Genomic DNA, 57,671 nt, shown 5'->3' with positions numbered 1-57,671 from the left:
ATTTCTTCATTAAATTTATTAACTATACGTTTTGTGATTTCATCTGTTAAATTGTTAAGGTCTTCTTTACTATTTGCCAAATTGTTAAGAGTATTATTTGGAACATCAATAATAGAAGGACTGTCATCATCTTGAGAATTTTTAATATTTTGAATTAATTCATCATTATTTTGAACATTTGATTCAAAACTTGTTAAATTATTTTCTTCATCTTTAATAAAATCACTATTAAAATTTTCATTTATTAAAATGTCATTGTTTAATTCTTTTTTTTCAGATACATCAAAATATTTGTTACCACATTGTGATGAAACCCTAATGGCATTAATCTTGTCTTTTAAAAGCTTAAGATAATAATCTTTTTGTTCTTCCAAATGCAAATTTTTATTATTTAATTCTTCTAATTTGGTATCAATTTGCTTTTCAATTTCATCATTAATACTCACAAAATGATCTTTTAAAACATTGTTTTTGTTTTTAAAATTTTCTTTCATGATCAATTTATGATCATTTGTAATTTTCTTGTAAATATCTTCCAAGTCATTATCTGATGCTTCACTATCAATAATTTTTTGGGAGTGATCCTCAATTGCATTATTAATTTTCAAAAGCATATTTTGTCGTTCTTTAACTAAAGAATCGTGATAATCATCTCTAATATCATTTAATAATTTTTCATGTTTAGAACATTCATTTTCTAAAAAAATTTGCCATCTACTTTCACGTTCCAAATTATCTTTACGAATATCACTTATTTCTTTTTCAACTACTTTTTTTACATTTTCAATTTCACTAGATAATTTATTATTTAAACTCTCAGTGTCTTTGTCAGAAGAAAGAAGTATTGGAGATACATCTTCATTTCAAAATTCTTTTTCTTTTTTTATTCTTTTTTCATTTTCAATTGCATTAGATTTAATGTTAGATAAATAATTATAAAGACCAGAAACTCTATCATAATAATCACAAATTTTATTAATGCAATTTTGGATATATCTTTTAACAATTATATCTGTTGATAAGATATCAATTGGATCACTACTTGGTATATTGTCAATAACAAATTGAAAAATTTTCTTTAAAATACGTGAATTTGCTTGTGAAATAACTAAAAACAACTTTTTTGAAAGATTTTCTAAATTACTAAATCACGATATTTTAAATTCTTTTTTAAATTCATTAATTTTGCTTAATAAAATATCAAGGTCTTCAATAGAAGAAAAATTAGATTCTTTTAAAAAATCATATTTTATTTGAATTGAATCAAAAGCAATATTAATTTGCATTAAAATTTCATCAAAATTTGTTTTATAGTTTTCTATTAAATTAGAAATTTTTTTTGCAGCATTACTTTCCTTATCATTCAATTTAGATTTTAAAAGTTCCAATTCATTTTTCAGTTTATTAATCTTAAGGTTATAATGATGAATTGTAATGGTTTTGTAATCTCGATTATTGAGATTTTTTTGCAACAAATCAAGAGAAAGATCACGTTCTTTTTTAATAGCACTTATTTCCTTAGCTATTTCTTTTAAGATTTTTTCTTTATCGTGTTGTTGAATATTACATTTGTTTTTACAATTTAATTGCATAGGTCTCTTTTTTTATAGTTTCTAATAAACTTAATTATTATCTAATAAATCTTTAATATTTTTTATTTCATCTGTTAATTTTTGAATTTGCATTTGTTTTTCATTTTGAATATTTTTGGCTTCATTTTTCTTTAACATATCATTTAAATAGCCATCACGAATAATCTGCTCACGTTCTTTTGAATAACGTTCTCTTTCTTTTGCCAAAATATTTTTAGTTTCATCTAAAATAATTTTTGCTTCATGCAAAGCATCATTTTTATCACTATTTGAGTTAGATAAATTATTATTAAGCATTTCTTTGTAATGTAAAACTTGATCTGCCAACATTTTCTTATCATTCTTTAGCAAGTTTAATTGTTCATTAAAGGCCTTGCGCATATCTAGCATCATTTCTTTCATTTGATGCTCTTTTGCTTGCATTTCTTTTACTCTTTCTTGATCTTTTTTTAAATAGTTTCCAATCAATGAATTTTGTTCATTTTTTAATTGACTAACTTCACTAGAAATAGCATCTTTAATATCATTTATTAACAATGTATTTTTTAAATTTTCAATGTTTTCATTTTGAGTATTTCTAAATGCTTCTTGGTTTTGTTGTACGAATTTGTTTTCATTTACCTTTTTTATTTCAGATAAAGCGTCTTCAATTTTTTTAAATTTAACTTGAGTATTATATGCCAAAGAATGAATTAATCGATTTATGCTTTCATCTTCATTCCCGCCATTAGCAAAATTTTTGTCATAACCATGTTGAGTACTAGATTTTTCTTTTAATTGATTATGTTGCAATTCAATTAAATCATGCAATTTTTTTTCTAATTCAACACGTTGTCTATTAGCTTCTTGCATTTCATATTTATGCTCTTGCTTAAGCATTTGAATTTGTTGTCTTTGCACTAAACGTTGCATTTGAATTAAAGGATCTACAAAATTTGCATTCGGAACTACTCCATAATTATTAGAGCAGATTGGTTTTTGGTAATGTTGTTGGTTATGAACTTGACAATTAGGGCAATTATTAAAATCAAAATTAGACATATCATTATCTCCTGTTGTTAAATGTTTATTGCATCTATAAATTTGCTTCTTTTTTTCTTCTTTGTTAGTTGATAATTCAATAATTTTTTCTTTTTCAATTTCAAATTTCTTAAGTTTATCATTTAACTCCTTTTCGCTCGTAATTAAATCTTGATGAATTTTTTTCAAATTAAGTTCACGTTTTAATAAAGATTTATAAAAATTGTTTAAGTATTGAATTTTATCTTTTTGTTCTTTTTCTAAATTTTTCTGTTTATCATTAAATTCATCCCTCATTTTATTAAATTTTTCAATTTCATCATTATGCTTTTTAATGGAAAAATCAATTTCTTGTTGTTTTAATTTTTGTTCATGATTTAATTTACATACTTTGTTATAAAATGATCTTAACTTAGCTTTTTTACCATGCAATTCTTCATTAAATTTCTTCAAGTTTTCAATTGTAGCATTTTTGTGTTTTTCTAATTTTTTTTGTTCATTTAAAATTGCATCCTTAAGTGCCAAACATTCATCATATTGATTTTTTAATCTCAATTTATCATTGAATATAGAATTCTTTTTGTTATTTAATTTTGATGATTCTTCTTTAAATTGTTTAATTCTGCGATTTAATTCTAATTCTTTTTGCTCATTTTTTTCTTGTTTTTGATTTATCTTTTCTAGTTCTTCATTACGTTTGATATCAAATTCTTTACGTTGAACATTTAAATCATTTAAAGCTTTTTCTAACTCTTTTGAGCGATTATCTTGTTGTAAACTAACTTGTTGTAAACGCAACCTTTCGTTTTCAATCATTTGTTCTTTTTCACTCACTTTATGTTCCAAAGATTTTAAATAATTTAATATGCGACTGCGATTTTCTTCTAATTCATTGGAACGACGATCTAAATTTGCTGAACTAGCTTTCAATGCATTAAGTTCACTTTCGTATCTTTCTTTAGTTATTAATGTTTGGTGCTTTAAATGTTTTAATTTTTGAAAATCATCATCAATTTTTTTTGATTGAGAATCTAACTCTTTTTGCCTATTATCAAGATTAACTTGTTCATGGCGTAGACGATTAATCTCATTACTTACATCAGCATCAAATTGAGATTTTTTTAACTCTAATTTATGTAAAATTTTATTAATTTCATTATTTTGTTTGTTTTGCTCTTCCTCTTTTAGTTTATTAAAAGCTTTAAAATCATTTATTTTTTCATTTTGTTCAAACAAATAATTTTTCATTTTGTTTATTTCATCAAATATATGATGTCGCTCATTCATTAACTGATCTTCCTTTTTAATTAATTCTTTTTCTTTTTCTGCTAATTTGTTACTCATTTTTCTTAGGTTGGAATGTTCAGTTTCCAATTCTTTTGATCGATTATCATGTTGTAAACGTACTTTTTCATTTTGAATCATTTGCTCTTTTTCACTTGCCTTTTGTTCTAAAAATCTTAAATAATACAACAATTGATTATGATTTTCCTCTAACTTATTAAAACGATATTCAAGATCTTTTGAGTTAGTTTTTAATGCATTAAATTCACTCTCATATTTTTCTTTAGTTATTAAATCTTGATATTTCATTTGATTTAATCTTTCAAAATCATGATTGATTCTTTTTAATAAGTAATTCAATTCTGTTTGTTGATTATCTAAATCATATTTTTCATGTCGTAAACGATTAAATTCACTATTTATATTAGCATCTAAATAATTTCTTTTTGATTCCAGTCTATGAAAAATTTCATTAATTTCATCATTTTTCCTATTTCAGTTACTAATTTGTTGAAATTTATCAAAATTTTTAAAATTATCTATCCTTTCGCTATGTTTAAATAAATAATTTTTCATTTCTTTTATCTCATTAATCAAATGATTACGATCTTCATTCAATTGTTCTTCTTTATTTATTAATTCATCTTGTTTTCTAAGCAATTGATCATTTATTTTTTTTAAATTAGATCGTTCTATACTTAATTGTTTTTTAGCATCATAATCTATGCCTTTTTCTAGTTGTTCATTTTCATCAATAAAAAAATCTGCATTATTGTTATTATAGTTTATTAAATTAATTTGAAAATTTCTTAAATCTGACAAGATTTTGGCTTGCTTTCTACTAATATCCAACTTAAAATCATTAATTTTTTTACACTTGTTTTCTAATGAAGCAAAACTTTGTGTTGAATGATCATTGCTAATATTGTTTAAACCATTATTTTGAAAATTTGATATATCATCTTTTAATTTATTAATTCTTAAATTTACTTCTCTTTGAAAAGATAATAAATCAAGATATTCATGATGAATATTTTGGATTGTTTGCTTTTGGTCAGCAGTAAAATTCTTACTACTTTTTTTTAATTTATTAAAAATGCTTTTAATTTCATCATCACATAATTTTTGTTTTATTTCTAGTTCATAATTGTTATTATTAATATCTAATTTATGGTCTTCAAAATCATCATAAGCTAGTTGATCAATTATGCGATTAATACTATTCATTAGTAAAGTTCGCTTTAACTCTAATTTTTGATCATTTAAATCTATCTTTTTTTGTCATTTTTTAAAATGATTTATCTTTTTATTTAATTCATTTTCAGAATAATTTGGATTATTAAAGTTTTTATCTAAATTAAACTTATAAATATCATTTTGAAGGTTCTGACGAATACGTTCATTTTCTTCATTATATTTCTTTAATTCCAAATATTCATTTTTTATATCATTTATTTCTTTTTGTTTAATTTTTTCAAAATTACTAATGTTACTCAAAAGTGAACTTATCATATTTTTAATTTCATTCATTTCTGAGTCGCATTTATTCTTATTTTTATAATTTAATGAATCTTGTTCCTTAATTTCATTATCAATAAACTTTTTTTCTTGACTAATTAAATTATTTTCATAATTTTTTAATTTTTGTGTTAAAAAATTACGTTCATTTAATAACTTTTGTTTTTCTTCTATTAAATTTTTTTGTTCTTGCTGAATTTCTTTGAGCAATTTGTTTTTTTCTTCATCAACAAACAAATTAGAATCATCTTGCAATGAATTAAACTTATCAAACAAAACATTTGCTTGAGAATTTATTTGGTTGTGTTTGTTATTAATTTTTTCATAAATCTGACTCATATCATTAAAGAAATTTTCTTTTTTTTCTTGCATTTGATTCACTAAAGCGTTCACTTCATTAATCAAAGCAAAATTTTCTTTATTTTTTTTCAAAAATGAAGGATGATTTTTAGTTTTTAAATCATTAATTTGACTCTTAAAATTACTTAAAACTAATTTATAATCATTCAATTTTGAATTAAAGTTATGTCAATATGTATCAAAGTTATTTTGATAAGAATTTAATAAATCTAAATCATTAGATAAATCTTTTGAAAAAATATTACTTAAATCAACTTCAGATTTATTTAAAGATTTTTTTAATTCTTGGTTGACTGAATTTCTTTTAAATACAAAATCATTCATAGCAAGAAATAAATTTAAGAATTTTTTATTACTTTTATCATCAATAATTAATTCATTTTCTAAATTACTTTTTTTGAGATTATTTATTTTATTTATCTCATTTTCAAAATCATTAATATCCTTTTCAATTGAACTTATTAAATTATTGATTGAATCAATTTGATTTAAGAATAAATCATTTTTGGAATCGACATCAGATATTTGTTTTTTAATTAAATTTAATTCAGATTTAATTTTTTTTATTTCTAAAGAGGATAAATCATTTTGAATTTTAGAGTAAAAAGAATTTAACTTTTCTTTTGATGAATTAATATTTAGATTAATTTTTTTAGAAATAGTTTTAAAAAAGCTAAATTTATTTTCTATTTTTTTAATTCTTAAATTAATTTGATTATCAAAATCTAACAACAAATTTTTAAAATTTTTATCCAATGAAATCAAAAATTCATTTAAATCAGATTGTTGAGAATTAATAGCCATTTTTGACTTTAAAGAAGTAAGAATCAAAGAAATATCATTTTGGATGTTTAGCAAACTATTTAAAGAAATATGGTTAAGTTCATTTAAATTTTTAAGTTCATTATCAATTCTGACTTTAAGATTTTGTAAATTTAACACAACATCATTAATATCATTACCAATATCATGATTTTTTTTTGAATTATTTAACCTATAGTCTAGTAATAACTTGTCAATTTCTTTTCTTTTTGAATTTAAAAAGTGTTTAACATCAGTCAAAACATTATTTTTTTCATCAAAAAATTTATCAAAATTTAATGGATTTTTTTCAGTTCCAAAAGCAAAATTTTGAAACCAATCATTTTTGTTAGAATTATCAATAAGTTTTTGAACATCAGACATTTTAGTTTGTAACTGATTAATTAAATCATCAATTTTAGCAATAAATTCTTGTTTTAAAATATCTAAAGCATTAAGTTGTAATTCTAAACATTCTTTTTCATTCTTAACATGTGTCAATTCACCATTATTTTTAAAGTAACTAGCATATAATGGGTCAATTCTATCAATAGCATAAGATAAATTTTCATCAATAGATTGTAAAATGTTGTCAATTTCTATTGATCTTGCATTAACATATTCAAAAATTGGATTAAATAATTCTAAGTATTCTGAATTTACATCATTGTTAACAAGTTTTTCGCGCGCTTCAGAAATTTCATTACCACATTGAACCAAAGAATCATAATAAAAAATAAGCTTTTGAATATGATTATGAACTAGTGAATTAACATTTTCATGTTGTTCATTTAATGAATATAAATCTTCAAACAATTCTTTTTTAAGATCATCTGCCTTATATTTTAATAAGTTTTTTTTGTTTACTAAATTTTCACATTCAATATTTAATTTCTGAATATCATTTACATCAATATTATTAGTAGAAAAAGCATTATTTTGCTGCATCATTAATTGATCAAGCTTAAATTGTTTATTTACCAATTCAATGTCAATTGCAGCAATTTCATCATTAATATTTTTTAATGTATTTGTAATCTTATTTTTGTTTTCTTCAATAATTTCATTCTTAATTATGTTAGATGAAAGTTCTTTTAAATCACTTATAAACTTATCATGAGAATCTTTTGCATCAATAAAAATTTGATTAACTTTATCTTCTCATTTGCTTAACTCATTAAAAAGTCCAAACCTACAATTAGTTAACTGTTTATATTCAAAATCAATTCGATTTAATTCATCTGTCAAACTACTATATAAATTTTCATCCCTACATTCTGACATTATTTTCTTAATGTATGATGAACGTTCATCAAGTATAGTAGAAATCTTTTTTAAAATTGCATCAAAATTTTGATATTTATTTTTAATTTTTGATGCTATAGATTTACCAGTTTTAAGTAAATAGTTGTGCTCACTTTGTAAAATATTAGGACTTAAATATCTAAAATTATCATTTACATTACTAATTAAGTTTTCATTATTTGCATATTCTATATTGTAGTGATTAGGATATTCATCACCAAAAACACCATTATTAAATTGATTAGAGAAATTTTCATTAACTAAATGATCATTAAATTCTGATGATGCAGAAGAGTCGGCAAAAACATCAAATAGATGTGTACCATCATGTCCTGAACTTAAAACTCCATCATTGCCAATAATATTTCCAATTTTTTCTGCAATTTTATTTTGGAAATCATCAACTGTAGATGAGGAATAAACTTTATCTCTTGCTTTTGGACTATAACTAAACTTATCCATTTATTTCTACACTTTCTAGAAAGGGTACTGACATTTTTAAAAATCTATTTCTAAACTAAAATTTGAAAAAGTAAAAATTTTTGGACATTTAGATTAAAAACAAATACTACTAACTTTTTAAAACATAACCAGTATAGAACAAAAATAGCATTTATATTTTAATATAAAACTTTAAAAGTTTACATATAAATATGTAAATGTATTAACCAATGTCTTAATGTTAAAAATAATAAATAAAAAATTCTAAAAATTTTTTGGTACATTTTTAAAAAATATTTAAACATTGTAAACATTAATTGTATTCACAAATAAATATGGAATTTTTAAGTAAAAAAGATCAAAAAAAATACAAAGGTATTCTGTCTAATTCAATTAGTAGAAAAGGTAAATTTTTATCAAGAAAACTAACAATAAATTATGTTACAACAACAATAAAAGTAAATCGGATCAGATATGAAAATGATTTACTTGAATATTGTGGACTAAAAAATGAATACAATTATGACAATATTTACATCATGCTAGCAAAAAAATTTACTAACACAATGCATTTTAGATTACCATATGCCATAATCTATTGCTCTGTAAATTGAAAAATTAATAAAATTGAAATTGTAAGGCCAAATGCAAAAATTAATTTTAATAATGCATTTGAATATGTTTTTATAATGGCACCAAATTTAATAAAATATTTCAACTTAAATTTAAATGATACCTTAAGAACATCTATTTGATAACTTCAAAACATCTTTTGCACAAATCACTAGTTGCAAAATACTCGCTTTTATAGTGAGTTCAACAACGTTCACATCTCAATAAATTTGTTTTTTCTAAGATGATTTTATCAATGTCATTCTTAACATGAACTTCTGCAACATTTAATCATTGTTTTAAAAATGGAAACCATAAAACATTTTCATTTATCATTTTTTTTGGCAAGATCACAGATACTTCATTACTCTTATTAATAACTTTGTCACGTCTTAAATTTTCAATTTCAACATAAACTAAATCTTTAATTTTCATGAAATCATCATAAATTTTATTTAAATCTAAATTATCAGAATCTAAATTGTTAAATTTTGGTAATTCTGTCAAAAAAATACTTGATTTTTTGTTAGGCAAATTATAGTGAAAATAAGCTTCTTCACATGTATGAGGTAAAATTATTGATAAGCGCATTAAATAATGATTAAAAATATAATTTAATATAGACTGAATTGCTTTTCTATTTTCACTATTTAAAGCATCACAATATAAACTATCTTTGATTAAATCAAAATATCAACTAGATAAATCAATTATTTGCTTATTAATAATACGTAATGCATGTTGGAACTTATATAGTTTAAATAAGCTATCGATTTGTTTTAAATTTTCATTCACTTTAAATAAAATAATTTTATCTGCTAATGAATAATTGTACATGTGAAAAGGTTTAAAATCAAAATCAGTACCAATGTTTGATAATGGATACCTGAAAAGAGTATTACGAATTTTGCGATATTGTTCAGCAACTTGTAATAAAATTTTATCTCCAATTCTATTATCATCATTATAATCAATAAAGCAAACTCATAATCGTAAAATATCTGCACCATATTGGTTGCAAATTTTTATTGGATCAATTACATTACCAATGGATTTTGACATTTTTCTTCCATTTTCATCAAGTGTAATACCATGCGAAAATAACTCTTTATATGGAGATATATTATTTTGAATTGTTGAGCAAATTATTGAAGAATTAAATCATCCACGATATTGGTCTATTCCTTCTAAATATAAATCAGCTTGTTGACCTAATTCGTATTTATTTAAAACATTAAAAGAAACACCTGAATCAATTCAAACATCCATGATATCTGTCTCTTTATAATAACTTTCACCATCATTTATGTATTTTGTGGTTAAAAAAAATTCCACAGGATTATTAAATCAAGAATTAACACCATGTTTTTGAATTTTTTTAATAATATTCTCAATTAACTCTAAATCCATAATAGGTTCTTTTTTAGAATTAAAAATTATTGGTATTGGGACACCTCAAACTCTTTGGCGCGAAATACATCAATCTGTTCTTTTTGTAACCATATTTAATAATCTTTGATGATCTTGTTCATCTTGAAAATTCACACTATTGACAGATTTTGTTAATTCAGAAGATATTTTTTGTATATTAATAAATCATTGTTTTGTAGCTCTATAAATGACTGGTTTTTTAGTTCTTCAATCATGAGCTTCACTATGAACAAATTCAGCACATAAATGTAAATTATTGGTAGATTTTAAAAAATCACAAATTAATTTATTTGCATCTAAATAAAAAATATTTCTTAATCTTTCATCATGAAAATTAGCATCTATTTTTCCAAAATCATTTATGTGAACGATTAATTCATTAATGTTATTTTTTTTACAAGCAATATAATCATCAATTCCAAATCCTGGAGCACAATGAACCAAACCAGATCCATCATCATTTTTTACATGATCACTTAATATGACAGTATTGATTTGATCTTTGTACAAAGGATGAATATACTTTGTATTTAGCAAATCAAAACCTGTAAAGTAATTTAAAATTTCATAATTTGTTCAATTTAAATTTTTGGCAATATTATTTAAACATGATTCAGCTAAAATGAAATTTAAATTATCAATTTTCACTAAAACATACTTTAATTTTTCATTTGCACAAATTGCTTGATTTGCTGGAATAGTTCATGGTGTTGTAGTTCAAACCAAAAGTTTAGTAAATGGTTTAATTTTTGGATTTGAAGATTCTACAACATCAAAACTAACATAAATACTCAATGCCTTTACATCAGCATATTCAACTTCAGCATCAGCTAAAGCACTTTGAGATGATCAAGATCAATAAATTGGTTTAAAATCTTGATAAATTAAATCTTTCTTTACCATCACTAAAAAAGTATTTAATTGATCAATTTCATATTCAGGATCATATGTCTGATAACATTTATCAAAATTTGTGAGTAAACCAAATCTTAAAAATTGATTTTTTTGGTTTTCAACTTGTTCTTTAGCATAATTTAAACATAACTTTCTTTTTTCTTCAATTGAAAGTTCATTATAATTTTTAGTTTTTTGACTTACTGCATATTCAATTGGTAAACCATGAGTGTCTCAACCAGGAATGTAAAGACTTTTATAACCATATAAAAACCAAGAACGGACAATAAAATCTTTTAAAATTTTGTTTAATGCGTGACCAACATGCAAATTACCATTTGCATAAGGTGGACCATCATGCAAAGTTTTTCACTCTCTATTTTTAAAAACATCTAAAACTTGATTGTAAAGTTTTATTTCTAATCATCTATTTTGAATTAGTTTCTCTTTTTGACTTAAATTTGCCTTCATTTCAAATGAAGTTTTAGGTACATTTAATGTATTTTTGTAATCCATAATTTCTTATTTATTGCCTAAGTTAATTAATAATCTCAGGGTTATACCATTCTACTATTTTATCAACAACTGATTGAGTTACATAATCAGGAGTCGATGCACCTGATGTAATACCAACACATTTTTTATTGATAAATCAATTATTACATAATTGTTTATCATTAGATACTAAATATGCATCAACATGATTTTTTTTTGCAATTTCTACTAACTTTAGTGAGTTATTTGATCTTTGATCACCAACAACAATTACTAAATCAAGAAATTGAATTAAATTTATTAATGCGTCTTGCCTTTCGGTAGTTGCATTACAAATATCATTTTTAAATTCAATATTTCTATATAGATGCCTTAAAGCTTTAATTACATCATAAAATTCATAAATTGAAATGGTTGTTTGATTTGTAACAAAAATTTTTTCATCTTTAATTCTTAGTTTTTTAATGTCTTCTTTTCTTTCAATAAGAATAATGTCATCACTTATTGCTAAAGAAGAAATTGTTTCAGGGTGATTGTTAACTCCTATGTACAAAACTTTATATCCATTATTAAGTTTTTCTCTAATTAAATCATGTGTTTGCGTAACATAAACACATGTTAAATCAATGACTCTTAATTTTCGATCTTTAGCTAAATCAATAATTTTTTTATCTGTTCCATGTGCTGAAAAAAGTACAATTGGTTCATCAACTGGATCAATTTCCATAATTAATGACTTACGATCTTTTTTGCGATCATCAAGAACAATAATTCCAAGTGATTCAATTTCTTTTACAAGATTTTCATTATGAACTAATCAACCAATCATATAAATTTTTTTATTTTGGTTGTTAATTGCTACATTCTTAGCTATTGTAAAAGCATTAATTACACCAGAACAAAAACCACGAGGAGATATTTTAAATAATTTCATTAGACTTTAGTAAGTTGTATTTCTAGTTTTTATAATTATATAATGACTAAAATGTAGAAAAAATAAAAATTTATAAAATGGATTGTGAATCATTAATTAATATTGTTCTTTATCAACCAGAAATTCCTTATAACACAGGAAATATCATTAGATCTTGTGCAACATTTAAGTCATCATTACATTTAATCCGTCCTTATGGATTCTTTATTAATGATAAAAGATTAATGCGCGCTAGCATTGATTATTTAAAACAAATTCATTTAATAGAACATGATTGTATGAATGATTTTTTAAATTTAATAAATTCAGATGATTTAATTTTTTTTGTTACCAAGAAAGGAAAATTACTTCCAAATCAAATTGACTTTTCATTTTTACAAAATAAAAAAATATACTTAATTTTTGGTTGCGAAACTAGTGGATTGCCACAAGAAATTATAGAAAAATTTAATAATTTAACTCTTAGAATACCAATTGCAAAAGAATCAAGATGTTTAAATTTAAGCAATACAGTGGCTTGTTTGCTATATGAAGTTTATAGACAAAATAACTTTAAAAATTTGGAACTAATATATGAGACTTAGACATGATCCAAATGCAATAAACAATTGTTTATCATCAAAATATTTTAAAAAAATAGACTCTTTTAAAGCAAATGATATTTCCCTAATTTTTAAAAATAAAAATAAAAAGTATTATTTAGAAATAGGTAGTGGAAAGGGAGTTTTTTTGTTAGAAAATGCCAAAAATAATTTAGATGTTAATTACATAGGTTTAGAAAAATTTTCAACTGTAATTTCCAAAGCAATTAAAAAATACGAACAACAAAAACAAGAATTAAATAACATTTATTTGACTTGTGGTGATGCAAATAATTTAGAAAACTATTTTCCTAAGCATTTTTTTCAAAAATTATTTTTAAATTTTAGTGATCCTTGACCAAAAAAACGACATAGTAAAAGAAGATTAGTAGATATGCTTTTTTTAAAAAAATATAAACAAATTCTTATTCCAAATGGGATTATTGAATTTAAAACTGACAATAGTAACTTATTTCAATATTGCCTTGAACAAATTGAAATGATTAAAGATATTAAAATTGTTGATAAAACATGAGATTTATATAGTTTAGAACCAAATAGTTTTTTAAGAAAAAATAATATTCAAACAGAGTATGAAAAAAAATTTTTAAATGCTGGTGGTAAAATTAAAAAAATTATTTTTACCTTTTTTGAAGTTTATTAATTATTAAAATAACTTTTAATTTTTAATCAAATTAGAATATACTTTTATTTTTACTAAATAATTTAAAATAACCTATTAGTTAATTATCGAATAAATTTTTTTCACATTTTTTACAAAATCTAATTGGATATTTAAAAAAGTTTTTAGAATATAAATAATGTCAGATTAAAGTTTTAAAATTAATATAAAAGTTGCTTTGATTTTGATATTTAATTAGGAGTTTTTATTATTTGTACTATATTAAAATCTTAATTTAAGTACTTTAAAAGTAGTCCATAAAAATCATGATTAAAATATTAATTTGTAAATTAACTTAAATTTTTTAAATTAGTTTTTAATTACTTAAAATAATTAATATATTTTTATATAATATTTGGGTGTAAAAATATGGCGATTATGGCGAAGTGGTTAACGCACCTGACTGTGACTCAGGCATACGTGGGTTCGATCCCCATTAATCGCCCCATTTATAAAAAATCACATTAGTGAGTATAAAAAATAATGCAACAGTCAATTTAGATGTTGCATTATTTTTTTGTTTTTAATATTAATTTAAGTTTACTTTTTATTAACTAAATACCTAACTTATAGAATAACAAATTTTAAGTTATTAAATTCATAATTTTATTGAGGTAAAAATTATGAACACACAAATATCAGAAAAAAGCTTTAATTTAAATAAAAATTGAAATCAAACTGATTTATCTTATGAATATGCTAAAATGGCAATAAAATGTTTATATTCAAATAAATATAGTGAGCAAAAATTAAAAGATATAATAAATGATTATTTTTTAAATGCAAAAAATAAACCAAACTTAAAGTTTATTGATGATTTATTAATCCAAAATACCAAAAATTACTTGATACTTTCAAAAAATATTGATATGTTAATGAAATTAAATGAATTAAAAAAAGTTGAACAACGCATATCTTTATATTTTAAAGTTATTAAAAATGCTTTATTAGAAGCAAGAAAAAATGATGAATATATTATTCAAGTTCAATTTGATTTTATTGAATTATTTTTATATGCAAATTGATTTTTAAATGAACCTAAAGAAGCTATTGAAATTTTTAATGATACACTTTTTATTTCATTTAAATACCCAGATACAACCTTTCAAGAACAATATGAAATATGCATAAAAACAGCAAAGAAAATTGATAATGACAATATGGAAAATAAAAATATTGCAATTACATTAAAAAATATTTTTAAACATTTTATTTGAAATTCAAAAATTATTAATAGTTGAGAAAAACAAATAAATGCTCCTATGAATGCTGAACAACAATCTTTAAAAAATAAAATTTATGAATGAATTTTAATACATTATTTATTACCACTTTACATGTGCCTAAACAGATATTATAAAAATGATGAAAAATTTAAAGTGATTTGTCAAAAATTGTATGAATATCATGTGGATAATAATCTTTTATTGGAAATAATAAATTGAATGATAAATACAATTGATCTTGTAAATGAGATAGATAATAAGCAATTAAACAAATTTTATTTACTTGTAAAAAAAGAATGTGAAAAATTAATATGCAAAAAAAAGTTGTTTAAAAATGTTCAATTAACTAAAACAAATTTAAGTTAAATATTTAAGTATAAAAAATAATTTAAGTTATTAAATTTAATTTAAACAAATTTAGAGTTATAAAATAAAATGTTACTTTTTTGCTCAGTGAGTGAAAAGTAACATTTTAAATTAATTGCCCTTAATATTTATAAAAATAGTTAAGATCCAAACAATTCTTCATTAGTAGTAATTTTATTTTTTGGAAAAACTCTTGAAGGATAACCATTTCACTTATTAACTAAATTTAACTCAGCATCAGAAACAATGACTTGCTTAATGCTATCACCCAAGTGTGCACCTACAATCATATAAACAGTTGTAGAAAAACCTGCATAATATAAAACTTCTCTATTTTTTGACGGATCAGATTTCAAAAATCCAGCAAACACATAATATTCCATTGGTGTTTTATTATTTAAAAATTTTAATCATCCTGTTGCATCAGGAATACTATTATTAAATGAACTACTTGAACTTCTTAAATCATTAATTTTTTTAATAAGTAGTCCATCTACTGAATCTTTAATTGTTTCGTCCAATTCACGAGGATGTGCTTTAAATAAAATTTGTAAATTTTCAGGTTTAACACCTCGATTTATCTCTAACTCGTATAATTTCATTACTCGTTTAGCTTCTTCTGTAATTATTGAATCATCTGGTGTGTTTACATTATTAAGATGCATTAATCTACCAGAATAAATTACACTAGTTTTATTGTTTAAAATATTTTGATTTTGTTCAAAAATACCAAATGAATCTAAAAATAATTTTTTGCTATCAACATTATAAGAAGCATAAACATCAATGATATCAGCATTAACAGTATAGTAAGGATCAAAATAAGATAAATTTTTAACTTTTTGGTCTAAACAAGATGATGGTAAAGCGTTGTCGTTGATGTCTAAAATAGTTTCACACCCAGGAGTAAAATATTTAGTTGGTAAAATTCCATCTTTATCAGGAAATTGCATTGTAAATAATGATTCTAAAATTAATGCTCCATAATATTTGTAGTTCTTTAATTCACTTAATGCCTTTTCATCACCACTTTTAATAGTTTCTCGTATTCAAGAACTTAAACAATATTCCTTATTGGCATCATCCCAATAATTTTTTGTTTCAAATAATAATTTAGAAATATCTGTTCTTCAATTATCAAATGCAGTTGTTCCATCTGCAATCATGTTGATTGAACGCATTTTAGCTAAAATCCCAATTTGGGACAAAATTGCATCATTAGCTTTGTATAAGTCTGCATTAGTACCAATAATGTAAGAATCAATATATTTGGTAACAAATGTCATAACTTGAAAATCCTCAAGATAAAAATCAACAACCTTATTTTGACTAGTAATTTGATCTAATATAGGTTCAATATCTTCATTGTGAAATTCAAAAAAAGACCAATAATCTCGCCAATCATTAATAAGTTGATAATGAAAATTAGGAAATTTTTCTTTTGCATCCATTATTGGTTTTAAAATTTTGGAATTAATACCTGGATTATTATCTTGGTCATCTTTCTTACAAAAAAAATAAATTTCTTTTGTTGGATTAACTTCTAAAACTTTAATTAAATGGGCCATTCCCCCATATTTATACATTACTGAATTTCAATTTATTGAATACATTAAAACATTATTTTTAGAGTTAGCTTTTTTAATTGCATCAGCTAAAAGTCCTTGGTTCTGTGTTCGCAAATTATAAGTTGCTTCAGTTTCTTTTTGACGGTTTCTAAAAACTGGTTTTACTCTTACATTTTCTTGATTCAAATTAGTTGAATCACTACAAGATGTAGAAAACAAAGTTATGAATGTTGTTACACACACACACACAAGCAAAAAACATTCAACTAAAAATTTTTAATAATTTCTTTAATTGAAATTTAAACATATATTTCCTCTTTTTTTAAAACCAAAAGAAAGTAAAATTATTTCTTGCCTTTTAATTTGGTATCAACAACTTCATTTGTAACTGATTTTGGTGCTTCAGCATAATGACTAAATTGCATGATATAGTTACCACGACCTTGAGTAAATGAACGTAAATCAGTTGCATAACCAAACATCTCACGTAATGGAACTTTAGCTTTAATAACTTGGATATTATCACGTTGTTCAGTTCCCTCAATGCTACCACGACGAGAACTAATATCACCCATTGCATCACCAAAATTTTGTTCTGGAACAGTAACCTCAATAGCCATAATGGGTTCTAATAGAACTGGGGCACATTTTTTACCAGCTTCTTTTAAAGCCATTGAAGCAGCTATTTTAAATGCCATTTCATTACTATCAACCTCATGGTATGAACCATCATGTAAAATGGCTTTGATATCAATCATTGGATAACCAGCTAATGGTCCATTATTTAAAGCATCTTCCAAACCTGCTTTAACAGGTTTAATATATTCTTTAGGAATTCTTCCACCAACAATTTTATCTTCAAATTCAAAACCTTTATCATGGTTAGGTTGAAATGTAATTACAACATGACCATATTGACCACGACCACCAGATTGCTTAATGTATTTCCCTTCGACATCAGCTTCTTTAGTAAATGTTTCCCTATAACTAACTTGAGGTGCTCCTACATTAACTTCCACTTTGAATTCTCGACGCATTCTATCAACTAAAATATCTAAGTGTAATTCTCCCATTCCTGAAATAATAACTTGACCAGTTTCTTCATCAGTATAAGTTTTAAATGTAGGATCTTCTTCTGCTAATTTACTTAAGGCAATACCCATTTTTTCTTGATCTGCTTTAGTTTTTGGTTCAACAGCTAAAGAAATTACTGGTTCAGCAAATTGCATTGATTCTAAATGGATACCTAAACCTTCTTTTGCTAATGTATCACCAGTTGTAGTATCTTTTAAACCCACAATTGCACAAATATCGCCAGCATAAACTTCATCAATTTCATTTCTTTGCGAAGCATGCATTTTTACTAAACGCGAAACTCTTTCTTTTTTATCCTTACCAACATTAACAACATAAGAACCAGAAGTCAAAACTCCAGAGTATACACGAACAAAAGTTAAACGACCAACAAATGGATCTGTAGCTACTTTAAATGCTAAACCAACAAAAGGAGCATCATCAGAACTTAAAACTTCAACTTCTTGATCAGTTCTATCATCAATTCCTTTGGCAGGAGGAACATCGATTGGTGATGGTAAATAATCAACAACTGCATCTAACAATGGTTTTACACCCTTATTACGATAAGCGGTCCCACAAATAACTGGAAATAAAGTTGCATTAATTACACCTTTACGAATACATTTTTTAATTTCTTCAACACTTAATTCCTCACCACCAAGATATTTTTCCATACAAGCATCATCAAAATTAACAACTTCTTCAATCATCTGGTTGCGCATCTCATTAGCTTGTTCTTTTAGTTCTGCTGGAATTTCAGTTACTTTATAATTTTCATTTGGTCCACCATCAAAATTTAAAGTTTTCATTTCAACTAAATCAATAATGGCATTAAAATCATTTTCAGAACCAATTGGTAATTGAATGGGTACAGCTTTGACACCTAAACGAGAATGAATTGATGCAACTGCTCTTTCAAAATTAGCTCCAGTTTTGTCCATTTTATTTATAAAAACGATTCTTGGAACCTTATATCTTGAAGCTTGTCGTCAAACAGTTTCAGTTTGGGGTTCAACTCCCATTTGTGCATCTAAAACAGCAACTGCACCATCTAAAACACGGAGTGAGCGTTCAACTTCAACTGTAAAATCAACATGTCCGGGTGTATCAATTAAATTTAAATTACAATCTTTTCATGTAACAGAAGTTGCAGCTGAAGTAATTGTTATTCCACGTTCTTTTTCTTGCTCCATTCAGTCCATTGTAGCAGCACCTTCGTGGACTTCTCCAATTTTGTGAGTTTTTCCTGAATGAAATAAAATTCTTTCAGATGTAGTTGTCTTACCAGCATCAATATGCGCCATAATACCAAAATTACGGTATCGCTCTAAAGGGACAGTTCTAGACATATTAAATTAAAAATTCTCCATAAAAATAAATAGTTTTCAAAAATAAATATTTATTAGATTAACTAAAAAATTATCAACGCATGTGAGCAAATGCTTTGTTTGCTTCTGCCATTTTATGAGTATCATCACGTTTTTTAACTGATGCACCAACATTGTTAGAAGCATCAATTAATTCATTAGCAAGTTTTTCTAACATTGTTTTTTCATGGCGTAAACGTGAGTACATAACAATTCAACGCAAACCCAATGTAATTTTTCTTTCAGGGGAAACTTCTGTTGGAACTTGATAATTAGCTCCAGCAATTCTTCGTACTTTTAATTCCAAACGTGGCATTACGTTTTCTAATGCTTTGTTAAAAATTTCTAGAGGATCTTTTTGAGTTTTGTTTTTAATAATTTCAAAAGCTCCATAAACAATGTTTTGTGCTTGACCTTTTTTACCTGAATACATAATTGCATTAATTGCTCTAGTAACTAAAGGAGAGTTAAAAACTGGATCAGGTAAAACTGTTCTTTTTTTAGCTTGATTTTTACGCATTTTTTAAATTTCTCCTTTATTATTTCTTTTTAGCAGTAGTGCCATCTTTTGGTCTTTTAGCACCATATGCAGAACGTTGTTGTCTACGCTTTTCAACACCTTGTGTATCTAATGTTCCACGAACAATATGATAACGCACACCTGGAAGATCCTTAACACGACCACCACGTAATAAAACAACTGAGTGTTCTTGTAAATTATGACCTTCTCCTGGAATATATGCCAAAACCTCAAATCCATTAGTAAGTTTTACCTTAGCATATTTTCTTAAAGCTGAATTTGGTTTTTTAGGAGTCATCGTACCAACACGTGTACACACGCCACGTTTTAATGGTGAGTTTACAGTTGTAGTTTTCTTTTCCAAAGTATTTAAGTTTACTAATAAAGCTGGTGATTTAGATTTTTTGATTTTTCTTTTTCTAGGTTTACGAATAAGTTGTGAAATTGTTGCCATGATACCTCCTTAAGATAACAACTATTTCCAGTGTATAAATCTGTTATTGATAACGCATAAGATTATACTAATATATAAATTATTTTTTGAATTTATTTGTAAATGTTTATTACAACATGTTTTTAAATTGAATTTAAAAATTTTTTATAGGTTACTTTGTATTATTCAAACTACTTTTTTAATGCTTTTCACTATATTGATATCCTTAGATAATAAATCTTATTTAAAGTTAAATTAATTCCGTGGTTTACGTTTTGTAGGAGATACTGATATATTTTTTTTGAAAATAGAAATTAATGAAATTGGAACATAAGAAAACATAAAAAATGGATACATAAAAATATAACCAAATAACTTAATAAATTTACAATCTATTTGCTTATATTGTTGAATAATAACAATTAATCCAATAAGAAAAAAATTTAAATAAAATCCAAAAACAATGGCAATTGGAGTAAAAATTCAATATTGTTGAATTTTAAAAAATAAGTCCATTTTTTCGGATTCAGAAACAAAAATTAATATTATTGAAAGTAATAAATAATTGAACAAATTAAGTAAAAAGAAAACAATTTGTGGAAAAATTAATGCAAAATTTGCATAAATTGATTTTTTATTTTTGTTTGAATTAATTTTACATAAATCTTTAAATTCACTTTTACCATAAATTCTAAATACTTGTAAAAATCCTTTACATCATCTCAATCTTTGTTTATACGAATCTTTAAATTTAATTGGTTGTTCATCATAAAAAACAGCATCATCTACATAACCACATTTAACATTATTTAAAGACAAAAATTGAGTAAATTCAATATCATGAGACAATGAATTAAAGTCTCAATAATTAGTAAGTTTTAAAATACGATTTGTAAAACAAAAACCAGTTCCATTAATTCAACTAGTCATATTTAATTTTTCACGTGAGTAATTCATGTATGTTGATTCTTTAATAAATTGAATTGCATAACTTGCAGAAATTCAATTGTCTTTACAATTAATAGAATTACGAAATGTTGTGATAACCTCACAACCTGTTTTTAATTTAGAAACAACTTTTTTTAATCAATTTTTATCAACAATATTATCTGAGTCAAAATAACAATAAGCATCATATTCTATTTTAGATTCTTGAATGTGTTTTAATGCATGTTGAATAGCAAAATTTGCACCTTTATATTTATCATTAAATCTTTCTAAAACAGTAATTCTGCCATTAAATTTTTTACTAATTTCATTGGCAATTTTTGCAGTGTCATCTGTACAATTGTCTGCAACTACATAAATATGAAATAATTCTTTGTTATACACCTGATTTAATAACGAATGAATAACATCCTTAATAACAACAGCTTCGTTTTTAGCCGCTATTAAAATTGCAATTTTTGCTTCATAATTTTCATTATTAGAAGATAAATTTACTAAAGATGAGTTTTTTTTTTTTTTTTTTGAACATACCTATTATGAACAAGAAATAATCATAAAAGTTAAACAAAATGAATAAAATTGATAAAACAAAACCAAAAACAAAAAATATATTAGCAACTAATGACATAGAAACTTTTAAATTCCTAAGGTACTAAAAAATTAATTTATGTAATATAAAATTTTAACAAAATAAAATAAATAGTAATATTTTTGTTTATTAAATTATTTATTAAAAATCTTTTTTGAACTAATTAATTTAAAAAAAATATATTGATGTTAAACATAAAATGTTATTAAAATGGTAAACATAAATTTGAAAAATTTATAATTTACAAAACAAATATTTATTTTTTAAAAATTTTTATTATTTTAAGATTGCAGTTTTCAAAAAATAGTTTCATTTCTTAAATTAACTTCTCTCAAATTTAAAATAGGAAATAATGAAACTAAAATAAATGGCAAACAAATCAAAAATGTTCCTAAAAAAATTTGAGAATTTAAAATTCAAGAAAAAAATCAATCATTATTGGTTCATCAAATAACACCTGCTAAAACATGAAGAAATAATTTGCAAGAAAGAAGAACTAATGAAAAACCAAAAAATAAAAAAAATGAGATAATCTTTTTTAATTGTTGTTTTTTGTAAATTGTTAATTTGTAATTAAGGTTATAAAAACAAAAAATTGGTAATAAAACCCAATATGAAAAAAGATATTCTATGATAATTTGGATTGGATTAATTAAACCTGAAGATAATGGTAATGCTAAAAGTGGACCTAAAATGCCAAATAAAAGTGCATAACGAAATTTATCAAATGTAATTAAAGCTAATAAATAAAAAATTACATCAACTTCAATACTTCATCCACCAAAAATTTTTCAAAAACTAAAAATAAATTTTAATAATAAAAAAATAGAAAGTAATAATCCAACAAGCAAAATATAATAAAGATTAGATCTCAAATTTAGATGAATTTTATTTTGTAAATTATTTATTTGATAACTTACTAATGTAAGTTCTTTTTTATACTTGAAAAATCATCAAAAAATACCAAATATTCCAAAAAAATAAATAAATATTCATTTAATTTTTTTTAAAAAAAATACTTTTAAATTTCAATAAACAAAAAAAGGAATAAATGATAATAAAATATTTATTACTAAAAAAATAATAAAAAAAAATCAAGGATTTACAATTATCTGATTTTTAGAAAATTCATTAATTCCAATAAATATTTGAATATCAAAAATTCACAAAAATAAAAAACAAATTTCTAAAATGTTTAGAAAACAATTTAATAAAATCAAAACAATTTGTATTAATAAAGTTTTTTTAAAATTTTTAAGCAACAAAAAAGTATTAAACCATTGGTTTCTAATCAAAATTTTTTTATTGATAAAATGTTTATTTGTTTTTTTTATTCAATTTACTTCATCTTCTAAAGAAATGTTACTAACAATCATTTTTATGTTATTTAACCAATTATAGAAATTAAATAACAGAGATAAAATAATGGTCTGCTTACGCTAGTGCTAACTAGATCAAGTTCAAGAGTATATTCTCAACTATTTAATAAATAATAAATAGTACCTCTGCCATTTAATACACTAATTTTAAATTATAAAAATATAAAAATAAATTAATAAAATTTAAACAACAAAACTTATTGTCTTGTTTGGAATAAAAATAATTTTTTTAATTTCTTTGTTAAGTAAATATGGTTTTGTTTTTTCACTATTTAAAAAAACAAATTTTATATTTTCTTCAGTTTCATTTATTTTAAATTCATGACTATCTCTAAACTTGCCATTTATCATGCAAGAAATTGTCACATTATTTACAATTGTATAATTTGGATTAAAAGTTGGCATAGATAATTTACTTACGCTCACATCATTTCCCAAAAATTCATTTAATTCTTCAGCAATAAAAGGACAAATAAAACTTAAAATAATATTAAAGCCTTCTAAATATTTTTTGGGAATGTCATCCATTTTGTAACAACTATTGATAAATACCATCATTTTGCTAATTAAAAGATTAAATTCCTTTTTATCTAAATGATTTATTGCTTGTTCAATAAATTCATGATAGGCTCTTTTAAAATTAGAATCAGAACTTTCTTCAGATAAATTATCAATTTTAACTTTATGAAACAATATTCATACACGATCAATTCACTTTCTTGCACCATCAAGACCAGATTGATTTCAGACCAAAGAAGCAGTTATTGGACCCATAAACATTTCATATAATCTTAATGCATCTGCTCCATGAGAAATACAAATATCGTCTGGATTAATTAATGAACCTTTTGATTTTGACATTTTTGAACCATCAGAATTTAAAATCATTCCTTGATTAATCAAATTCATAAATGGTTCGGGAGTAGATACAATACCAATATCATATAAAAATCGATGCCAAAAACGAGCATATAATAAATGTAAAACTGCATGTTCTTGACCGCCAATATAAATATCTACAGGTAAAAAACGATCAAAATTTTTTTTAGCTTCTACACTATTTATAGGTAAATATTCATCATTGGTATTATTTTTTACAAATACTTTCATTAAATAAGCTAAATAATATCAACATGATCCTGCTCACTGAGGCATAGTATTTGTTTCACGGTAATAAATTTTATTTTCAATTAAAACATTTGTTCAATTGATGGCATTTGCTAATGGGGGCAAACCATTTGGATTAGGACCAAATGAATCCATTGATGGCAAAACAACAGGTAAATCTTCAATTAAAAAAACTTCATTCTTTTCATTAAATAAAATTGGAAATGGTTCTCCTCAATAACGTTGTCGAGAAAAAATTCAATCATGCAATTTATATGTAGTAGCTTTTTTACCGATTTTGTTATTTTCAATAAATTTGATCATTTGTTCAATTGCATCTTGATTATTTAAACCATTTAAAAAATCTGAATTAATATGTTTACCATCACCAACATAAGGTTCATTTAAAACATCAACATGGTTATCTGTATCAATAACTTGAATAATTTCTAATTTGTGTTCTTTTGCAAACAAATAATCTCGGTTATCATGAGCAGGTGTCCCCATAATTATTCCAGTACCATAATTATGTAGTACATAATCGCCTATTCAAATTGGGATTTTTTTATTGTTGATAGGATTAATTGCATATGCTCCTGTAAAAATTCCACTTTTATTCTTCTTATCTTTTCTCTCAATTTCAGATTTGTTACTAACTTGAATTAAATAATTACTAATTTGATCTTTATATTTTTGATCAATGATTGAAAATAATGATTTATTTTCTGGAGCAATTACTAAAAAAGAAACTCCAAATAAAGTATCTGGTCTTGTTGTAAAAGCTGTTAATTTAATTTCTGAATTTTCAACAACAAAATCAACTAATGCTCCTTCGCTTTTTCCTATTCAATCTCGCTGCATTTTTTTAATTGATTCAGTCCAATCAATTAAATTTAGTCCTTCTAGAAGTTTATCTGCATATTTAGTTATTTTAAGAATTCATTGGCGCATATTTTTCTTAGTTACTAAAAAAGATCCACGCTCACTTACTCTATTGCCATTGGAATCAATAAGAACTTCTTCATTTGCTAAAACAGTCCCAAGATCTTCACATCAATTAACTTCAATATCAGCAATTTCTGCCAATCCATGTTTATAAAGCTCATTAAAAATTCATTGAGTTCACTTATAATAATTTGGATTTGTTGTATTAATTTCTAAATTAGAAGGGTGATCAAAACCCATCATTTTTAATTGGTGCCTAAAATTATTAATATTTTCCTCTGTAAATGAAGCGGGATGCTTATTTGTTTTAATAGCAAATTGTTCTGCTGGCAATCCAAATGCATCATAACCAATAGGATGAATAACACTATAACCACAAGCTTTTTTGTATCTACTAATAATATCTGTTGCAGTATATCCTTTTATATGGCCAACATGTAATCCTTTGCCAGAAGGATAAGGAAACATATCTAGAACATAAAACTTAGGTTTTGATAAATCATCAATAAACATGTATGTATTTTTTTTATTTCATACATCAATTCATTTTTTTTCAATCAAATTATGATTGTATTCCATTATATAAATCCTAAAATTTTATCTCTTATAACTTGTTATCAAATTATATATTTTTGCTTTTATAACTAACAATAAAACTAAGAAAAAAATTAAAATGATAAAAATAAATTTTTAACTTTGTTAAATTTAAAAAATAAATATCAATAAATTTGCCTAAAATATTTATAAATTTTAAAAATTATTTAAAAGCAAATAAGACATATAAAAAGAATAGTAGAATATTTGCAATTTAGGTTAAATTAATTATTTACATAAAAGTATATTAGTAATGAGGAAATAACATGAAGTTAGTATCTAACACACACACACACACACACAAGGCAAACAATAAAAAATTTAAAAAATGAATTTGATTTTCTTTTATAGTTATAAGTTTTTTTTCATTTACAAATTTATTAACATCATGTTCAACTGACACTGAAACTAATATCTCAAAAAATAATAATACATATACAAATCCATGTGAAAATATAGACATTAATGGTAAAAGTAAAATTTATGAATCAAGAGCTAATAATGAAAATTTAATGCAAGATGCCATTCAAAAGGCTAAAGAAACAAATAATGTTATTTTTTACAGTATTAATTGATGAGCTGTATTGCACAAATATGGTTTTATCTCACATCTATTAAAAATTTTAGAAATAAATAACAATAAAGAAATTTATATTTTTAGTAATGGTCAACAAGTTAATGAATCACTTTTAAGTCCAATCTTAAATGATAAAAATAAATTTCCTAATGTACATTTTATTAAAATCCAATGAAATGATTGAAGTACCTTTAAATTTCATTATAAAGAAATGGAACCCATCATAAATGATGTTTTATCCCGAAATAAAGTAATTGATTCTTATTTTGATGATTATGCATTATTAAAACCATTATCTTTTTATCTTGATAAATATAATCAATATAAAGATCAAACTATACCTGAATCAGAATTAAATAACATCAATAGTTTGATTTATGAAAATTACAAAATATTGTTTAATACTAGATCTATTAATTTAATTGCTGATGGAACTGCATCATGAGATTTTTATGATCCAAAATATTACAATTTTTTAAATGATTTTAAAATTGGATATGATAATGAGAATCAATGTTTTCCACTATTGAATTATACTAGAGATGAAATATCAAAAAGTTTTAATGATTCTTATTGAAACACTGAATTAAAAGATAAAAAAAATTCTGGTGGTATATTGTTATTTTCATTAATTTCATCTTTTAAAAAAATAAATAATATTCAACAATGCAAATATTTTGTAGCTGGAACAAATACTTTGTTAGACTTAAATGAAACTAAAACAAATCAATATCCATCTACAATGATCCCAGATTACATTATTCAAAAAGGTTTTTGAGATCCTTATTATTCTATTAATTCAAAAATTATCAGTTTATATAATAGTTTTAATTTAGATACAAAAAAATTATTTTTAAGTATTTTAAACATTAATGAACAATCTAAAGAAATTCTTAAAAATAAAAAAAGCATTATTTATTCAGGAGTTTTAATGGAAAATGATAATTTACTTTTAAGTGAATGTCAAAGGATTATTAAACTTTACAATATACACAAAGATGCAAATAAAACTACTCAAATAGTATATAAAGCGCATCCACGTGAAAATAATAATTATCAGGAATCAATAAAAAAGAAATTAAAAGAGATAGAACCAACATTTGATGTTGAAAATTCAATAAGTTTTTTAGATAAAAGTGTACCAATGGAATATTTCGTTATGGAAGGGTTTACAAAATCTGATCCATCTATAAATAGTGATGTTATTTATTATTCTGGATTTTCTACTACTGTTTATCTTTTAGATGGAGATAATTTGGCAAACACAATTTATCAAGTAATTGTTTCAAATGATAATTTTAATTTAATAAGAAAATGAAATGGTTATCCTTCAAGAGTTTTTCCAAATAACAAGATAATAACAAATGATTTGTTATTTAATGATAAGTAAACTCTATTTATTGAACAAAAATCTTATAGCATTTTATAACTTTCTCAAAATAACAAACTAATTTAAATTGTAAAAATTATTTATTTTACTATTCAATATAACTAATTAATAATTCCATTGATCCATTAAGTTCAAATTTATGATTATGAGCTACTAAAAATGTGCTACCTTTACTAATTAATTCATTATCAATTGAACCAAAACCATTAATAACAGTTGCTTGAACCCATTGAGCATTAGGAAAATAATAAACTTGCTTGCCATTATTATTAATTTTTTCTAATTTGAAAAATTCAGATTCAATTAAAACATTACTAGAGTTGCTTTTCCTAATAATTTTTAAATTATTTTGTGGAAAATAAGTTACATTAAAAGCATCATCGATGTGTAATTCACGTTTATTTCCATTAATATCTTTACGATCATAATCATAAAATCGGTATGTAATATCTGAACTTTGTTGCAATTCAAATACTAATATATTTTTTTTGATTGCATGAATTGTACCTGGCGGAACATAAATTACATCACCAATATTTACTGATTTTTCTAATAATAAATTATTTCATTCATTGTTATCAACAAGTTTTTTTAATTCATCTAAGTCCTTAGCTTTATGACCATAAATAAGAGATGAATTTGCTGGGCAATCTAAAACATATCAGCATTCTGCTTTTCCGTATGAATTATGTTTTTTTAATGCATATTTATCATTAGGATGTACTTGAACACTTAAATCATCATTTGCATCAATAATTTTAGTTAGCAATGGGTATGGTTTAGAATAATTATTAAAAAAGTTTTTGTTTTTTTCAAAAAATTCCAAAAGAGTTATATTTTCTAAATCTTTATTTATTATTAAAGAAGATTTTTCAGGAATTGCACTAATATTTCAAGCTTCTCCATTTGTATTGTAAGGACAAAAATAATTGTAATTTGATAATTTTTTGCCACCCCAAATAGTTTGTGAAATGTATGGTTTTAAAAAAATAATCTTATTTTTCATTTTATTGTTCTTATTCTTTGTGTAAAAATTTAAAAAAATAAATAAAAATTGATAAATATTAAAAAATATTTATCAATTTGAAAAAAACACTAAATAATATTTTAACTACTTTAAGTAAGCATCAATTAATAACAAAAGTTATAATTGAAACTACTTGATACAATTAATAAAAATTATTAAATTTAATAATGGTGCACACGAAGGGACTTGAACCCCCACTCCAAAAAGAACTAGATCCTAAGTCTAGCGCGTCTGCCATTCCGCCACGTGTGCCTTGGTGCATCTTGAGGGGTTCGAACCCCCGACCCAGTGATTAAGAGTCACTTGCTCTACCAACTGAGCTAAAGATGCATAAAATGGTGCCGACTATAGGAATTGAACCTACAACCTACTGATTACAAGTCAGTTGCTCTGCCGATTGAGCTAAGTCGGCTAAAATGGTGGAGTGCGAGGGGCTCGAACCCCCGACCTATTGCTTGTAAGGCAATTGCTCTCCCAGCTGAGCTAGCACTCCATAAAAAAAACTTAGAAATGTTAATTTAATTTCTAAATTTTTTTAAATTGATAATAAATTGGTGACGCGTACGGGATTCAAACCCGTGAATGCACGCGTGAAAGGCGTGTGTGTTGAGTCACTTCACCAACGCGCCAAATGGCGGCCACAACAGGATTTGAACCTGTGACCAACCGGTTAACAGCCGGTTGCTCTACCGCTGAGCTATGTGGCCAAATTTACTTAATTTCTAACAAAGCATTACAATTTTATATTATTAAAACATTTTTTAACAAAAAAATTGTTTTCCTTAACAGATATTTTTGAAAACTTAACTTAAATAAAAGTATTACACAAATTTTTAGCAAAAATAAAACTACAATATTTTCACAAAAACATTTTTACTTCATATAAAGCTTAAAATAAAGTAATGTGCTCATTTATTAAATAGAACAAATTAATTAAAAGCAAATAAATCTAATATTTAATGATGCAAATTTTTATCTATTCCAATAAAAATTTTTTAAAAATTTAAATTTTTTATTTAAATTTATTTTTATAAAAATTAAAGTCAACAAATCATAAATTAATTTTAAACAAGATTATTATTTTTTCTTTTTCACAGAAGCTTTATATAAAATCTCTTTCCCAATTTTATTATTAATTTTATTTGCAATTTCTAATAAATCGTCATTATTTGATAATAAAAAATTATTAATTTGAAAATCTTGTGTTGGTGGCAATCAATTTTTATTGTTATTTTTATCAAATAAGGAATTTTGTATTTTAATTTCTTTTATGCTTTTTAAATTTTGAATACCAATTGAAATTAATCTTATTGAATAATCTTCAAATAAATCATTTAATAAATTCAATACGTAATGAATTAATTTATTTTCTGATAAAACATATTCTTCAATGGTTATGGATTTAGTTTTATATTCTCATTTATTTGATTTTAAGCCTAAAATGATAGTTTTTCCTGTAATTTCTTTTTCTCACATTTTCTTATAAAGTTCTTTACAAATAGATATACTTTCTGTTTTTAAATCATCATAATTATCAATATCTTCAAAAAGAGTTTTACTGATACTAATGCTTCTAGAAATATTTTTTTTATTATCAATATATGTGTCACCATATCCATTGGCATTGGAAATAAAAGAACTTAATCTTTTTCCAAAAATTGGTTCTAAAAGATTTAATTTCTTTCAATTTGCTAAATCACCTATTGTTTTTATTCCTAAAGAAAGTAATTTTTTTTCAATAGAAGAACCAATTCAAAGCATTTTAGAAATCGGCAAAGGTCAAACTTTTTCTTTTACATCACATTGTAATAATAAAGTTATTCCCATGGGTTTATTCATTTCTGTAGCCATTTTTGCTAAAAATTTATTATTACTAATGCCAATTGAAGCACTTAAATTTAATTTATTTTGAATCAATAATTGCAATTCCTTAGCAAAATCAACTGCTTTATCAAATGAATTAACATAATTAGTTACATCAATAAAGCATTCATCAATTGAAAAATCTTCAACAAAAGGAGATATATTTTGAATTAAAAAATTTTTAAAACTATCTGATGCTTTTGAATATTTTTGAAAATCAGCATTAATTAATTTTACATTTGGACACTTTTTTAAAGCAATAGATACAGGCATTGCAGAGGTGATGCCAAATTCTCGAGCTTTATAATTGGCACAAGACACAACAGATTTTCTATGTCTACCAACAACAATAATTGGTTTTCCTTTTAAAGTGTGATTTTGATTTTCTTCAACAGAAGCAAAAAAAGCATCTAAATCAATATGAAAAATGATATGTTTTAAATTTATAAAAAAATCCAATAATAAATTAAATAGTTTTTTAAATAACACTTAACAAATGAATTATTAAAAAGTTATTAATGTTAATTAAATCATAATATTTAAATTTTTTTAAAAAAATTAAATTTGATTTAAATAAAAAAATAACAATAAAAATGATTAATTAATTTTATTGTTAATTATCTTTGCATAAATTTAGAAGGTTTACGCAAATTTAATTTAATTTCATTTTCATATTTACCCATTCTAGTATAAATATGAATTGCACTAACTAGAATATTAATTATTGTTGCTAAAATTGTACAAACTGGCAATAATCAAATAAAGAAATTCATAGCGGCTTCTGATGATTGAATACTAGGATTTGTGGTAGCAATATTGTTCCCTACTGCTTGAAAAATAAATAATAAAGGAATAAACAACAAAATATTTTGAAGAATAGATGAAAATCATGATAAAGTTACACGCTGTGTGGATTGAAAATATAATTGACTAGTTGTTCCAATTGCCAAAAAAACTGATTGAACCATTGTAACCCTTAAAATATAAGTAACATAATTTAAATTACTAGCATTAACATCAAATAAATTAATAAGCAAAATGTTATTTAAAGCAAAAGAAAATAAAGCATAAATAATAACTCCATAAAAAATAGCAATCAAGAAAACATATCAATAAATTTTTTTAATTGCTTTGTAATCCTCGCAACCATATTTGTAAGAAGCAACAGTTCTACCGCCTTGAATTAACCCCCATACAGATTGTAATGCCAAATTACTTATCGGAGATACACTGCCAAAATATGATTGAAAAATATTAGGAGAGACATTAAAATTTTTATCATAACCCGTGCTACTTGTCATGTCCACAACATATGTTTGAAACATTGAATTTGAAAATGCTGATGTTGCATTTCTTAAAAATGAAGAAAAACCAATAAAAAAAATAATTAAAAGTAATTTTTTTGAAAACATTTTGAATTTTAAATTTTTTCAAATTAAATTTGTTTGATTTTTTTTAATTAAAATCAAATTATATGCTAAATATGCAATTAAATTAACTCCTCATCCAATTGCAGTTGCTAGTGCAGAACCCATAAAATTTAATGAGGTATAAACAATTAAAACTCAAACCAATAAAATATTTAAAAGATTACACAAGGTAGGGACAATTGAAATATACAATTGCCTTCCCTCACTTTGAAATAAAAAATAATACATTTTACTAATAATTTGAAAAATATTAAAACCACATATTATGTAAACATAGCCTTGAGCAAGATTGACTTGAATATTTTGAGTCATGTTGTTAAATGCTTGCGTTTCAAGATCAACATCAGCATTTGTTATCAAACCTTTAGCACTAGAGGATAATCACAATGGAGATATTCCTAAAATAAAAAATGAAGTTATTAAACCAATAATTACATTAGAAATAAAACCTGTTGATCATACCTCTTCAATTTTTTTAACATTTTGTTGTCCAAGAGCTTTTGCAAATGAAACAGCAATTCCCATACTAATTAATAATGTAAGACCATTAAGAATTAAAGTTATTGGTGAGCTTATAGAAATTGCAGCACGTACTAAATCAACAGGAAGAATATTTTTTTGGTTTGCAATATTTATAAATTCAACATTATTATTAAATAATTTTTCTAAAGTTAAACCATTGGGATTTAAATCGTTAGAAAAAGGAATAAATTTGACCATCATAATTTGATCAGAAAAAATATACATGGCTTGAAAAAAAGTGACCAATAGTGCTGGCAAAATAAATCTTATTAACAAAGGAAAAACTTTATAATCATTAAACAAATTTTTATGAAGTATTTTCTTAGTTAATGGATTTAATGATTGATTCTTTTTTAATTCAATTTCTGATGAATTAGAAACATTATTTACTTTATTGATGTCTTGCATATATGTTAGATTTAAAATAATTAATTTATTGTTTAACTTAAATTTAAAATTAACTTTAATTGAAATTTAAGAAATTTAATCAAATTACATTTTTATCATTAATTTAAAGAAATAATTAACAAACATTACTAATAAAAAATTTAAACAAATTTAAAATTAGTAATGAAATATTATTTTATTTACAAATTTAACTATAACAATTGTAAATCAAGTAATTGTTTTTTAATAAAAATAAAGTTTGATGATTATTTATATTAGTTAATGTTATTCAAAAGAAAAAACACAATAACCAAGACTTAATTGGTTATTGTGTCTTAAAAATGTTTCTTTGTTTATTTAATCTTTGCTTAAAACAAGAAAATTATTTACAAAAGATTAATTTATTTTTTAACTTGATCATGCAATGCAGGAAGAACATCTTCTCCAACTGGAATTTCAGGAAGACCACAAGCAGCTGCCATTTTGTTAGAATAGTTAACTGAACCATATTGACCTACTGCACCACTAATAGTAATAGAGTCAGTTTTTTCTAGATAAACTGTTGGAGCCTTGTCATTAGTTTTGCTATCTTCTTTGTTGTTAATGAACATTAATTGACAACCTTGAGGAATAGTTAAATGACGAATTACAACATCATTATCATTCATGTATACTCGGTATTGAGTAAATTTGTTAGGAACAGCTTGAAGTTTTTGGCCTTCAATTGTAGTATCATCAAATAAGAAAGCGCCAATATAACCTTTTTCAATTGTTATTGCATATGTTCTTGAACTAAAGTCATAAGTTCAACTATTAATTTGAGCTTTACCAAATTCTGCTTGAATACCAATTTCATTTTTTTGATAGAACTTACTTCCAGCTTCAGGCATTGTGAATGAATAAAAGTTATCTTTACCAGCAATTTGTTCAACACCTAATGAAATGTTAGGATCTGCAATGTCAAAAATCTTTAAATCAGTTAGAGTATAATCTGAACCTTCCATGCGCATTTGAACATAAATTGTTTGACCAGGAGAAATGAAAATAGAAGTTCCTAAATCAGTTCCATCTTTGTCCACAAATGATAAAGTTGCAAATCTAGCAATTTCATCTTTAAGTTCTATAGTTAGTTGATATTTTGTAAACTCATTGTCTACTTGATCAACAAACTCAGGTAAATTTGGATCAACAATATCAGCATCACCATCAACACCATTAGAAACAATTTTTTCTAACTTAATAGTAGCATCTTGACGAACCAATGTATCACTTGAAACAGATGGAGTTACAACTTCTTGTTGTCTTGTACTAGTTGATTCAATTATAGGACTTTGACTTGAAATTAAATTATTTGATTTGATTCCAGATGTAACAGTTTCACTAGTAACATTTTGGTTTTGTAATACAATTGGTAATGATACCGATAAAGCAGCAGCACCCAAACCTAACATAATCCCAACTGAAGTTAAAATTTTAGTTCTTGTTTTCATAAAGTCTCTTTTTTCCTTTCACTTTATAACAAGATTATTATAATGAAAAGAATTAAAAAAACAAGAATTTCAATGATTATAAAAAGAAAAAAATAGGTAGTTCAGATATATTTGAACTAAATATCTAATTTGCTTTGATACTTTTCTTGAAATGAATCTAGAAATTAATTTTATTACTAGAATGCATTACAAAAAACCAAAACAAATTATATCACATTAAATATTAATAAACAAATTTATTTTTCTAATTTATTTATTTTGTATGTTTAATATGTAAAAATTTGTTCGCTAATGAGACATGATTCAAATCTTTAAATAAGCAACTTTCTAAAAAATAAAAATATGAATGGTTAAAAAAATATAAATAATATTAATTTTTTTGAGTTAAATACAAATTAACCTAATATAAATAAAATTTTTATTTTTCAAATGCAATAAGTTCTAATGTAATATATTACCAAAATTAACTAATCTAAAAATAGAGTAATAAACCTTAAAAAGTTATTCACAAATAATAATATTTTCATTAAAATTATAAACAGCTTTACAAAATTAGAGAGTCAAAATCTTAAGTATTCAAAATATTTTTATAAGAAGGTTTAAATGTATGTGTACTGCTATAACTTACAAACAAAATTATTATGGAAGAAATTTAGATCTTGAATATGATTTAAAATTTTCTAAAGTTGTAATTACGCCCCAAAAATATCATCTTCAATTTAGAGTATCTAATTTAGACTTAGGTATTAAATATAGTTTAATTGGTATTGCAATGGTAGTTGATAATTATCCATTATATTACGATGCAATGAATGAACATGGTTTATTTATGGCAGGACTTAATTTTGATGGATATGCAAAATTTTTTGACATTTCCAAAGAAAAAAATAATGTTGCACCTTTTGAATTGATTCCATATATTTTGGGAAATTGTAAAAATCTTATTGAAGTCAAAGAAAAACTTAAAGATATTAATATTGTAAATGTAAATTTTAATTCAAACTTATCGCTTTCTCCTTTACATTGAATAGTTTCTGATAACACTACATCATTAGTAATTGAATCAGTTGCTGATGGTTTAAAGATATATGATAATCCTATAGGCGTTTTAACTAATAATCCAGATTTTCCATTTCATCTAACAAATTTAAATAATTTTCTTAATTTGAATCCAAAAAATCCTCTAAATTGCTTTTCATCAGCACCGTATTTAAAAAATATTTCAAATGGCTCCGGGACAATTGGACTTCCTGGCGGTTTATCATCAATTGATCGATTTATTAGAGCATCCTATACAAAATTAACTTCTATTTCAGAAAATAATGAAATTAGTGATATAACACAATTTTTTCATATTTTAGGTTCAGTATCACAAACTAGAGGAACTGTTATGGCACATGAAAATAGATATGAATTAACTTTATATTCAAATTGCTATAGTTCTAAAACTTTAACCCTTTATTATAAAACTTACAATAATAGTCAAATTAATGCATTAAATCTTAAAAATGAAAATATAAGTAACTCAACTGTTTTAAAAACATTTGATTTGTTTAAACCACAAAATATTAATTCTCTAAATTAATATTCTTGTAATTGAATTTATATTTAGGCACTATTTTATTTTTAATGTTTATTTAAAATATCTAATGAGATCTGCATTTAATTAAAAATTAAAGTTCTAAAAAATAAATTTATTAAAATTTACTCCTTTAAGTTAATTTAAATGCACTAAATTATTTTAAAAATAAAGTTTAATAATTATGTTGCATCTATATTAATTTATTTTTTCATCTCTAAATTCAATAAAAAAATAAAAAATATGTAAACAGTTTTTTTCTAAAACTAATTTACATATTAATTTCCTATAAAAATTTAATTTATGATTTTTTTTGGGCTACTTGGAGTTGTTGGTTTTGGAGCAGGAGTTGATGTTGGTTTAGTAGGAGTTTGCTGGTTTTGCAAAAGATGGAGGCAGAGTGGAACCTGGTTTGCTAGCGGGTGAAGCAGCCTTACTAGAAGAACTTGGTTTTAGCATTTGTGGTTTAGACTTCATGTTAGTGCCATCTGTACTTTCAATAATTTTTTTAAATACACCACCAACAGCTGTTGTCAATGTGTTCAATTTTTGATGTTGTAATTCAAAACCAACACGAAGAGATTTACGATGCTTATGCATTGGGATACCAATTGCACAACCTAAACCTATAACCAAAGCAATAATAAGAATTGGTACAACTATAGCTACTGGTAAAATCCATGAAGCTAAAGCACTAAAACCTGATAAAGTAACATTACTTACAAGAGCTACATCTGTAGTTGATGCTGGCATTAAATCATAACAATTCAATAAACAATTTCAAGAATAAGCAGTAAACGTTGCTTGTTGTTTTAGCATATCAACATTAGAAGCAAGAATAATAAATTCTGGTTTACTTTCTTGTTGTAATGTTTGATATACTGGTACATGTTGAGTTACTTTAAAGATTTGATTAACATATTCTGGTTTAACAGTTTGAATTTGTTCATATTTATCATTTAAATCATTAGTTAAAATAGATAAAGAATTAGTTTCAAGTATAGAACCTAATGAATTTGTTAGTATATCATCAGTTAAAACATTAATGAAACCGCCTTGCCCCAAAATAGTAGATCGAGGAAATGAGTCATTTATTTTATATTCAATATTTGTTGGATTAAATGTAACATATGAAATTCCTGAATCAGATATTGCTGCTTTTTTTGATTTTTTGTTTTGAGTAAACAAGCAAGGTATATTGGTAGAATCATTACACATTTTAAAAACGGCATCAACTGATGATCCTGATGTTTCATTTACACCAGTAGCATAATATTCTGCAGGAATAGAAAAAATAGTAGAAAATTTACCTGTTGTGGTTTGAGTAGTTGAAAAAGTCGTTGTAGCTCTTTGTTCTGTTTGACTTAAACCTTGTGAATCAGAATTGTTGTATTGTAATTGTTGAGTTGCTGTTTCAAACCAAATTTGCTTTTCACCACAATAATCATTAACTCTAGTAAGATAAGTAAATTCAGTTCAATATAAACCAGGTCTAAATTCTGATAGTTGCGGATTAAATGTTAAAAACAAGTGATCTTTAGTTGGGGTTTGGGAATCTGTTCATAAACTAGCTAATGATGAACCATTACTACCAAAAGACAAACCATCAAAATCATTTCAAGGTAAAACTGCTGTAGCTTTTTCTTCAGTTGGACCAACACTAGCATATGGATCATTTCCAATAGTAAAATGGCTTGTAATATATGGTACTGTATTATTTAAATCTTTAATACCACCAACAAATTCGCCAACACCTAAACGTAAAACTTCATTATCTTTTTCATAAGAACCACAAGAACTAAATGGCAAATTATCAAAATCTAAGTTATTTTGTCATGTTTTAGCACAATATCAATAAGGTTGATCTCCATAGTATGGGATTCCAATTGCACTATTATCTCCAATTGAAATACTGGAAGGAGCATGGTAAACAATGGATGTTGAATCAAATTTAGGTTCATTAATAAACAAAATTGATTTACCAACTTGCATTGCATAACCATAAACAGGTTGACCTTTAGTTTCTGTTACTTCACTTGGCATTTGCACTTTAACCAATGAACCAATACTCTTTAATGAATAACCAAAAGTTAATGTTGGGTAGTAATAATTACGGGCATTATCAACTAATGTAGGAAGGTTATATGAATAACTTGCTTTAGATGATCCTAATTGAGTAAAAGAAGAAGAAGAAGAAGAAGAAGTGTATTTGCCCTCTGGCAACTTATTGATAAGTTGTCCAAAAACTAATTGTTTTCCATCTACATTTGGATCAAAATAATAAGAAAAAGTACGACGAGCAGCATTATAAGAATTCACTGTTTGTTCAATTATTTGAGCAGCAGTAGTAAGAGCACTTGCACTACCACTACTTGAAGTTTGTGTTACACCTCTCTTAGAATCAAAAAAGTAATAAGTTCCAGAAAATGAATTATATGAAATATTAGTTCCAATATCAAAATAACTATTGCTAACTAAAATATTAGAAAATTTATCAATTGTTAAACTTGATAAACCTGTTGTAGGCATATTTATTAATGAGTCAATACTTAATGCAGTTCCAAACAATAAACATGGGTCAATAGAATTACGATCTGGGGATTTTAAATTAGTAAGTGCATTTTGACCAGATAATTGTAAAGAACGTTTTTCTTGTAGAGTAGGTGATGGTTTAGCATCACCTTCTCTTGTATTTTGTCTTACTTCTTCTGTATTGGCTTCATCAACAGGTTTTCAATCACGAGTTTGAGAGTTTCTAATTTGGCCAACAGTAATTCCACCAGCTAGATAAATAAATGACTTTGTGTTTGAAGAAACATTAGTTTCTATTCCACCAATAGCCAAACGTGGAACATAATGAAAATTACTAGTTTGTCCAATTGGAGCATAACATCAATTTCATCGTGTTTGAGGTTTTGAAGTTGCATCATATACTGGGTCATAAGTTAAACCACTTAGCAAATATGCATATGGAATTCCAGCAATAGTATTAGTATTAAAATCTGCTTTTCAAACCCCAATACTTAAAGCTTCTGGATCATTATAAATAGACCCATTGCCACCAAAAACTAAAACAACCCCATTATTAGCATACATATTACCTAAATTAGTAACATATTGCTTTCATGGTAAAACCATGGTTTCATTTGTTACAGTAGATGATTGGTCAGTACCTATTGTTGCTGGACTTATTTTATCACTGGAACTATTAATGTATCAAGATGGGTGATCTACCTTGGCAAAAAAATCATTTTCTGTTCCATATGTTTGCTCACTAGCTTTCTTTTTTCAATCACTTGGATAATTATCAACCATTTTTTGGGGGTCAATATTAATGTGAGAATTAATTGTGAATGATGGCGCTCAAGAACTACCAGAATAACTGCCAATGTTCTCAGTAATTTTAACTAAAGTTGCTTGGTTTCTAGAATTGTTACTACCTATCATTTGACTATAATACAACTTGTCTGGATCATCAACATTTTTACATTCATCAGGTGCTTGATTTGGAACTAAAAGTAAATATAAAACATTTGAATTTAATTGATCTTCAACAATTTCAACAACTTTTTTTCCAGCAAAATCATTTGCACCTAGATACTTATCAGTTGTAATATTATTTGGATCAAATTCTCAAATAATATTACCAAAAGAGTCAATTCTAGTTGCAGAATCTGTTCCAGTTAAAACAACAAAACCATTATTTTTAACTTGAACACCACTAAAGTTATTATTTTGTCAATGGCGAATTTTTCCTACTTGTTGTCCAAAATTATTAGATGTAATTGGTATTGATCCATCTTTTAAAATTGGTTTAGTAAAATTTGATTGCTTGGAAAGTGAAAAAACATAAAGTCCAATTCCAACAGAAGTTAATATAGTAATGCTTGCTAATGATACTAATAAATACTTAAAATTAAATTTTCTTTTCATAACTAAATAATTCCATAAAACTAATTTGGTTTTTTAGGGGAAATAGATTTTTCTAATCCACTAACAAGTTTTGAAGGACCAGTAGGTTTTGAAGGAAAAGATGGAACAGTTGACTTAGATTTTAAATTAGGAGCTTTATTATTAGATGATTTCAACATTTGTCATTGTTTGTTGTTCTTAGTTTGCACAATAACTTTGTTGTATACATTACCAACAGCACTTTTTAATGTATCAACCTTTTTGTTAGTAGATGAAAATCCTTTTTGAGTCAACTTATGATCTCGTTTAATTGACAATGGAATACCAATACCAACTGAAATAAGTACAAGTGTCAAAACAACAGAAATAGAAATAACTACTGGCAAAACTCATGGTTCCATTGGACTAAAACCATCAAATTTGAACGAAGGTGTTGCCAATGTAGCATCATATACAACATTAGGGTATTCTTTAGAATCAAATTGAGCTGATGTGTAATAAATTCCATTCACATACATTAAAGCAACATCAAAAACAAGACTAGAACCTTCGACTCTTGGGTTAATAATTTTAGGTTTTGCAAATGTTTGTTGTGTTAAAGGATCATAACTTCAACCACCAGTATAAGTTATTAATTGATTCAATAAACCAGGTGAATTCATAATTTTTTTAGGTGTTTGTTTGATTAAACCAGAATCAATTAAATATTGATCATTAACTCGATCTACTTTTCCTCAAACTGATCAATTATCTATTATTGTTCCTCCTTGTAACTGAGTATTACCATTATCTGTACTAACTAAATTTGAGGTATTAATAAAATCAACTTGCTCTCCACTATTTCCTGAAATACTAAAAGTAAAACAACTACTTACACCTTTAGCAATGACTTTGGTTACATCATTATTATTAATGTTAATAAATGATAAATCTCTATTTTTACTAAAAGTTAAATTATTATTTTGATCAAGTTTTAATGAATAGAAAGCATGCTTTTTCTTAGTAGGGTCTTGATAACTAATAATTCAATTATTATCAGAATAACTTATAGACAATAAATTACTAACATCATTAATATGTTGATTTGGATTAATATTAACTATGTTAGCTTTAGAAAAATCAGCAATAGGAACAACTCCAACGCCAGATAAAGATTGAAAACTATAAGAAACATTGTAAATGAATCCACGAACAATCAAAATGGCAGAAACACGATTATAAGAATCACCAGAACTAGTTGTAATAACTTCTGATGTTATTTCTGGCGAAAAAGCAAGAATTTTTTGACTTGCAGTATTTTCTAATCCATCACCTAAAGTATTATCAAATACTTCACTAGGATGAGGATTTAAATTAGTTAGAACCCTTGAAAAACCATAAAAATCAGTTCCAACAATAATGTTTCCACTATTAAAAGGATTCCCATTAGGAGCTACATTTGTAGCAGTTTTTGGTCCATCTATATTCTTGATCCATGTTTGCGGAAGAGTAATAAATTTTTTACCAAAGTTAAATTTATAAAATTTGTTACTTCTAAAAACACAATTAAACAATGCAAAATGATTATTACGATCAACAACTTTATCAAAAAAATCATTCATATAAATCATATTTTGTTGTGGACCAACAGTTGGGTCAACAGCAATTAGACTAGCAATACTAGAAGTCATCACTGGTAAAACTGTTAATGATTGAATAGCAGTAAAGGGAAATCAAAAACTAGAAGCACTAACTACTTCAGATTTAATACCATTACTAATACTTTCATAACCTTCTGATGATAAAAGTTGATAGGAAGCATTAATAGATGAAGAACCAACAAGAATTTCTTGGTTTAAATATTGATCATTATGATTTCTACCTTTTTGCAAACTAGTATTCATACTAATTGTGTTAGTAGATTCTGCTGTTAAATTTGAAGTAGTACTACCTGTATTTCCATCTAAATTTGCATTGACTGTTGTATTATTAAAACGATTTACTTGATATGAAGTTCCATATGTTCCTTGTTTTACCTGGTCTATTGTTTTTGTAGAAGTAGATGAACTTCCAGTATTTGCAGCAACTTGAGCAGCATTTGATGAATCTGTTGAACTTGATGAATCACCAAAATATAATCGACTGTTATAATCAGAAATGTTTGGTTGCATCATTGCCAAAAAAATGTATGGGGTTGATGAACCATCTTTGCTAGTAATCTTTAATGTTTTAGCGCCGCCAACATATCAAGCCAAATTAGAAACCTTGTTACGGTCCATAAATGGTAAGTAAAAAAGTCTTTTAACAACATTTGGATATAACCCATCACCACCATAATAATTTGTTGAATTTGTTGGGTCAAAGTTATAATTCGCATAAAGTAATGGATTTACATCTTTAGTTGCATTACCATTAGTTGTTACACAAAAATCATAGAATCAAAAACTTTGATATGAATTACCACCAAATAACAAAATCATTTTTTTATTAGTAGTAGCATCTTTAATATAAACCATGTTGTTAGCATTGTTTAAATATAATTTTTTTAGAATATAAAAATCTTCAGTATTGCCTTTATCTTGACCACTTTTTGAAATATCATTAATATGTGTTTTGGCAAGTAATTTATAGATTACATGTTTGTCATTACTATTTACAAAAACAGATTGATCAATATTATTATGTCATGTAGATTGCCCACCAACAACTGAATTATCTGTATATTTCATTGATCGAATGAAAGAAAGTTCATCATTTGTTGTTTCATTTGTTATAGCATCTTCAACATATACATGGTTCCAAATATTGTCTTGAGCAGTTCCTTTAAGACAATCTTGATATGCTGCACTTCCTTCAACTGAACTAGTAGTAGATATAGGAGGAATCTGAGTAGCACCTAACTCTGGATGGTGTTCACTTAAAGTAGAGAAATCATTAATTGAGAAATCTGGTAATTGTAGTTGATAAACATTTCTTTGTTCAAATCCTGAACCATTATCATACAATTGAACAACTAAAGCAGGGTTTTGAAGAGTAAATTTTTGGCAATTATTTTCAACATCATTATTATTTGATGCATCGCTTGTATCATTAGCTGTAATTGTTATGTTGTTATTAACTAACAAGGCATAGTAGTAACCTAAGTCATCAGTATCAGCAACTACTTGACGAACAACATAACCATTTTGTTTATTATAAGTTCAATCATAAAGGTATTGCATTTGAAAATTTATTTTAACAACTTTTGCAGCTGTATTAGCTTTATTGGTACCAGTTAAAATATAATTTCCATCTGCATCACTAATTTCATCAGCACTAATAGCCCCACTATCAAATGATTCTGAAGTAACCTTAACATCAACACTAGATAATGATTGTGGAATAACACTTGGTTTCATAGTTGCTTCTTGATTAGTTAATGAATTTACAACATGGGAATCATCCTTTAAACCAATTGATGAAACTAATCCAGCTAATAATGATAAACCTACAACAGATACTCCTAAAATAGAAAACAAGCCATAATATCTTCTATGATTTCTCTTTTTTTGCATAAAATAAGAATTTCCCTACTAAATTCATAATGTACTCTAAAACCAAATTAAAACAATTAAAACATAGAATACAACTTCATTAATATGGACTACAACTTACCAAAAAAAAAAAAAAAATCAAATTTACCTTCTTTAAAGAAGATGTATTTAATATTTAAATCTAAAAGTTTGCTAAGTAATTAATTGTAGTTAAAACATTTAGTAAAACTTTTTCAAAGTAAAAATATTTATAATGAAAAAAACTTATAAAAAAGAACAGAAATTTAACCAAAATATGAATAATATTAAATTTTTGAATCAATTACTAACTAAACAATGCAAACAAAAAGTTATAATTTTTCAAACTTTTAATAAGTTCTAATGCAATATATTATTTAAAATTAATTAATCAAAAAATAATGCAATAAACTTTAAAAAATGTTAAATATTTTAAAATCTTTGTATTTTTTTACATAAATCAAAATTTTAAATAAACATTTTTTTAAAACAAAATGTTTGTAAAAATAATTCATAACACAATAAACAAACAAAAACATATTAAATGTTTTTTAAAAATTAATATATAAAATTGATATGTTTTTGAATATTAATTTAAATACATGAGATCAACATGAATGGCAAAAATCCAATAATTTTACTAAAAGAAAAATTAATTAATGATATTAATCAAGTTGAATTTTCTTTACTAAAAGAAAATTGAAATAAAATTTTTAATCGTGAAAAGCATACAAGAATTATTTATGAAGAAGATGAAGTGATTCCAATAATGGATTCAGAGTGATTTGGTGATGATTTGTTTTTAAAAAATGAAGTTTTAAATGATATTGAATATATGACAAAAAGATTTTTAAATAACAAAAGCAATGATGCTAAAAGAAACTTTACTTTACTGCTAGATCATTACTATTGATTGATTGAATCTTTAGCTACAACAAAAAATATGGATGCAAAAAAATATTTTAAATTATTTGAAAAATTATTTACCAATTAATAGAAACTTTAATACTTAATTATTGACTATTTTTTTATTTTTAAAAATAAAATCCCACTTTTAATAACAAAAGTGGGCATAAAATAAAAATGGTGGAGATGAAGGGGATCAAACCCTCGACCTCCTGAGTGCAAATCAGGTGCTCTATCAGCTGAGCTACATCCCCATTAATGGTGGAAGTAAATGGACTTGAACCATCGACCTCACCCTTATCAGGGGTGTGCTCTAACCAACTGAGCTATACTTCCATTATAGTAAAATGCAAATGAAATTATACAATAAAATAGTTAATTAAATTCACTAAAAAATATAGTATTTAATCTTTCGGAAAAATTAAACATTTTGGTTTTTATAACAGTTAATAGTTTTACTGAATTGATAGTAACTAGATGATTAAAAACATCATCTAAATTAAAAGTCCAATTAATTGGAATAAATTTAATCAATTCAATTAAAGCAGCATGATTTTCAAAATGAATAGCACTAATTGTTTTATTTTTTTTTGAATAAAGTGCAAAAGCTTGCTTTGCTAATAAAATTTGATCTCCCATCAAAATGTTTACTTTAAAAAAATGCTTTAAAGTATTAAAATCTAAATCAACATAATTTGATATTTTAAAATTTTTTATTTGATTTTTAAAAATCATTAAAGCTTTATTAATAGTAACATCATTTAATGGTTTTAATAATGTTTTTAAAAAAGCATCATTGATATGATTTACAGATTTATATGTTGAAAAATTATTTAATGATAATAAGTCAAATTCTTCATAAATTTTTCAATAATCACTTTCAATTAAAATAACATCATATTTGTTTTTCATTTCATAAATAAAATTAGGAAATAGTTTATGCAAAATATGTGTGTGCTTATATTCATCTGCAGCAACAACTCCATAAATTAAGCATGCTTTTAAAAAATGATTATTAGAAACAATGGTTTTAGGAATTGTCATTAAACCAAGAGCAAAATTATTTTTTAAATCAGTACTTAAATAAATACATCTGGGAGATATATATTCATTAAGAAAATAATTAAAAGATTTATCATTCTCTTCAATAAAAGAACGAAGATAATTTTTTTTATATTCAAGTAAATGATTAAAACTATAAGAATTACTTAACATAAATTGCTTTCTTTAAGTTTTATATGTGCAACATTTTTTAAAATAATAGAAAATGGATGGTACATTCTTTTAGAAAAATCAATAATTGAAGATCAAACATCATCCTGACGATCTACTCATTTAACCAGTGGATGATTAATAGCTAAGTTTTGAGATAATAAATATTGATATGAACCTCGTTTGGTTTTATCTGCATGTTCAACTAAGATTTCACAAAAATCATTATGTTCGTAACTAATTGTTAAACCAATTAGTTTACTATCTATGAAAATGCCTAATCCTTTAAAAATTTCTTTTTCAATTAATTCTTTAGATAAATTTACAAATTTTAGTTCACTTTCGTAATTAAACTGATTATTATCATTACCTCATTTTTTTAAAAATCTAATAATTTCTAAAAAATTAATATCTTTAATTTTTTTTACTTGTGTTAAAGATTGATAATTATTTAAATAAAAATTAAGATGATTGCGTCGCTTTTGCATCTTCTTTCCAGCCATAAATTGCAATTGCTCTCTTGTGTATAGATAATTGCTAAAATTTGTATAAATAACTTCTACATCATAAATTGTTTTCAATTGTTCAATTTGTTCATTTGTTAAATCTTCCATAAACAAACCACCAGAATTTTTCTTATGACTCAAAAATAAATCAATCTGTTTCTGGGCAACATTTAAAAAAGCATTTGGAGTAGAAACAATTGGTGATAAAATTAAATGTTTATGTGAAGCATCAGTTCATTTTTCCATTTTTTTATCAAAAATATTATTTATATAATTTCAATATGATGGTTCATACTTACAATATAAATAAATACAATTTAACTTTACATCATATTCATAATTAATACGAACACCAAAAGTTGATCAAGACAAGTATGTAGCAGCTGAAAATACATTTTTTGGGTTAACTTTATTAATACAGTTTTGAAAATTTAACAAAGTACTTGGGAGAATAGTTTTCATAAAAACTAATTATATATTCTCCATAAAAATAAAAAAACTTTTTGCTCTTTATTTTTTAAATATAAAAAAAATTATCGCTTAGTAAATTGAGGAGCTCTTCTAGCACCATAAAGACCAAATTTCTTACGTTCTTTGTTACGTGCATCACGAGTTACTAATTTATTTGCTTTAAGAATTTTTTTAAAATCAGGGTTAATCTTAATTAAAGCACGAGCAATACCTAATCTTATTGCTCCAGCCTGTCCAGTAAAACCACCGCCATTTACTACAACATTAATGTCATAATTATTGCGAGAATTAGTAACCTCTAATGGTTGTTCTAAATCTTGAATTACAATCTTATTTGGAAAATAATTTTCTGGATCTTTTCTATTAACAATAATCTTGCCTGAACCAGAAGTTAAAGTAACTTTTGCTACTGAAGTTTTTCTACGGCCTAATCCATAAAATGAATTGCTACTCATATAAATAAATTATCTCCCTAATTATTACTTTCAATGAAGCATGCTAGGTTGTTGAGCAGCATGTTCATGTTCACTACCTTTGTAAACTTTTAGTTTGCGAATGATTTCTTTACTAATTCTATTATCTGGTAGCATTCCTTTAATTGCATTGTAAACTAATTTGTCAGAATAATTATCTAACATTTCGCGTCCACTACGTTTTTTAATTCCACCAATGTAATTAGAATGTCGATACCAAAATTCATTATCCATTTTATTTCCAGTCAAACGAATTTTGTCAGAATTAATAATAATTAAAAAATCTCCACAATCTTGATTTGGAGTAAAATTAACCTTATTTTTCCCGCGCAAAACATTTGCAGCTTTGACAGCTAATTTACCTAAAACTAAATCTGTAGCATCAACACAATATCATTTGCGCATTTTTTGTGCATCTGCTTTTTTTAACATTGTTGTTTTTTGCATAAATGACCCAAACTATATTAACAATTAATGTCCATATAAACTTTATTTTATTATTTTTAATTTCTTTGTTTTGTTCACATAGTGACTTAATAAATCACGCAAAGCAAATAGATTATAATATAAATACACTAATATAGTAAACTAATTTACTACACTGATAAGACATACTAATTTAGTAACTAATTAACAGTAACTATAAGTATTGTTTATAAATAAATGTTTTTACTTTTATTATTTAAAAGTTTAATTATTATTTTGTGTTTTCTAAATGCATTAAAATCTTTACCTAAAATAGTTTGCTAGGCTTGTGTTTTTCAAGACATAAAAGATAGCTTTTTAAAATTTAAAGCATATAAATAATTTTATACTATTTTACTCTGTATAAAAATTACCTTACTTAATAAGATGTTAAATTTAAGACTTTGTTTATATAACTTTAAAATGCTTATTTAAAATTTTAATAGGACAAATAATAAAATTATCCTTTACAAGGGTTTGTCAATTTCGAAATCCACAATTTTAAAATGAACATAGTGTATTTTTAAAGATAAATTTTGTAAGTTCACATTTATAAGTATTTAAATAAAAATGGGTATTAAAAAAATTATGAACAATGAAATAACTTTTGATTTAAATATCAAAGAAATTTTATCAGATTGATCCATTTCTGATGCTATTAGAGAATTAATTGCCAATGCTATTGATGAAAGTAGATTAACCAAAACAGAATTTCCTAGCATAAATTATGATAATAATACTTTGACGATTTTTGATTATGGTAGGGGAATCACATCTAATCATTTTATTCAAAATGAAAATGAAGAGAAAAAACAATCAAAAATAGTTATAGGAAAATTTGGAATAGGTTTAAAAGATGCTGTTTCAGTTTTATTTAGAAATAACAAGGAAATTACTTTTTATAGTAAGCATGGGTCTTTTACTCCAAAAGAAGATTTTAAAAAAGGTATTAATGAAAATATTAAAACCATACATATAAAAATTAATAATTCTATTTTTGAAAATGAAGGAACAAAAATTGTTATTAATAATATCGATGAAACTGATTACAAAAAAGCTATTTCTAATTTTTTAGAATTATCGGAAAATTATGAAAAGCTTTCTTCTTCTGAAAAAGGTGAAATTTATGAAAGAAATAATTCTAACAAATCTGAAATTTTTTTAAATGGAATGAAAATATCAGAAGATGATAATTTCTTATTTTCATACAATATTTTATTGCCAAACACTAAATTAAAAAATGGTTTAAATAGAGAAAGAAGAAATATATCTAGAGATGTTTATAGAGACAATATTATTTCTATACTTAAATCTAATATTAATGACAATACACAAAAATTAATTAATTGTTTGATAGATAAACGGGAAGAATTTTCTGATGGAGAATGATCATTAGTAGATGTAAAAAAATTAATTATTAAAAATACAAATAGAAGAATTTTACTTGCATGTCCTGACACACCAACTTATCCTATGTTTAAGTCTTATGCTATGCTAGAAAATTATGAAATCATTTCAATAAATAAAAAAGAATACAATACTTTTATAAAAGATGAAAATTTTAAAAAATACACATTAGATTTTTTTGGAAATGAATACATAAGTGATTATAAAGGAGATATTGTAAATAATTTTGAACCGCAACAACAAAACAATTGAGATTGAGTATTAAAAAAGATTGAGCAATTGTCTAAAAATATTGATATTTCCAAACAAGAAAAATTACGATCATTTAAATTTGAAGTAATTGAAGATCATCCCAATGCTTTAGGAATCACTATACATGAAACTAATACTATACAAATAGTTAAAAAAATATTAAGTGATAAAGAAAAATTATTTAACACAGTCATTCATGAAATCGCTCATGCCATAAGTAAAGAGAGAGACTGCACAATAGAATTTGAACAAGCTTTAACTGATTTATTTTATTCCATATTATTGTTAGTTTAAATGTAAAAAAAAGCGATAAGCACATTCATTGATATTTAAAATATTTGGTATAATTCAAATCATTAAATAAAGTAATTATTAAAATTTTATATGCAAGAGAAAAAAGAATCTTTAATTTATGTTTTAACTAACCCAAGTTTTCCAAAAAATTGCATAAAAATTGGTTATACACAAAATTTGAAACAAAGGTTAAGGTCATTAAATACAGGTTGCCCTTCAAACTTTGAAGTTTATTGCACATATAAAATTAGTGCTATTGCCAATGGTGCACCTGATAAATTAATTCATAAATTGTTAATTAAACTAGTTCCAGATCTTCAAATTGATCCTAAAAAAGAATTTTTTACTTTGCCACCACAAGATGCATATGAAATTTTGCAATGTATTGCTAAAATTCATAATCGTGAAGATTGTTTAATTTTAAACACTAATAATAAAATTACAATTTATAAAGAAAATAAAAATCTAAATGCTAACTTTGTATCCAATAATAATTTAAGTAAAATTTATTATGCTAGAGAAGCAAAATTATTATCTAAAGGCAATGGTAAGTTTGTCCTTTTAAAAGATTCAGTTGTACACCGATGGCCAAGTGACAAATTAGCAAACAATCTTAGATATCAAGAAATAAAGAGTAAGCAAGATGATTTGATAAAAAAAGGATTAGCGGATTTTATAAACGGTAAACTTACTATATTAAAAGATATAGAATATGATTCACCTTCTGCACCAGCATATTTAGTGTGTTGTACAAACATAAATGGTTGAGTTTTCTGAAAAGATGAAAATGGCAAATCACTAGATGAAAATGAAAGAAAAAAAGAAATTTAAATCACTTTTAATAAATGCTTTGTTTAATATTTCAAAATATGATTAAAAAATTAAATTTATTAATTTAACTATTGGTTGTTTTAATACAAACATAGAACTATAAATCAAATTACTAAAAATTACTTACTTTTTCAATAATTCTTTAAATAAAATTGCATTTGTTGAACATTTAAAATAATGGTTCCATATTAATGTTAGAACTCTTAAAGTATGCTTATATTTAATGTTTTTTAATTGGCAAATGTCTTAAATAATATTTTAATTAAAATATTAGGACACTATGGCAGTGCTTGAGCGTAATGCTAGTATTTAATTACATATTACGAAAAACCACCCTGATTGATAAGGTGCTAATAGATTAAAGAAGAATTATTTTATTTGGAATCTTTAAAAGCAGATGGTTTAAGTAGAACTTTTAGTTCTTCTTTTAGCATACTTTTAAAATCATCCTTCATGACTGCATTGGTTTTAAGATATTGAACATCTTCTTTTAGATATTGAACATCATCTTTTAAAGATTTAATATCTTGAGCAAGAGGAATAAATACTTGTTCGTTCCACATCTTAAACCATGCGGGAATTCTTGGTTGAGGTGGTTTTTTATTGTCACCACCATTGCCAGTTTTTTTCTTTTTGTTTTCCAATTTAGTAATTCTTCTTTCATGATCAGTTAGTCCTGCAATACATAACTGACATTCACATTTTTTTATAGACATAAATAAATAGCCTTTCATGTATTACAAACTAACTTAAGAAATAATCAATTTCTATTATAAATAAAAACCAAGAGCTGTTCAATGGACCTTGGTTTTAAAATGAAAATTGGTTTCATTTTTTTTAATTCTTTATAATGGCATTTTGTTCTTGAATAACCATTTGACAAGTAAATTAAAAAGATGAGTTTAGTGTAAATTGAATTTGTTAGTTATATATACTAGAGTAAATATTCTTTAAAACTAATAGGTTAAAAGTTTTTCTATTCTACAATGTTTTTAATTTCTCTGTTAATTCAAAATTCATGAAAATTAAAATTTTGACTAACAACAAAATAATAATATTTATTTTGTCTCTATGTAAGTTTAATTAAAGCATTTGGGTATAAAATAATCAAAATATTATTTGAAATTTAAACTTTTTTTGTTGATTTATAAATTAATAAAGCATCGTATTTATGATATTTTGTAATAATTAATTTTGTCAATTTAATTCATTAATATATTTAAATTACTTTTTTTAAAGAACTATTTTTTTTAAATATATCTTTGCCATTAATTAACAAAGTTCATTTATTGTATTTTATTTCATCTTCATATTCAGGATCAATTAAATAAAAGTCATCTTCAGAAAACAAATTATATTGATCATTAGCGACTAAATTAATATTTAAAAGATCAATAAATTTATAAACATAGCGGCCAATCCAATCTTTGTTACGTGCATACCTAACAATTAATAAATTATTACAAATTTCTTTATCTAGTAAATTAGCACAAATTCCATTAGCATGAAGAATTGAATTAATTGCTAATTCATAATATTTAGGAAGATCTTTATCTAAATTTAATATTTTCATGTAAACATTAAATTTTTTAATCATAAATTTAAATAATCGGTTTTTGACAGTCTTAACATTACCTAAGTCAATATCTAAAAAAGTAATTGAAGCTAATGCTAAAAGTGAATTAATTAAATATTCTTTAAATTTAGTTTGCTTTGAAGCAAATGTTTGGATGTATTTAAAAACTTTTTCTAATTTAATTGCTAGTATTTCAATTGTAAAGTTACCAGTGCCACAGCCTGGTTCAAATACTGAAGCCATAAAATTACTATCATTTTTTAAACCAGAATTTTTAAGCATTAAATCAACCACTAATTTAGGTGTAAAAACTTCAGCTAATTTTTGTTGATTTCCATTATCAGGAATAAAGTCTTCTTCATCACTAAATTTTGTATAAAGTTTTGAAAGCAATAAATCTTTATTATTCATCATCAGATAAATTACTTTCTAAAATATCTTCAACACTAGCATTCATTCTATTAACAGTTTTAAATATATAGTCTTGATCTTCTTTTGATAAACCAAAATAATCCATTAATTCATGATCAAGTGCATCGCGTTTTTCAGATTCATTTTTAATTTTTTGTCAATTTGTAAATTGATTAATTACATCACAATATGGAACAAAGCGATATGAATTTCTATTTGCATCATGTGTTAATTTAACAATTGACACTAAAAAGCGTAAAAAACGTGATTCCATGAAATAAGCAAACAATTTTGCATCATCCTCGTTATCAAAAACTTCACATACACGGTATGATGCTGTACATACAGAATTTGGTTCAACTAAAAGTGAGCGAGATAAAATATTCTTGTCATTTCTATCCCCCCCCCCCTGCCTTTGGCATGCAAATTTTTCATTTATTTAACCATAAATGGTTTGTTTCAATAAAACTTGATGAAATATATCCAAAAGTTCTATTTTTATGACTGTTTTTATTTCTTCCTTCTTTTTTTACAGTAATGTAATAAACTTTAATTGTATGATTGCTATCAAAATCTTCTGCAATAGATATTTCATTTTTTTTATAAAAATTTGTTTCTAAATTAAATGTATTTAATGGTTGAACATGCTTATCCATTGTGTCAATATGCTTTCAATCTTCACAAGGATTTTTAATATTTAATTTCTTTTCAATTTTTTTCAAAATATTATATTTTTTATTGTCAATAATAAAAATATCATCTCCATATTCATTTAATTTACGTTCATATCACTTTGTTATTGGTTTAAAATCATTAAAATAGCCAACTTTTGTGTGTTTATATGTCCCTAAATTATTAATTGTCATAATGGATAATCCAGAATGTAATATAATTGTTGGAAACAATTGTTTATAATTTTCACAATCAATTAAATATTCAATATTCTTAGAATCAAGAATAAGTTTTCTAAAATTATCTAAACCTTTCCCACCAATCATTCATTTTGCTGGAAAAATCATACAAGTAATATTTGAAATTTCAGTACCTAAATGTACAAATTTATCAAAAATAACATTTGCACTAGATGAATTATCTTGAATATTATCACTTTTAACTTGAATTTGATAAGGTGGATTACTAATACAATAATCAAATTTAGTTAACTTTGGTCTTTTTACTTTGCTCATAATTTCTTCACTTAAAAGATTTAAACTCTTTTTATCTTTGCTTGATAGTTTTTCTATAATGTCAAATTTTAAAACATTAGTATCATCTCGATTAAATTTTAAAACATTAATTGCTACTTCTTTCATTAGCTCTAATTTACAAATTAAAAAAATTTGATGATAAATTATTTTGCGCCATTCTTGTTTTTTTTCAAGTTCTAGTTGAGCTTTTAAAAGATTTTGAGCAATATATAATGGATATAATGCTGTTTTTACATTAATGTCAATAAAAGTTTGTTTTTTCAGATAAGCAGTTTTTCAATCAATTTCTAATGAATCTACTTGATATTTAATAACTTTAAATGGTGTAAAAACTGTTTCACGATCTAAACTATGAAGACTATCAAAAAAACCAAATCATGCATGACAACGATCTAAATTATCATTAATCTTTGTAATATCATCAATTTTTTGCATATATCCAATACAAGTTTGAAAAAACATGTTTTTATTTATAAAGTTTTGAATGATTTCTTTAAATTCTTTTTTTTGAAAAGTATGAGGCATAATCTCTTTTCATGTTAATTCATCATACATATTACAAAAATTATCAATGTCAAAATTAAAAAAATTATCTCCTCTAAATTTTTCCCTAATTTCATGAAATTTGCCAATTAACATATATGGAATTCGAGGAAAAATGTTCCTAAGCACTTCTCGAAGTTTTTTCAAAGAATCATTGATTAATTTTTTATCTTCTTTGCCTGGATCAATGGAATTTGTTGCTAGTGATGAAGAAGATTTTTCTAATTCTACAATTGCAATATCTAATGCATTATTTGTTAATTTGATATTTTTTTCTTTTACTTTCTTATTATTACATTTATTAAACAACATGTTAAAGTATTTAGCAACATTTTCTGGGTTTTTCTTAAAATAAGAATCAAATCTTTTTAAGTCAATTAATTCTTTTGGAGCATCAAAACCTTGATTAATTATTCGATTTACAAAAACCTTATTTATTGTTTTATTAAAAATACTAATATTAATTGGTTGAAATGCATTGTCCTCATAAATCATTACATCCCAATAATTTAAAACTCTTTGTATAGATTCATCTAAATCTTGTTTAGGCATCAATTTATTAGAATCTTTGTTATCTTCATCTTTAGATGCTAATTGATAAGTAATGTCTAAACAACGATCTGGGTTAAAATCAAAAACTAAAGCTGCTGTTTTAATTTTTTTTCAATTTTTAGGTGAAGGTGTTTTGGCACGAAAAATTGTTTGTAAATATTTAATAGAGGAGGTTGACTGATCTAACATCAAAATAGTTGATAATCCAGGTAATGTAACTCCTTGGGTTAAACGTCCAATGGTTAAAATAATAGATTGTTTTTCTTCATTATCTGTGCATGATTTAATGTTTTTAAAATCATTTTCTGAAAAACAATTTCCTGCAACATTAAAAATTTGATAATTTCTAAAAAAATTGTGTTTTTTTAAAAGTTTTTCTAATGCATTTGCAATTCCTACTTTTCTAGGTAATAATCACAAACTATGTTTAGTATCATGACGTTTAGTTTCATGAAATGGCATTTGTAATAAAAATTCATCATTTTCATGAGAAGAAATGTTGTCTAATCATTTGTTAATTTCTTGCTCATTTTTAAATGAACCATCATCATTTAACTCAAAAAAAAGATTAAAATTAAAAAAATTACTATCAAACCCAGTTAATTCTTTGCCTTCACTTAAATTTTTCTTGTCAATTGAAATACCTCATAATTTAATATCAGGCAAATCTGCATATGGGTTTGCTTCTGTTGGATATTTGTCATCTCATTCTTTTTTATATTTCTGTTCATCTTCATAATCAAATCTATGATAATTAGTTCCAAATTCTTTTTTAAAATCACTCATTGATAAAAAATTAAATGGTGTTCCAGATAAATATAATGCAAATTTCTTTTTAAGACTAGTATTTATTTGAGATGCAAGTTCAGTTAAAATTCCTTCATGTGCTTCATCAATTACAATAAGATCTCAGTCCATTTCAAAAATTCTTTTATTAGATTCTTTTCATTGAGAAATATATTCTTTTTCTAAATTAAATTCATTATCTAAATAAGCATCTTCAAAATCTTCATTAGATTGTTTTCCGCGTAAATCTTGAATAGAGGTAAAATAAATTAAATTATTAAAATCATTAATTAAATGCTGATCTTTTTTATCTAAAAATTCATATTTTTTGTTTAATGTTTCTAAATCATTTTTATTTTTAAAAATTAAATTGAAGTCATCTTGCCAACTATTTTTAACTATAGGTCGATGAGTAAAAATTAAGGTTTTAGAAATATTCATTTCATTAATAAAACTATAAGTTGTTATACATTTCCCAAAACGCATAATTGCATTAAGTAAAAACTGATTTTTTGAGTAATCATTATTTTTTAAATCTTTTATCGCTTCATCATTTTTTTTATTTCAAGCTTTGATTATTTCGTCGCAAGCTATTCTTTGGGGTTCACGCAATTCAATTTTAGCTATATCATCATCACTTAATGAATGGGCACCATTTTTGTATTGATTCAAATAATCAATTAATTTATGAGGTGAGCATTGAAATCATTCTTTTGCAGTAGAACTTTGAACATTTTTATTTAAGTCGCATTTGTTTGGCAAATCAACCTGCTTTACACCTCGCTTTATTAAAACTTTGTGAAAATCTTTGTCAGAAAAACCAACATCATCATTATTTTCATTCTTTCTAATACCAATAGTAGCATGGATTAATTGAAAATTTAATCCTGCAGTATTGGATTGATCTTTAATTCTTTTTATAGCAGCTTCATTAATTTTTTCTTGATCAATATTCTTCCAATCTTGCTCATTCCATTTAGTTGGTAAGTGAGTTTGTCCAATTTTATAATAACTCAAATCATTTGGGATATATTTACCAAATTGACCAACAATTTCATAAATATAGATAACATTGTATTTATATGCATTTCGCTGATTTAAATATTCATTAGATAGTTGAGTTTTAGATATTAAAGTAGAAAATAAATTACTCATTTTTTGATTCCATCTTTACTATATGCTTGGTTGATTATATTAAATTCTGTTTAAAGTTGGAGTCAGAAATTTATGAATTAAATCTTCTAAATTAAATAAGTTAAATTTAAAAATGGTTAAATAAATTATTTTCTAATTCTTTTTCTTTTTTTGTAATAATTTGGTTTTCTAATTAATTCAAAAGTAGTAATACTTGAAGTTTCTAAAACGTTTTTCTCAATTTGAGCATAAACAAATTTATATAATTCTAAAACAATCCAAGGGGCAAGTGCTAAACCAATTGCAATTAAAATTATAGGACCACCATCAATAACTAAATTAGAAGGAATTTTAAAAGCAAAAGCAATTTGTGGTACAAAAGTAAATAAAATTACTAACAAAATACTTAGAATAACAGCACCATAAACCACATAATAATCTTTAACTTTGCACTTAAACAAAGAATTAGATGACATTAAACTTAATGCATGAAAACTAATACCAATAGCTAAAGTAATAAAAGCTGCTGCTGAACCTGCATATAAGTCATTTAATCCAACATCATATAAACCGCCACTACCAAAAATTATTTGATTGGTAACTGGGTCACGACCATTAATAACATTTCCAAACCAGTGATCACGTGAATAAAGAGTACCTAATGCAAATGCTATCATAGTAACTAATGCAAATAAACACCCTTGTCAAAATAAATTGATCCCCATACGTCTTGCAAAAATACTTTCATGTTTACTATAAGGTCTTCTAAACATCAAATTATCTTGAGTCCCTTGAATACCTAAAGCAATTGCTGGAAATCCATCAGTAACCAAATTGATAATTAATAGTTGTGTTGCGCCAAAAATAT

Annotated in this window: 35 protein-coding genes, 9 tRNA genes and 1 riboswitch (2 of these 45 cut by a window edge); of the genes, 10 read left to right on the top strand and 34 right to left on the bottom strand. The window is 24.4% G+C overall.

What is annotated here, in order from left to right; genetic code table 4:
• Positions 1-1,592, bottom strand: partial view of a hypothetical protein gene (locus T383_RS0100405; RefSeq protein WP_033159702.1) — the 5' portion only. The gene continues 400 nt to the left of window position 1, outside the view; only the first 1,592 of its 1,992 coding nucleotides appear in the window; its start codon is at positions 1,590-1,592; its stop codon lies beyond the left edge, outside the window.
• Between the two features lie 30 nt (positions 1,593-1,622).
• A complete protein-coding gene (locus tag T383_RS0100400; RefSeq protein ID WP_033159701.1) occupies positions 1,623-8,342 on the bottom strand; it encodes a hypothetical protein in 6,720 nt (2,239 codons plus the stop codon).
• 314 nt (positions 8,343-8,656) lie between these two features.
• Here T383_RS0100400 and T383_RS0100395 point away from each other — a divergent pair, with 314 nt between their 5' ends.
• A complete protein-coding gene (locus tag T383_RS0100395) occupies positions 8,657-9,079 on the top strand; it encodes a hypothetical protein (RefSeq protein ID WP_033159700.1) in 423 nt (140 codons plus the stop codon).
• On the opposite strand, the gene ileS is transcribed toward T383_RS0100395, so the two are convergent.
• Together ileS and ispH are read right to left on the bottom strand one after the other, a co-directional pair.
• Positions 9,069-11,774, bottom strand: coding sequence for an isoleucine--tRNA ligase (gene ileS, locus T383_RS0100390; protein ID WP_033159699.1), 2,706 nt, complete (start codon positions 11,772-11,774; stop codon positions 9,069-9,071). The two genes, T383_RS0100395 and ileS, sit on opposite strands and share 11 nt — an antisense overlap.
• Positions 11,775-11,796: 22 nt before the next feature.
• Positions 11,797-12,687, bottom strand: a complete 891-nt coding sequence (gene ispH, locus T383_RS0100385) for a 4-hydroxy-3-methylbut-2-enyl diphosphate reductase (RefSeq protein WP_033159698.1) — start codon at positions 12,685-12,687, stop codon at positions 11,797-11,799.
• 77 nt (positions 12,688-12,764) lie between these two features.
• Between ispH and trmL the strand changes: the two genes are divergently transcribed.
• The 4 genes from trmL to T383_RS0100365 all read left to right on the top strand — a co-directional run bounded on the left by trmL (position 12,765) and on the right by T383_RS0100365 (position 15,542).
• Positions 12,765-13,271: a tRNA (uridine(34)/cytosine(34)/5-carboxymethylaminomethyluridine(34)-2'-O)-methyltransferase TrmL gene (gene trmL / locus T383_RS0100380; RefSeq protein ID WP_084268998.1), complete on the top strand. Its 507-nt coding sequence runs from the start codon at positions 12,765-12,767 to the stop codon at positions 13,269-13,271.
• Complete coding sequence (gene trmB, locus T383_RS0100375; RefSeq protein WP_033159696.1) at positions 13,261-13,932, top strand: tRNA (guanosine(46)-N7)-methyltransferase TrmB; 672 nt, start codon at positions 13,261-13,263, stop codon at positions 13,930-13,932. The genes trmL and trmB overlap by 11 nt, the downstream gene beginning before the upstream one ends.
• Positions 13,933-14,322: 390 nt before the next feature.
• A tRNA-His gene (locus tag T383_RS0100370) sits at positions 14,323-14,398 on the top strand.
• 175 nt (positions 14,399-14,573) lie between these two features.
• On the top strand, positions 14,574-15,542 hold the full coding sequence (locus T383_RS0100365) for a hypothetical protein (RefSeq protein ID WP_033159695.1): 969 nt from the start codon (positions 14,574-14,576) through the stop codon (positions 15,540-15,542).
• Positions 15,543-15,682: 140 nt separating this feature from the next.
• Here T383_RS0100365 and T383_RS0100360 read toward each other — a convergent pair whose 3' ends face one another.
• From T383_RS0100360 to leuS, 7 genes are all read right to left on the bottom strand, one after another.
• Positions 15,683-17,353, bottom strand: a complete 1,671-nt coding sequence (locus T383_RS0100360; RefSeq protein WP_156940223.1) for a hypothetical protein — start codon at positions 17,351-17,353, stop codon at positions 15,683-15,685.
• A gap of 101 nt (positions 17,354-17,454) precedes the next feature.
• Positions 17,455-19,536, bottom strand: coding sequence for an elongation factor G (fusA, locus tag T383_RS0100355; RefSeq protein ID WP_033159693.1), 2,082 nt, complete (start codon positions 19,534-19,536; stop codon positions 17,455-17,457).
• A 70-nt stretch (positions 19,537-19,606) separates the two neighbouring features.
• Positions 19,607-20,074, bottom strand: a complete 468-nt coding sequence (gene rpsG, locus T383_RS0100350) for a 30S ribosomal protein S7 (protein WP_033159692.1) — start codon at positions 20,072-20,074, stop codon at positions 19,607-19,609.
• 19 nt (positions 20,075-20,093) lie between these two features.
• On the bottom strand, positions 20,094-20,528 hold the full coding sequence (rpsL, locus tag T383_RS0100345; RefSeq protein ID WP_033159691.1) for a 30S ribosomal protein S12: 435 nt from the start codon (positions 20,526-20,528) through the stop codon (positions 20,094-20,096).
• Positions 20,529-20,762: 234 nt separating this feature from the next.
• Positions 20,763-21,899 (bottom strand): glycosyltransferase family 2 protein, encoded by a 1,137-nt coding sequence (locus T383_RS0100340; protein ID WP_033159690.1) that lies wholly within the window; start codon positions 21,897-21,899, stop codon positions 20,763-20,765.
• A 426-nt stretch (positions 21,900-22,325) separates the two neighbouring features.
• Positions 22,326-23,420 carry a hypothetical protein gene (locus tag T383_RS0100335; protein ID WP_033159689.1) on the bottom strand — a complete coding sequence of 365 codons (1,095 nt, stop codon included), beginning with the start codon at positions 23,418-23,420 and terminating at the stop codon, positions 22,326-22,328.
• A 37-nt stretch (positions 23,421-23,457) separates the two neighbouring features.
• Positions 23,458-23,561: riboswitch (TPP riboswitch) on the bottom strand.
• 45 nt (positions 23,562-23,606) lie between these two features.
• Entirely contained in the window at positions 23,607-26,054 is a 2,448-nt protein-coding gene (gene leuS / locus T383_RS0100330) for a leucine--tRNA ligase (protein WP_033159688.1), read from the bottom strand.
• Between the two features lie 281 nt (positions 26,055-26,335).
• Between leuS and T383_RS0100325 the strand changes: the two genes are divergently transcribed.
• Complete coding sequence (locus T383_RS0100325) at positions 26,336-28,036, top strand: hypothetical protein (RefSeq protein ID WP_033159687.1); 1,701 nt, start codon at positions 26,336-26,338, stop codon at positions 28,034-28,036.
• 88 nt (positions 28,037-28,124) lie between these two features.
• Here the strand turns inward: T383_RS0100325 and T383_RS0100320 are convergent, their stop codons facing one another.
• From T383_RS0100320 to T383_RS0100270, 10 genes are all read right to left on the bottom strand, one after another.
• Positions 28,125-29,042, bottom strand: coding sequence for a type I phosphomannose isomerase catalytic subunit (locus tag T383_RS0100320; RefSeq protein WP_033159686.1), 918 nt, complete (start codon positions 29,040-29,042; stop codon positions 28,125-28,127).
• Positions 29,043-29,231: 189 nt separating this feature from the next.
• A tRNA-Leu gene (locus tag T383_RS0100315) sits at positions 29,232-29,315 on the bottom strand.
• Between the two features lie 2 nt (positions 29,316-29,317).
• Positions 29,318-29,393 (bottom strand) — tRNA-Lys (locus tag T383_RS0100310).
• A gap of 6 nt (positions 29,394-29,399) precedes the next feature.
• Positions 29,400-29,475: transfer RNA gene (locus T383_RS0100305), tRNA-Thr, on the bottom strand.
• 5 nt (positions 29,476-29,480) lie between these two features.
• A tRNA-Val gene (locus T383_RS0100300) sits at positions 29,481-29,556 on the bottom strand.
• Between the two features lie 59 nt (positions 29,557-29,615).
• Positions 29,616-29,692 (bottom strand) — tRNA-Glu (locus T383_RS0100295).
• Positions 29,693-29,695: 3 nt separating this feature from the next.
• Positions 29,696-29,770, bottom strand: a tRNA-Asn gene (locus tag T383_RS0100290).
• Between the two features lie 370 nt (positions 29,771-30,140).
• Positions 30,141-31,385, bottom strand: a complete 1,245-nt coding sequence (gene dinB, locus T383_RS0100280) for a DNA polymerase IV (RefSeq protein ID WP_033159684.1) — start codon at positions 31,383-31,385, stop codon at positions 30,141-30,143.
• 158 nt (positions 31,386-31,543) lie between these two features.
• Positions 31,544-33,286 (bottom strand): MATE family efflux transporter, encoded by a 1,743-nt coding sequence (locus tag T383_RS0100275; protein WP_052663880.1) that lies wholly within the window; start codon positions 33,284-33,286, stop codon positions 31,544-31,546.
• A 380-nt stretch (positions 33,287-33,666) separates the two neighbouring features.
• Entirely contained in the window at positions 33,667-34,755 is a 1,089-nt protein-coding gene (locus T383_RS0100270; protein ID WP_033159683.1) for a hypothetical protein, read from the bottom strand.
• 607 nt (positions 34,756-35,362) lie between these two features.
• Here T383_RS0100270 and bsh point away from each other — a divergent pair.
• Complete coding sequence (bsh, locus tag T383_RS0100265) at positions 35,363-36,340, top strand: choloylglycine hydrolase (protein WP_033159682.1); 978 nt, start codon at positions 35,363-35,365, stop codon at positions 36,338-36,340.
• 354 nt (positions 36,341-36,694) lie between these two features.
• Here the strand turns inward: bsh and T383_RS0100260 are convergent, their stop codons facing one another.
• Positions 36,695-40,267: a hypothetical protein gene (locus tag T383_RS0100260; protein WP_033159681.1), complete on the bottom strand. Its 3,573-nt coding sequence runs from the start codon at positions 40,265-40,267 to the stop codon at positions 36,695-36,697.
• A gap of 20 nt (positions 40,268-40,287) precedes the next feature.
• Positions 40,288-43,779: a hypothetical protein gene (locus T383_RS0100255; protein WP_033159680.1), complete on the bottom strand. Its 3,492-nt coding sequence runs from the start codon at positions 43,777-43,779 to the stop codon at positions 40,288-40,290.
• Positions 43,780-44,389: 610 nt separating this feature from the next.
• On the opposite strand from T383_RS0100255, the gene T383_RS0100250 reads away from it, so the two are divergent.
• Positions 44,390-44,770 (top strand): MG296/MPN423 family protein, encoded by a 381-nt coding sequence (locus T383_RS0100250; RefSeq protein WP_033159679.1) that lies wholly within the window; start codon positions 44,390-44,392, stop codon positions 44,768-44,770.
• A 90-nt stretch (positions 44,771-44,860) separates the two neighbouring features.
• Here the strand turns inward: T383_RS0100250 and T383_RS0100245 are convergent.
• The 6 genes from T383_RS0100245 to rplM all read right to left on the bottom strand — a co-directional run bounded on the left by T383_RS0100245 (position 44,861) and on the right by rplM (position 47,791).
• A tRNA-Ala gene (locus tag T383_RS0100245) sits at positions 44,861-44,936 on the bottom strand.
• Between the two features lie 5 nt (positions 44,937-44,941).
• A tRNA-Ile gene (locus T383_RS0100240) sits at positions 44,942-45,018 on the bottom strand.
• A 39-nt stretch (positions 45,019-45,057) separates the two neighbouring features.
• Complete coding sequence (locus T383_RS0100235; protein WP_033159678.1) at positions 45,058-45,897, bottom strand: hypothetical protein; 840 nt, start codon at positions 45,895-45,897, stop codon at positions 45,058-45,060.
• Positions 45,891-46,862: a phosphatidylglycerol lysyltransferase domain-containing protein gene (locus tag T383_RS0100230; RefSeq protein ID WP_033159677.1), complete on the bottom strand. Its 972-nt coding sequence runs from the start codon at positions 46,860-46,862 to the stop codon at positions 45,891-45,893. Before T383_RS0100230 ends, T383_RS0100235 begins: the two co-directional genes overlap by 7 nt.
• Before the next feature lie 71 nt (positions 46,863-46,933).
• A complete protein-coding gene (gene rpsI, locus T383_RS0100225) occupies positions 46,934-47,326 on the bottom strand; it encodes a 30S ribosomal protein S9 (RefSeq protein WP_033159676.1) in 393 nt (130 codons plus the stop codon).
• Positions 47,327-47,350: 24 nt separating this feature from the next.
• The gene (rplM, locus tag T383_RS0100220; RefSeq protein WP_052663877.1) at positions 47,351-47,791 is read right to left on the bottom strand and encodes a 50S ribosomal protein L13; all 441 of its coding nucleotides are present in this window, start codon (positions 47,789-47,791) and stop codon (positions 47,351-47,353) included.
• Positions 47,792-48,397: 606 nt separating this feature from the next.
• Here rplM and T383_RS0100215 point away from each other — a divergent pair.
• Positions 48,398-49,762 (top strand): ATP-binding protein, encoded by a 1,365-nt coding sequence (locus T383_RS0100215; protein ID WP_033159806.1) that lies wholly within the window; start codon positions 48,398-48,400, stop codon positions 49,760-49,762.
• A 90-nt stretch (positions 49,763-49,852) separates the two neighbouring features.
• Positions 49,853-50,593 (top strand): DUF4357 domain-containing protein, encoded by a 741-nt coding sequence (locus T383_RS03675; protein ID WP_052663875.1) that lies wholly within the window; start codon positions 49,853-49,855, stop codon positions 50,591-50,593.
• Positions 50,594-50,967: 374 nt separating this feature from the next.
• Here the strand turns inward: T383_RS03675 and T383_RS0100205 are convergent, their stop codons facing one another.
• The 5 genes from T383_RS0100205 to T383_RS0100185 form a co-directional block, all read right to left on the bottom strand.
• Complete coding sequence (locus tag T383_RS0100205) at positions 50,968-51,309, bottom strand: hypothetical protein (protein ID WP_156940222.1); 342 nt, start codon at positions 51,307-51,309, stop codon at positions 50,968-50,970.
• Between the two features lie 503 nt (positions 51,310-51,812).
• Positions 51,813-52,580: a hypothetical protein gene (locus tag T383_RS03670; protein ID WP_156940221.1), complete on the bottom strand. Its 768-nt coding sequence runs from the start codon at positions 52,578-52,580 to the stop codon at positions 51,813-51,815.
• Positions 52,573-52,854, bottom strand: a complete 282-nt coding sequence (locus T383_RS0100195) for a hypothetical protein (protein WP_033159674.1) — start codon at positions 52,852-52,854, stop codon at positions 52,573-52,575. Before T383_RS0100195 ends, T383_RS03670 begins: the two co-directional genes overlap by 8 nt.
• A 121-nt stretch (positions 52,855-52,975) precedes the next feature.
• Positions 52,976-56,824, bottom strand: a complete 3,849-nt coding sequence (locus T383_RS0100190) for an Eco57I restriction-modification methylase domain-containing protein (protein WP_033159673.1) — start codon at positions 56,822-56,824, stop codon at positions 52,976-52,978.
• Between the two features lie 125 nt (positions 56,825-56,949).
• A protein-coding gene (locus T383_RS0100185) for a cation-translocating P-type ATPase (protein ID WP_052663872.1) crosses the window boundary here: on the bottom strand, positions 56,950-57,671 show its 3' portion. It continues 2,176 nt past the right edge of the window; the window shows 722 of its 2,898 coding nt (coding positions 2,177-2,898); its start codon lies beyond the right edge, outside the window; the stop codon is at positions 56,950-56,952.

This window comes from Mycoplasmoides alvi ATCC 29626, assembly GCF_000701785.1.
Classification (GTDB): domain Bacteria; phylum Bacillota_I; class Bacilli_A; order Mycoplasmatales; family Mycoplasmoidaceae; genus Mycoplasmoides; species Mycoplasmoides alvi.
This window is presented reverse-complemented; position numbering and strand designations above follow the sequence as displayed.